We start from the raw sequence: 56,190 nt of genomic DNA on the forward strand, positions 1-56,190 counted from the left end.
GAGGGTGCCGGTGGGCACAGCGGTATACATCCCTGTGACAGAGGTTGTCTGGTCGGCATTGACGGTCACCGTCTGTGGCGGCGGTGTGGTATAGCCTGCGATCGTGCCAAAGGAGACGGTGTGCGATTCAGCCAACACCGTGCCGCTCCAGGAGCCGGTGCCCCTGTAGATGCCGTCAACAACAATGTCTCCGCTGATCGGGGTGGTCGTGACCGCGAGGGTGCCGGTGGGCACAGCGGTATACATCCCTGTGACAGAGGTTGTCTGGTCGGCATTGACGGTCACCGTCTGTGGCGGCGGTGTGGTATAGCCTGCGATCGTGCCAAAGGAGACGGTGTGCGATCCGGTCGACACCGTGCCGCTCCAGGAGCCGGTGCCCCTATGGATGCCGTCAACAACAATGCCCCCCCTGACCGGGGTGGTCGTGACCGCGAGGGTGCCTGATGTGATGATGGTAGTTGTAATGGTGACTTGGAAGCCGGTCGCGGTTGCGGCATCAACGGATACGGTGATCCCGGTCGCCGGATCAGTGAACGTCTCGCCGGGAGTCCACATCGCCCCCGCGTCATTCGGGTCCCAGTTGCCGTCAGGATCCACGACCTGGGCGCTGCCCCAATTAACGTGATGGATCACGACCGCTTCGCCGGGGGCATTGGTATCGTAGCCTGCAAAGCGCCGGGCCTCCACAGTGTAGAATTGTGTGGTCGAGTCCCCGAACGGGATCTGCGCCATGAGGTAATTGCTGCCAGAGGCAGGCTGGCCTAGCCGCTCAATGGTGATGGTCTGGCTGCTGCCAGGCGTCGGCACATACTTGCGTCCAGGCGGTATCCACCCAAGTTTGTCTTTGTGGTATGAGATGGTATGGGGCGGGTTGCAACGGTAGATGGGATCGAAAGAGACACAAGTCCCGTTGCGCTGGCTCATCACGTCCCATGAAGAGTCATACGTTTGACCATACGGACCGGACGAGTGAGGGAGCCCAAAGCCGTGTCCCATCTCATGAGCCATAAGCGCAGAATCGTACCCCCATGACGCGATCCACGTGGCCGCATAACCCTTGTCCTGCCCATCTCTACTCAACCACGTGCTCCCACCCCAGGAACAGCAATTGAGGCCACCGTTGAACACCAAATTGATGCCTGCGAATTTGGGGAAGAACACATCAGCATCGGCCACGGCGGTGCAGTCGTCCGCTAACTTGCCCAAGTAGGCAACTCCGGTGGCGTCGTCCACATAATAAGATCTCGGCTGGGGCAAATTGTACCAGCCCACCACCACACTCCCTGTGAGATTAATATTCTCGTAGGACGATTCTCTCCAGTAGCGATCCAGATACGACGCGCCCATCAGCGTGTTAAAGAAGCTTACATCATGAGGGGTCACGTCGGGCGAATCTGCGAAGCGGCAGAGGATGGTCACCCACGGCTGGGATCCCCCCGTCACTGCCAAGGAACTGACTTCAGCCCCGGCGGTTCCAGCATCCTCGGGCTGCTCGACCTCGATGGAGCGCGCCTGAATGGCTGGGCGTGGCTGCGCCGCTTGCATCCCCTCATGGCGCGCGCCCATCAGTTCCCCGACGATTTTCACTCGTTTGCGGTTGAGGGCCAGCGGACCACCAAACGGCCTGGTGAGAGCTTCGTCCAATGCTACGGACGTCCATTGCCCCTGGTCGTCGATCATCGCAATTGCCTGCACCGCATCTAGGTTTGAGCCCGGAGGCGGGTCCCCCCAGGTCACCTGAAACCGCCCAGACAACGCCTCCTGTTGCGCTGCGACCGACTGAGGCGCCATCGCATACGCCACCATCAAGATGGCCAGGAGCAACGCCATCCATCTCGCGGCGATCCGACCACATGCCCGCATGGTCTCCTCCTCTTTATTCCAACGCGATCGACAAGACCCGGACTGCTCCAGGGGGCGCGGTCACCTTTTCCCCCACGATTGTCACTCGTTTGCGGTTAAGAGTCAGTGGTCCACCGAACGGTTTGGCTATCTCCTCATCTAGGAGCAGCTCAGTCCATTGGCCTTGGTTGTCTGTCAGCACATACCGAGTCTTGTCGTTCCATATCACCGTGAACCATCCAGATAACGACACTGCTTCCGCTTTGGCAGCGGACGCACTTGCAATCATCGCGCCCAAGCTCCCCCGTGTGCGCTCCGGAGCGCCTGCGAACGCGGACCAAGACAGGTAAGGCGCTCCGGTTGGCAGGCAGGCGCTCGCAGCGTTGCGCCACAGCCCTCCCCTCGGTGTCCCGGCAAGCAACATCGGCAGCGCGTGGAGTCTGTGTTCCCTTTGGGGTAGTATCGGTTGATGGACGAGGTGATCATCGTCGAGACCCATCCCGCGGAAGACACGATCCGAAGGGACGGAGGCAAGAGACGACGAGGAGAGGCAGGCCATCAGAAGGCACATGAGTGCGAACCCGCCCATAAGACAGATGCTCCATTGAGACCGTTTTTTAGCTATCCGCCGCAATATCCTACACCTTGGTTGTGAGGCCATGGAGAAGGTCCGGTCAAAACGTGGCGCCGCGGTAAACTTCCTTCAGCAACTCCGGGGCGTGAGTAGATTCAACAAGCGTGTTCGATTGTGCCCATGGGGAACACTGCGCTTCGTGTCGTAGGGGCATCAAAGACCCTCTCTTTGCGGACAGTTCTATCCGAAACTGGGGGCTACGTCACGTTGCGGGGAAGCCTATAAAGCTACCTCCCCTCTGTCAAGCCAAAAATACTGGTGTGTGGTAGCAAAGTAATTCTGTCAGGGGTTAATAGCCATGTGATTATGTCAGGCCATGGACACCATAGCGCTGACGATGAGAGAACAACAACGAGTCGCTGTTATTGAACGCGTGTTTCGCGGGGAGCTGACGATGGCAGAGGCGGCCATGGTGCTTGGGGTCTCCGAGCGTCAGAGCTTTAGGATCAAGGCCCGGATCGGAAAGGAGGGCCGCGGGGTGATCCATGGCAATCGCGGCCGGTCCTCGCTTCGGAAGCTGCCAGTGAAGACGCGCCACCGCATTGTGGAGCTCGCCCGGACCAAGTATCGCGGGTTCAACGACCACCACCTGACCGAGAAGCTCGCCGAAGTGGAAGGGATCACCGTCTCGCGGGAGGCGGTGCGCCAGATCCTGCGATGCGAGGGGCTCGCGTCCCCCCGCAAGCGCCGGCCCCCTCGACACCGCGCTCGACGAGTGAGACGGGCCGCGGAGGGGATGCTTCTGCAGGTCGATGGGAGCCCGCATGACTGGTTGGAGGGCAGAGGCCCCGCCCTCACCCCTGGTCGGGGCGATCGATGACGCCACAGGTCAGGTCCCCTGGGCCGTCTTTGTGGACCACGAGACCACGTGGGCCTACCTGCAGCTGTTCTGGCGTATCGGTATGCAGCAGGGGCTCCCGCAGGCCGTCTACGCCGATCGGCACTCGATCTTCTGGACGGACCGGGCGCCGACGCTGGAGGAGCAGCTTGCGGGACAGCGGCCCCTGACGCAGGTGGGCTGAGCCTTGCACGAGCTGGGCATCACGCTGATCCCGGCCGGCTCCCCGCAGGCCAAGGGCCGGGTCGCGCGGTTGTGGGGGACCTTCCAGGACCGGCTGGTCAGCGAGTTGCGGCTGGCGGACGCCACGACCCCGGCGGAGGCCCAGGCCGTTCTCGATCGCGTCCTCCCCCAGCACAACCGCCGATTCGCGAAGGCTCCCGCCGAGGCCGTGCCAGCCTGACGACCGGTCGACCGGTCGCGCCTCATCCAGACCCTCTGCTTCAAGTACCGGCGGGTGGTGGCCAAGGACAACACGGTGGCGTTCCAGGGGGTCGTCCTGCCCTTGCCCAAGCGCTCGCCCTTCGTCTCCTGGGCTCATAAAGGCGTCGATGTCCACGTGCTCCTGGATGGTTCGGTGGAAATTTACTTCCAACACGACCGTCTTGCCCGGTTTGACTCCACAACGACTTGCACAATTAGCCTACAGCGCACGAACGGACGTCGGGAGATATCGAGGTATGGGCCGGATACCACGACCGCAGCTCAACTCTATGCGCACGCACCCTGACATTTTCACGTTGCTGTTAGCCTGACATATTGACATTGCTACGACAGTAAGCAAGCGCGGTCGGGTCAGGCTGAGGTACCCGCGTTCGTAGCCGCGCGAAGTAGCCGGCTCATCGGGGATGCCCGGCCTCCTCTGCCAGGACCTTTTTTCCGTACTCTGTGACGTGGAACCACGGCAGGTTCTGATTCGACGAGTTCATCCCAGGGGCGACGATTCCTTCGATAAGCAACTGCCAGAAGACTTCAGTCACGTGGAAGGCTAGGACCTGAGGCTCGCGATTGTTGTTCGCGTACTCGACGAATCGTTGATAGGCATCGCCCGTCGTATTGAGCTGATTGGCATTCGGATCAGAGCGCAACCAATCAAAGAAGATACGACGGACCGCCGACCAATCCGGATGAGCGGGGTTATAAGGCACGGGCATCGTGAGTTCTCCGCGTTGTCTAACTTCAATTACACGGACCGCCCTAGTGTGTTTAAGTCTGACAGCCTTACCATCTAATCTGGCATCAGGTTCACTTGGGTCTGAGCAGGAACTCCGGGTCCATTGGCGCCTTGCTGCGCAAGAGTGAGCATGGAGCAGCATCCTTAGTCAGAATTGGCAGAACCGCCTCGACGTCCACGGGTAGCAAGCAGTCCAGCCCGGGGGCATGCATCGGCGTCGTACTCACCCCACTATGACCCAGCAGTCCTGGACCGTGCTTAGCACCCATCTATCAACAGACAGGCACATGCGGGTGTAGGCGGCAGAAAGCGAGCTTCGCTGGCGGCACCGATGGAGGAGTAAGCACGACAAGGGTCCCTTTCCTTGCCCTCTGATGAGAGGGGTGGTGAATTGTCCTCGTTTCAGTGGGGTTGCCCATGCCGTCCTCCCTGCTTGGACTACCTGGGGCAGGCGGCAGCCAGGTCCCTCCACGAGAAAGAAGGGTAGCTAACGATCTCTTGCGCTAAATCGGGGAGGCGGTCAAGCATTTTGTGGTAGCGAAAAGGGAGCCGGCCTCAGCTAAAGTGTAGCTCTTCCCTCAGCCACGGCACGCTGGCAGCCTCGTGGGCCTGTGGGGCTTGAGTTGTGTCAATGTCCCTCCGGCTATTCAGCCTGCGCCGTTCGGCCCTCGGCTTCCCTCACCGCCCCTTCGATGTCCCACACGCGTACCTGCCGGCCACGTGCGCGGAGAATAGGCTCGGCCATCCGCTGGAGGCGCACCACCGCCCACACCTTCTCTGGAAACGGCAGCCCGGCCAGTTTGTGCCGACGCTGCTCCTTCGCGGCAAACAGCCGTGTTACCTCGGGACTCAGGGGTTCCACTGGGTCCATCGGCTTTCTAATCCGTGCCGTCCGAGTACGCCCATCAGATAGTCCCGATCGAGATGAGCCTGATCGAGGAGCAGGCGTACCCGCTCACGGTCCTTATCCCGACCGGTCTGGAGCGCGGCGGCAACCAGATGCTCCGCGCGTAACACGCGAGTGGGCGTGGCCTCGTAGAGCGTCTCACGCGCTTCAGTCAAGGCCTCCTCCAGTAGCGCATTGTAGGCTGGCAGAAACTGTACCGGCACTCCCTCGATATTCATGCACTCGTCCTCTTCGCGATAGCCCCGCGCGCGAAGTGCCCCATACAGTGGTTCCAGCGTCAGGAGACCACCAGGAGTCTGAGGCAGCGCGACAAACACGTCGAGATCGAATGTCAGCAGCGGCTCGGCGTAGAACGTGGCAGCCATCGCCCCACCGATGGCATAGCGGCTGATCACCCCGGCCTGCTCCAGGTCATTCAGGACTCGTAGCGTGGCTTCCATGTCTGCCTGTGCGCTTCTTGCGGCGATGGGGTCTCGCGCAACCCCAATGGCTGGAGGTCGTTCCAGCGTCTTGCCTCAGGTCTCGTCGTAAATGGCCGCCCAACCGGCGGGGTCCTGGAAGAGGCGAATGCACTTGATTCGACGATCCTCGGCCAGTGTAAACCAGTGGCGGGTGCCCGTAGGCACGGTGATCAGATCGCCGGGACCGACACTGACGTCGAAGTAGCGGCCACTTCGCCCGCGGATCGTGAAGATGCCGTGGCCATCGACCACGAACCGTACCTCGTCTTCGCTGTGATGATGTTCCCGGCTGAACTTCCCGAGTAGGCTCTCCAGGTCGGGGGTCTTTTCCCAGAGGACAACGATATCGGCTGCGACGTACCCCCCTTCGGTCTTGAGCTTCTCCAGGTCGCTGTCAAACGTCGCCAAAATCTCCGCCTTTTCGGCATCGGTCAGGGCGTAGTTGTCCCGCAATCCACCGCATAGCTTCGACACATCCCAGTTGCGGTAGAGGAGGCCTTCCCCGTCGAGAAAGCTCGCCATCTCTACCGGCGCCTCGATGCGCCGGTTGTCGCGGTGTAGCCTGATCGCCGTCATCCTTCACCTCCCATCCGGAGCAGGTATTCAAACATGAACTCGAAGGCCTCGATGTGCCGCTTGGCCTGGAAGGGATTGGCCCCCCAGACATACAGTCCATGGCGCCGGATCAGGATCCCCGGCACTCTCGGGTCCGTAATCCGCTCCGCTACGGCCTCTGCCAGGGCAGGAAGCTTAAACAAATTCTCCACAACGGGAACCCGGATCTCTGCTGCCTCTTCCCAGATGTCGAGCCCTTTGATCATCTCAAGATCCCGGAGCACAACCGCGCCTTGGGAGGAGAAGCGGTCGGCAATCAGATTATTCCACACCGTGTGCACATGTAAGACACATCCGCACCCGGTTGCCTGATAGATGCGGGCGTGAACCACCGTCTCGGACGACGGGCGCGGTACGGCTTTGCTCCCCACAAGCTGAAATCCTGGCTCCACCGGTTGAAGCGATTCGTTCACCAGAACAAAGTCGGCCGCCGTCATCGCCTCTTTGTCCCGACCGCTGGCGGAGACGACCAGTAAGAGCGGCTCGCCAGGGGCGCTAACCCGAGCCGAAAGGTTACCGCTGGTCGCGGGGAACCATCCCCGTCTAGCAAAACTGACCGTAATCTCGACCAGCGCTGTCAGGGCTGGCTCTGTGGCTTGGTGCGCTGTTGTCATCCGCACACCTCCGCCCCCACACGGTCGAGTACCGCCATGACATCGTAGAAGGTCTCAAACGGCTCATAGGTAATTCCGGCTTCCCGGCACTTGACGACCAACAGGTCGCGGGCCATGACCAGGTCGGCCAGCCTGGCCGCTGGCAGGTCCGTGACCCCGTCCCCCACCACCACCCTGCGATACTGCGCTGACGGAAAGCGACGCATGATGCTGGGCTTGCACATCCCGCAATCGGCCCGGCAGTGCTCGTCGCACCCGTGAGGCCAGAGGATGCGTACCGTAGGGCCGCTCACGTCGCTTCCGTTACAATAGATCTGATCTCGTGGCAGGATCCCCTCCAGGATGGGGTAGATAAAGAAGTCGATCCCTCCACTGGTCAGTAAAAACCGGTGGTCATGGACCCGACAATACTCCAAAAACTCTCGAAGTCCGGATCGCAGCGTGGCGATCCGCCGAGCATACGCCACCATCTCCGGGACGCGGGACGAAGGGATCTGGGCAAAGAGGCGACCGACCCCCTCCCGCACGCTCACCGTCCCGGCGATGATCGCATCACGCACCGCCTCCCATCCCGGCGGGCCAAAGGCCCTGAAGAGGGAGACGATGACCTCCTGCTCTGCGGCCGTCCCGTCGAAGTCGCAGAAGATGACTGTCTGCCGGCTCATGCCGAAAACTCTTTAGGGATTCGGGCCTTGCCGCTACCCCACTGGTCAAGGGCCGCCCGTAGATCGCTGCTCCCTGTGGCTGCCTCTTCCAGAGGAATACCGGCCACGCTGGCGGCGATTGCCGCGCGGAAGGCCCGCCCACCCGCAGCCGCGCCGCTCGGATGAGCGTGGATGCCTCCGCCGGCGTTGACCACGACATCGAGGCCGAAATCGTCCATAATGTGCGGCACCAGGCCCGGGTGGATCCCCGCTGACGGGACCGGAAAGGTTCGGCGGTGGGGCAGGCCGTCCTTGTCCGTAAGTCGCCCAGCCAGATCCAGAGCCTCGGACCGTTCCAGGGCCATCCCACCATAAGGGGACGGGAATAGGACCAGGTCGGCCCCGGCCAGCCGCATCAGCGTCCCCAACAACAGTGACGCGGCGATGCCGTAGTCGCCAGAAGGATAGAGCGCTCCGGCCAGCGCCGGGTGGGCCACGAGTGGGACGGTAATCTCCGGATCCTCGGCCAGCCGATGCAAGAGGTCAAATCCGTAGGGCAGGACATTGATGAGCAACGCATTCGCACCAAGCCGCACCGCCCGTCGGGCCTTCTCGGGAAGCCGATGCACCGGACCGGTCAGGTTGATCGCATACAGGACGACTTGGCCCGTCTCTCGTCGCGCTCGCTCGGCCGCTTGCAGGCACGCCTCCAAACGTTGCTCGAAAGGCGCGTCTGTATCGTTAAAGAAGATCTCGTCATCTTTGATCAGATCGACGCCGCCCAACGCCTGCTGGAAAAAACCCTCGGCCAGCTCTTGGAGTGTAAGCCCCAGGCAGGCCTTGAAGATGCTCATGAGCAACGGCCGACTATGAACTCCGAGTCTCGCGCGCACCCCTTCCACTCCAAGCTTCGGCCCCGGAAAGGCGGCGGCGAAGGTCGGCGGCAGGGCGAGATCAACCAGGCGGATCTTCCCATCCATCGAGAGTTTGCCGAAGGTGGCAGTCAGCAGTGATGGGAGGTCCGGCGTGAGATTCGCGAGCGGGTAGGCGATACGAATCAGGCCCGCCTCGACCGTCACCACGCGGCCGGCATGGCGCTGAAGGGCCGTCTGTCTCTCGACCGACAGACCGGGCCAACTCCCGACCGTCATACCCAGCGCGATCGTCTCCGCCTTCTTCGTCCAATCGCCTCCGCCGGCGAGACGATAGGTCGCAATGACGTAATCGTTCCAGGTGTTGTCCACGTCTGCGTGTCCTCCTGGGGATCTTCATCCCAATAAACAGAGACCTGTCTGCACGCGAAGGAGAATAGCACACGAGCCTTTCAGGTTCAATTTACCGGCCATACCCAACAACAGCGATAGACGTTGCTGAGACTCGGCTGTGAGCCCGTCACATCTGTTCGAGCTTGAAGGGTGGTACTATTTGGCATATTATTACCATCACCTTGTGGGTGAAAAGGCTTGTAGTCATTCACCCCCATCATATTCGCTCCCAATACGTCCACTGGGTACTTTCACCTCATTTCTGTCTCTGTTTTGGGGCGAGGTCTTCATGGCGCAACTACAGTTTAAGGGCAAAACGTTCGTACAGAATTATCATTTGCTGGTGAAGTATCACGAACTTGTCCCGGTCAAGGCCAAAAGCCTGACGGATCGGGTGACTCTCCATGACAACCTGATTATCCACGGCGACAACCTGAAGGCCCTCAAAGCTCTCCTACCACTCTACGCCGGGAAAATCAAATGCGTTTACATCGACCCCCCTTACAACACCGGCAACGAGAGTTGGGCCTATAACGACAACGTGAGTTCCCCGATGATGCAGGAATGGCTGGGCAAAGTCGTTGACCGCGAAGACTTGACCCGCCATGACAAGTGGCTCTGCATGATGATGCCGAGGTTGAAGTTGCTCCGCGAACTGATGATCGAAGATGGCGTCATTTTCTTATCGATTGATGACAACGAGCAGTATCGTATCAGAGCGCTGATGGATGAGGTGTTTGGCGAAGACAACTTTGTCGAACAGTTCATTTGGAAGAAAAGCTATGGGGGTGGAGCAAAAGAAAAATACGTTGTCCGTCAGCACGAGTATTGTCTGATGTACGCACGAAACAAGCAGAACGTCCCCGACTTGTGGCTGCCGCCCGACGAGGAGGCAGAAGCGCGGTACTACAAATACCGCGACTCCAAATTTGCGGAACGCGGGCCTTACAGGATCAAGCCTCTGGAAGCAACAAAAAGTATGGATCAAAGAGAGAATTTGGTCTTTCCGATCAAAGCTCCCGATGGAAGCGAGATTCGGCCCAAACGCCAATGGTGGTGGAGTCGAGACCGCGCAGAAAAAGCGCTTGCACAAGATGAACTTGTTTTTACGAAAACAGACGATGGCTATTCGGTCTCATACAAACAGTACCTGATCGATGAGGCTGGCGAAAAACGGGGGGCCAAGCCATTTTCTATAATTGACAAAATCTATACACAAGAGGGCACGGCAGATTTGCGCAGTGTTTTCGATGACCAAGTTGTTCTTCAGTTCCCGAAGCCAGTCGGCTTGATTAAGCACCTTCTCCGAATCGCCACTTCTGCGGAGAGTTCTGACCTAATTCTTGATTGCACCGGCGGTTCTGGTACGACAGGTCATGCAGTCTTGTCGCTCAACGCTGAAGATGATGGCAACCGCCGGTTCATCCTAATCGAGTGCGAAGACTATGCGGATTCCATTACAGCGGAGCGTATTCGCCGCGTAATCAAAGGTGTGCCGACATCGAAGGATGAGGTTCTGAAGAAGGGCCTCGGCGGGTCGTTCAGCTTCTTCAGGCTCGGCAAGGCCATCGAACTTGAAAGCATCCTCGATGGCGACGGCTTACCGACCTACAAAGAACTTGCCCGTTACGTGTTTTACACGGCGACCGGTGAGGAATTCGACGAAAAGGCTGTTGACGAGAAGAAGCATTTTATCGGTGAGAGCCGAAATTATCAGGCGTTCCTCTTCTACGAGCCGAACATTGCAAAGCTGAAAAATCTAGCGCTGACGCTGGACATGGCAAAGAGCCTGCCGCCCTTGAAGAAGGACAAGCGACGGTTGGTGTTTGCGCCGACCAAGTATCTGGATCAAGAGCACCTTGACCAACACCGCATTGACTTCGCGCAGTTGCCTTTTGAGATTTATGAACTGACGAGGTGAAACATGATTAAGCGAATTGAGATAGAGGGCTATCGGTTACTCGACAGCTTCGCCGCAGAGTTGCGGCCGCTAACGGTGGTTATCGGCGCGAACGCAGTCGGTAAAAGCACTTTACTTGACTGTCTTCAGTGTATTGCACAATGCTCTGATTTGCCTCTCAACACGGCCATCGGTTGGCATTGGGGAATGAACTCCTTACTGAACGCGGCCAGAAAAGATCGCAAGTTAAGCTGGCGGATCACATTCAGCAAACCGAAGGATCCGTTTTGGAGCCGCCTACCTCTTGATGACAGCCAAGCGTTTATCTACGAGGTTATCCTTCAGGGTGACGTGCAGGGACAAGCCCAGGCACAATACGAAGTCCTTCGTACACGCGAACCATACCAAGGCTACGCTGAAGCTTTCAAGTATCTGGAGGCGACACTATTTCGCAGGCAAGTCTACAGCCGCGAGCATCGCAAGCTTATGCCCTTCGATGAAGCGATGCCGCCTTCGCAGCAGGTTCACGAGACGGGAACAGAATCCAAAAATGGAAGCGATCTCGGGTTGCCACCTGCGGCTCAAGAGCCCGCCCTGATGCTTTCGCAGATCAGGTTCTTCAATGAGTTCCCGATCCCTTCGTCCGCACGAGTGCTCCTCGCGAACATGACGTTTTATCCAGGCTTTGACGTGACTAGATTCTCAGGTCTTCGAACCAAGGCGGCAGAAATCAAGCCGATGACCATGCTTGCTCTGAATGGCGAGAATCTCGGAACCGTCCTACATGAAATCCTCACGCGGTACGACTACCGACAGGCCGCGACCGATATCCGCGAATTTCTCAAGGCCGCTTACCCGGCATTTGAAGAAATCCATTGCGACACTACCCTAGGCGCGCCCGCTCAAGTTCTTGTCCGTGTGAGAGAAAAAGGGATGGAGCGGTCTATGGAGATGTGGGAGCTTTCCGATGGCATGTTGAGATTCTTGTGTCTGGCCTCGGCCCTGTTGAATCCGATTCCGCCACCCTTCGTTGCACTAGACGAGCCTGAAAGCGGATTGCATCCACGGCTTTTGCCTGTAGTGGCCGACATGATCAAAACAGCGTCGGAGCGAACGCAGGTACTTGTTACCACCCACAGCCCCGATCTCCTGAATCGGTTTAGCATTGATGATGTGGCCGTGATGTCACGCGGCGAGGATTTCAAGGCGGCATGGTGTCGTCCATCTGATCGAAAGACTCTAGTGGAAATGTTGAAGGATGTTGCAGGGGAAACCCTCGGCGATCTTCATCGCTCGGGCGAATTAGAGGCTATCGGATGAAGGTGTGGGTCTATGTTGAAGGCGAGTCAGACCGGATCGCCTTAAACGCTCTGTGGGCGAAATGGAGAACTGCCCTGCGTCAAGCTGGCTGGGGCGTTCAATTGATACCGCTAGACGACAAGAGCCGCTTCTTCCGCAAGATTGGACCACACGCCACCGAAAAGCTCTTGGCGGACCCCCTTGATCTCGTTGTGGGACTACCGGATTTTTATCCGAACCAGCCTTTTGTCGGCACCCCGAACCAGCATGCTACCGTAAATGACCTCGTTAACCTTCAGCGCAAACTTGTCCAAGACACAATCACTCAAAAAGGCTTGGATGCAGCAAACCTCATTCAGCGCTTTCATCCATCTTCCTTGACGCATGATCTGGAGATGTTGCTCTTGGCAGCCCGTGATCAACTTCGTGCGCACTTGGGAACAAGCGATCACTTGGGGCACTGGCGACATCCCGTGGAAGATCAGAACCAAGACCAGCCCCCGAAGCGTGTTGTACAAACGCTGTATCTTCGAAAGAAAGGTCGCGCGTACCGGGACACGAAAGACGCAGCGGCAGTATTAGGTACGGTGACTGACCTCCAGCAGATTCTTCATTCGGAATCCGGACAGTTGCAGTGTCCAGTGTTCAAGAACATGCTTGATTGGATCGGTACAAAAACAGGGGTCCCAGCCTGCTGAAATCAGCTTGTGGCGCATTCAGATTATGCAGCTAAAAGAATACCAGCAAAGAGCGTTGGCCGGGATCAGGAGTTACCTCGAACTTCTGGCCGATCTGAAGAAGAAGGCCGAAGGCATAACTGATCGAGACTTGGCCTTTGACTTTGCGGCGAAGGCATGGGAAAAGGCTAAACTTCCGCGCCGGTATCTGCCGCGCAAGAACGGGCTGGGCCACTTATTGCCGACGTTTTGCCTAAAAGTCCCGACAGGCGGCGGCAAGACGCTCTTGGCAGTCAAGACGGTTGACCTTGTGAACACCGTTTACAGGAGGCGACAGACCGGACTTGTGCTCTGGATTGTGCCGACAACGCAAATTTACCGGCAGACGATTCAGCACCTGAAAGACCGGGACCACCCTTACCGCCAGCACCTCGACATTGCGAGCGGAGGACATACGCTGATTCTCGAAAAGACGGACCACTTTGCCCCGCTGGATGTGCAGGAACGTCTTGTCGTGCTGATGCTCATGCTTCCATCGGCGAACCGGAAGACGAAAGAGACCTTAAAGGTCTTCAAGGACAGTGGCGGTTTTCAGGACTTTTTCCCGCCAGAGGACGACATTAAGGCCCAAGAAGCCACGCTCAAACGCTTCCCGAATTTGGACACCTACGAGAAGCAAAGTGGATTTTGGGGGCGGCAGATCAAAACGTCATTGGGGAACACGCTCAGAACACTTTCGCCGGTCATTATACTCGACGAAGGGCACAAGGCTTACAGCGAGGGGGCGCAGGAGACTTTGCGCGACTTCAACCCCTGCCTGATTGCCGAGCTTTCGGCGACGCCGGTTCAAAGCAATATCCTCGTGGACATCACAGGCCGAGAACTGCACCACGAGGAAATGATCAAGTTGGATCTCCACGTCGTGAACAAGGCAAGCCCGGACTGGAAGGACACCCTGCTTGCCGGGGTGAACAAGCGGAATGTGTTGGAGGAAAAGGCCAAGGAGTACGAGGCGAACACGGGCATACACATCCGCCCGATTTGCCTGATTCAAGTTGAGCGCACAGGGAAAGATCAACAGGGCGGACGCTGGATTCATTCGGAGCAAGTCCGGGAACATTTAACGAAGGTGATGGGCATCCCGGCGGAACAGATCGCGGTAAAAACAAGCGAAAAGGATGAACTCAAGGAAGTTGACGACGTGGGCGGGCTTCTCGGGCGGGACTGCAAAGTCCGCTACATCATCACTAAGCAGGCACTTCAAGAGGGTTGGGATTGCTCGTTCGCTTACGTGCTCGTGATTCTGACGAATCCATCTTCACAGAATGCCTTAACCCAGCTTGTCGGTCGTATTCTGCGACAACCCTACGCGCGGAAGACCCAACTCCGGGAACTTGACGAAAGCTATGTGTTTTGCTTCCAGCAACGCGCCAATACATTACTGGAAAGCATTCGCGACGGCTTTGCCCAGGAAGGTTTGGGCGATTTGCGAGGACATATCGCCACCGAAGACGAACGCGGCGGTATGACCGGCGATGACATGGACCGGCTTTTCGACATGCGCGAGCACTTCAAGCAGGCCGCAGGCCGAACGATTCTTCCGGTTTTCGTGGTCAAGAACAGCCACGGCTGGAGGCCCGTCAACTACGAAATGGACATTGCGGCCCGGATTCCGTGGGATGAAGTGACGTTGAGGCCGGTCATGCAATTGACTCTTTCCGAGTACGAGAAGAAAGACGTTGAGATCGGCGTCACGCTGACCGAGGACAGACATCGAGTGATCGAAGCTAGAGGCATTCATGATTTGAGGGAGGGCGGTATCCGCGTTGATCCGGTCTTCATGACGCGACAAATCGGTGACATCGTGCCGAACCCCTGGCAAGCACACGAATTCGCCAAGCGGGTCTTGAATCATTTCTACACGATGGGCGGCAAGCAGGACGCTGAGCGGCTTATTGCTAATAACTTTGTTTTCCTGATCGAAGAACTACGGAAGCAACTTGAAGCTGAGAAAGACCGACTGGCCGAGCGGGTCTTCTGTTCGATGCTGGAAAAGGATGAGCTTCGCTTCCTGATCATCGGCAACAACCTCGACTGGTCTTTCCCGAAGTCCATAGCGATCAAGCCGACTTCAAAGATTCTGACAAAGGAAAAGGGCGGGCAACTTGAGTTTAGTCTTTACGAGGCGGTGCCGGAGGATGACTTCAACGAGACCGAGAAAGCGGTTGCCTGGTATCTGGAAAACCAGCATCGGCTTTTCTTCTGGTTCCGAAATCGCGCAAGGCATGACTACTCGATTCAGGGATGGCGGGAGCACCGCATTTATCCCGACTTCATTTTCACGGCGACCGACAGGAACGCTCACACGGATTACGAGCGCGTTTACGTGGTTGAAACCAAGGGTCTGCACCTGAAGGACAACGCCAAGACCAATTACATCCGCAAAGTGTTCGACATCTGCACGCGACAGGCGAAGTCCAGAAACTGGAACGAACTTGGCCTTGAGATGAAAGACAAGGTGCTCCGCTTCGAGGTTCTGGATGAGGATGAATGGGAAGCGAAGCTGAACGAGGTATTGCTGGAATAGAGTCGTGGTAGGTCGCTTTGCAGAGCTTTGATAAATGGAAAGATCAAACGCTAGCAGCCGCCCTCGTAGCGCCCCGCGCAACGTCCAGCACTGCCGGTGGATGCCGCCAAAGCGCGCAAGCGTGGCAATCCGTGTGTGCCGGGCCACGAGCGCCTGAAGCCCCAAGACAAGCCGTACTCCGCCATGAGGGCTAAGCCCCTTTATGCGTAGCCAGCGGTTCGTTTGTCCGTTCGAGCTTGAAGGGCAGCCTCGTATAGGTTAAAGGGTTTGTGGTCGCCACGCCCTTTATATCCGCTCCTCATGCGGCCCACAAGGTTTTTGCTTCATTCCTATCTCTGTTTTTGGACCAGGCCGATGGATCTGACCATAGATGCCGCCGTCTTCAAGGTGCCTCTTCTGGGTCTTCTGCCAGCCCCAAAAGAGTTCGTCGATGATGAATAGTTTTACTTTCGGGAGCTGCTTGGCGTTCTTGGTCGCGACTGATGTGAGGTGTGGGCGGTAGTAGTGGATGAACGTGTCACCGATGCTGGCGCTAGACGACAGATGAGAAAGGTCTGGCTCCACCTACTGATAAAAGTTTCTGGCCCAGGCGTGAGTCCTCAGCGCAGCGAGCTCCTCAGGTAGCAGCGGTTTACTGTCGGAGACCGAGCAGTTGGCCTCCACATGCTCGGACCGGCGCATCCCCGGGATCACGGTTGAGACCGCCGGGTAACTCAGGCAGAACTTGAGGGCAAGCTGCGCTAACCCGACCTACGGCCTGTTGTCCAAAAGCACATCTCGCAGGCGATCCGACTGGTCGAAAGGTTGGGCGTCACGCGGTCTTCTGCGGCACAAGGCGTACTTGAAGCTCACACCCCACAGCCTTGGCATATCGCTTGAGCGTGGCGAGCGACGGAGCGTGCTTTCCGGCCGATTCGAGCCTGGAGACCGCGCTCTTCGTCGTACCCATCCGTTCTGCGACGGCGTCTTGCGTCAGACCTGCACGGGATCGTGCTTTGAGCATTTGGTTGGCTACCTGGTACTCAAGCGCAAGGGCGTCGTACGCTTCGATGAATCCCTTGCGGGTTGCCGCCTTGGCAAGGAATTCCTTATGGCTATGGCGGATGGGCTTAAATTTCAGTTCAGGCATCTGATACCTCCTTCAGGCGCTTGCGCGCCAGCTTCAGTTCTCGATCGGGCGTATGCTGTGACTTCTTGAGGAAGGCGTGCAGCACGACGACCCGTTTGCCGACGAGAAAGCAGTAGAACGCCCTGCCAACGCTCGAACGCCCGCGAGGCCGAAGCTCGAACAAGCCATCACCAAGAGCTCGCGAGTACGGAAGCCTGAGCGTTGGTCCATATTCGGTCAGCAGTTCGACCAAGCGCGCGTAGTCCGCGAGGACGTCCACAGGCCACGACTCAATCTCGTGGAGTACCCGCTCGTGGAAGTACTCGATCTCGAAGGACATAATGGCATGTTAGCATATACGCGAACTCAGAGCAACGCGCACTACCCCTGATGTTCAACTGTCGAGTGAGCCGCTCTTGGAGTCCACAAAGACCGTCAGCGTTCAGCTTCTGATACGCCTTTCGCCGTGGCCGAGTTGTCGGGTTACGCTGCGCTAACCCGACCTACGATCCGATAAGACTCAATTCAAGCAATAGACACGACAGACGCTTTTCTGGGAAATTATCGACCCTGGCGTCCAGCGAGATCGCCATTACGTTCTCCCAGGGAAGACAATGGACCCCTCACGCTCGAGCTAACCAGTTGCTCGCTTGCGGGGAGCGCGTGTTAAACGAGGCGATTGAGGCTTTGCGTACGAGTCTACATAGGCATCAACAAGTCGGCGAATCATGCGTTGGTACTGCGTATTGTGTTTGGCTGCCTCGGATTTGAAGAAATCAACACTTTTTTTGCTGAGAGCGATGGTGACCTTCACTCCTTGCTCTCGGAACGCGAGATCCGAGGGGGGAGGCAGGAAGTCTCGAATGACTTTGGCCTCGAAAGGTTCATCGGTATATTTGATTTTTGTGCTCATAAATGGCCTTGCCTTTCCGCCAGTAACCGGCGCCGAAGATACGAATCACACCTCCGCGATAGGTAAAGCGGACAGTCAGAATGCCGCCCTCGACCTTGCCGAAACAGAAATAGCGCTTCTCGTTCTTACTGTGAGCAAGGTCTTCCGCGATGACACGATGAGGGTCGGCGAAAGCGTATTGAGCCAGGGAGAACGGTACCCCATGCTCAAGCTGGTTTTCAGCATCTTTGTTGGGATCTCATTCAAACTGTACCTTTTTCACTGGGCAAGCTTAACACAGGATTCGGGATTACACCATATGAATATATGGCGTATGATATGGTTGAATCTACTGAGAGTTCATTCCAGGCGGCTTGCCGCGAGTGCGTTATACCGGCGGAGGCCGGTATCCAGAAAGGTCCGACTGGATTCCCCCGTATCAAGTACGGGGCAGGCTTGTCACGCACGGAATGACGAGCCAGAACAGCGGACGCTACCCCGCAGCCTGATGTCGATGCCGCGTAGACGACAAATGAGAAAGGCTTGGCGCCCGCCTACTGATAAAAGTTCCTGGGCCAGGCGTGGGCTTTCAGGGCGGTGAGCGTCTCGGGATCAAGCGGCTTACTGTCGGAGGCCGAGCAGTTGGCCTCCACATGCTCGGGCCGGCGCATGCCGGGGATCACGGTTGAGACTGCCGGGTGGCTCAGGCAGAACTTGAGTGCGAGCTGCGCCACCGTCTTGATTTCCCCCTCCAGCAGCGGTCTGAGTCGATCAACGCGCTCGCATGTCTCACGCAGCCGGTCCCCACGGAAATAGAAACTCTGAACCGAATCCTTGAGGAAGGTCGTGTCCGGAGTGAGCCTGCCAGTCAGGCCCCCTTCATCGAAAGGGACCCTGGCGATCACGCCAATGTCATACTTTCGACACAGGGGGAACAGGTCCTCTTCCGGGGATTGGTCAAAGATATTGTAGATCACCTGGACGGTATCGATCAGCCCGGACCTCACAAGCTCTAGCGCGCTGCCTGGCTGATGATCGATAATTGAGACTCCAAAGAATCGGATCTTTCCCTGCTGCTTTAATCGATATATCGCCTCTTGCCACTCCGGCTCACTGAGCCATTCATCTCGCCAGACGTGGAGCTGCTGCAGGTCGAGGTGCTCTGCTTCGAGGTTTCGGAGGCTCTCTTCTGTGTGCGTGATGATCCAATCCGCGGGAAAAGCCTGCCGCGCTGTGGTCCCCGGTTTGGGCGGCCAGCCGCCGCTTTTCGGTGGAACCTTGGTGGCGACAAAGACACGGCGACGAACTTCCTTGAAGGCCCTGGCGATCAGTCGTTCGCTGTGCCCATTGCCATAGGCGTGCGCGGTATCGATAAAGGTGAGGCCCAACTCCAGCGCCCTCGCCAAAGCCCTGACCGAGAGGGTGTCGTCGGTTTCGCCCCACCACCCCTTGCCGATCCCCCAGGCCCCAAAACCGATCTCCGATACCTGAACGCCTGTGCGTCCAAGCCTGCGATGCTCCATGCGGGGTCCCCCTAGGATCTAAGAGCGATCTTGGATCTTATCGGCGAACTGGTCAATTAGCGCAAGGTCCTTGCGTCACCTCCGCCCTTCCAACCAAGACCGCGTAGGACTCTTTGACGAGCGATTGCGGATCGATCCCCAGCACCCGCTGCACGTCCTGGACCTCGTCGGCGACCAGCGGCAGCTCTCCCGGCTCATCGACAGTCCCTTGAAGCTCAACAAAGCTGCCCAGCCCTTGCACCTTGTCAAGGTGGACCCGGACGCTGCCGATCACAAACGTCTCGCGCCGTTTCGCAACCACCACACTGACCCCAAGTGCTGCGGTCAGGATCGCCTTCAGGGCTTCAGGATCCTCGACCGGATACAGCTCGTAGTGGCTTTCCTGCGCCCCGGCCACATCCTCTCGCACATAACGGATCAACTCAGCGCCCGCCTCGAGCGACTCCCGAAGCTTGAGGCGGCCATAGCTGACGCTGAAATAGGTATCGACCTGCCGCTCCGGCTCCTGGCCCTCCGCGCCGAGCGACTCACAACGCTCTCGCAGCCTTCCAAGATCTTCGCAGCGCGCCTTCAGCTCGATGTTCAGCATTGGTCAGTTCCTCATCGCGCGGACCTGCCCCTCGAACCGGGCGTCCGGTTCCACCCGAAACTCCTCCCCGCACTTTTGGCACTTGCCCCACCATGAGCGATCCGGCTGTCTGGCCAGGGTGACGGCGCCACAGACCAGCTTTCCGGCAATTCGATGAAGCGTGATAGCGACGAACTGTTCTTCCACTGTCTCCCCGCCCCCCCGGGGCATCACACCATCCCCGCTCTTTCATTTTATCCCATGAAGCGGAAAAAACAACTCGCTGATCGAACGGCGGCCTCCCCCTCAGGCGGTCGCGTCTGAACTCCCCGGTAAGCGCCCGGCAGGCGCGTGAGCATCGATGGCTGTGCGGATTGCAGTAGCCAGGTCGGCCTTAGAAAACGGCTTCCGAACATAACCGGCAACTCCCGAGCTTTTCAGGCTATGCTGAATCTCGTCCGGGGCATAGCCGGTGGCGACCAGCACCCTGATGTCAGGGTTGAGGGCGCGCAGGGCAGGGATCAGGTCTGCCGCCCCCATCCGGGGCATAATGGCGTCGGTAAGGACCAGGGCGATGTCGGGGTGCGCTTGGAAGATCGCTAGCGCCTCGACGCCATCTGCGGCGCTGAGGGCAGTGTATCCAAGGTCACTCAGGAGGACCTCTCCCAACTCTCGGGCCATCGGGTTGTCCTCCACCAACAGGAGCGTCTCGGTCCCCAGCGGCAGCGCCTTCGCGAGCGATGGCGTAGCTTCTGCCGGAGCGGAAACCAGAGGGAGGAAAATGTGAAAGGTGCTCCCTTGGCCTTCGGCCGTCTCCACCTCGATCCAACCCTCGTGCTGGTGAACGATCCCGTAGACCGAGGCCAGACCCAAGCCGGTCCCACTGCCGGGCTCCTTGGTCGTAAAGAAGGGCTCGAAGATTCGGTCCCGGATAGCAGCCGCGATGCCGGTCCCGGTATCGACCACAGTCAGACGGGCGAAGGCGCCCGACCGACGCTCCGGGTACCTATCCAGGCTCGTCTCGATAAACGTAACCGACGCTAGCCGAAGGGTCAGGGTCCCACCCTGGGGCATCGCATCACGGGCGTTGTTGGCAAGATTGAGAATAATCTGCTGCACCTGGGCGGCATCTGCGTTGACCACGAGGGGCTCGTGGGCCGGCTCCAGCGTGATGGTAATCGTCTCGGGAAGAGTTCGCTGTAACATCGTCGCCGTCTCTGTGAGCGGCACGTTCAGATCAAGCGGATTGCGTTGCAGCGGGGCCTTCCGCGCAAAGCTCAGCACCTGACTCACAAGACTCGCGGCTCGGCGGCCTATCTGTGGTACGCGGCTGAGACGACGATATGCCTTGCTTTCCGGGGGCATCTCCCCCAAGGCGAGTTCCGAGAAGCCGATAATCCCGTTCAGGAGATTATTGAAATCGTGTGCGATCCCCCCAGCCAAGAGGCCGACAGCCGCCAGCTTCTGCGACTGGCTGAGCTGCTCTTCGAGGCGTCTGCGCTCAGTGATGTCGCGTTTGATGGCGATGAAGTGGGAAATGTCTCCTCGCTCGTCCCGGACTGCGGTGATGGTTTGGTCCTCGGTGTAGAGGCTGCCATCCTTGCGGCGATTGACGATCTCGCCTTGCCACACTCTCCCGGACAGGATGGTCTCCCACAAATTCTGATAGAACGTCTGATCGTGTTCGCCGGACTTGAGGATGCGCGAGGTCCGCCCGATCGTCTCCTCCGCACTATAGCCTGTCAGCTCGGCAAAGGCCGGATTGGCCCAGATGATCGTACCGTTGCAATCGGTAATGATAATGCCGTTCGCAGTCGCCTCCAACGCCATGGCCTGAAGCCGGAGTTGCCCCTCGGCCTGCTTGCGCCCAGTGATATCCACCATGACACCGACGACGCTGTCAATACCGCCACCCCCATCACGCAGCGGCATCGTCCAAAGGCTGATATCGATCGGAGAGCCGTCTTTCTTCTGACGAACAACTTCGATGCCGGCGAGCGTTTCCCCTGCCAGCGCCCGACCGAGAAGGACCAGATGCTCCTGGTGTTTGTTCGGAGGGATGATGGGGTGCGGGCGTCCGAGGACTTCTGCTTTTTGCCAGCCGAAGATTCGTTCCGCTGCTCGGTTCCACAACCTAACAGTGCCTTCGCGATCCAGAACGGTAATGCCCATTGGCGAGGCCTCAATCACCGCCATAAGAAGGTCGTGCGTCTTGCGCAGGGCGAGCTCCGACCGCTTATGCTCGGTCACATCGCGTAGGATCCCCTGGAAGCCCACCACCCTGCCATCCTCCAGGATAGGAACCGGCTTCACCTCAACGAACGCGCGCGCTCCATCCGGGCGCATAATTTCAGTCGCTACGGCCTCAGTCGGGGTCCCGGTCTGCACGTCGCGGACGAATAGCTCTTTGATGCGGTTCAGTTCAACGGGGGTGATGAGTTCGAAGAAGCTGCGGCCTACGAGTTGTTCCGGGGTTTCAACGCCATGGATCCTGGCCAGCGACCGGTTAGCGAAGGTGATGACTCCCTGAGCGTCCACGACGAACAGCCCGTCGCTTACCTCGCTGACAAGCGCGCGATATTTTGCCTCGCTTTCCCGCAGGGCCTTCTCCGCCCGCCGGTATTCAGCGATTTCGGCGCGCGGCGCTTGATTCGGTATCGTCGGCTCTTCGGATCGCACTGGCAATCCCCCTTCTGCGTGTGAGGGGCGAATTGGAATAAGAATCGACTGCAGGGTTAGCGACTACGGTGTGCGCGGCGGCTCGGCGGCGTTCACGGGGACGCTGAGGCGGCTGAGCCGCTGGCGGAGCATTTCATGCTCCTGCCGAATCTGGACGGGTAGGCGCGAGGCAAGCCGGTCGAAAAACAGGCCCTGCTCCTCCTGCTCTGCCGCCCAGGCATCGCCATCGATCCTCAACAGCTCATCCATGGCTCCGGCCGGCAGCCTTAGCCCTTCCAGGTCCAGCGCATCAGATGTGGGAACGAAGCCGATAGGGGTCTCGACGGCCTTGCCCTGGCCTTGCACTCGCCCCAGGATCCACTTGAGGACGCGAATGTTTTCGCCAAAGCCGGGCCAGAGGAAGCGGTCGTTCTGGTCGGTCCGAAACCAGTTGACATGAAAGATCGCAGGAGGATGAGCGATCCGCGGACCCATGTCAAGCCAGTGGGCGAAATAGTCAGCCATATGATAGCCACAGAATGGGATCATCGCCATCGGGTCGCGTCGGGTGACCCCGACCGCACCAGACTGCGCGGCTGTCGTCTCAGAGGCCATGCCGGCCCCGACGAAGACGCCATGCTGCCAACTATATGATTGGTAAACGAGTGGCGCCACCCGGGCGCGGCGTCCGCCGAAGATGATCGCTGAGATGGGGACGCCCTCCGGATCCTCCCAGTGAGGGGAGATCGACGGACACTGCCTGGCGGGAAGCGTGAAACGCGAATTAGGATGAGCGGCCGCCCCCTCTCCAGGCGTCCAAGGGTTGCCGCGCCAATCAATGAGGCCATCGAGCGGTGTCGCGTCTTTTCCCTCCCACCACGGCTCTCCCTCCGGGGTGACGGCCACGTTGGTAAAGATCGTGTTCCGACCGACCGCAGCCATGATGTTGGGATTGGTCTTGACGCTGGTGCCGGGCGCAACACCGAAGAATCCAGCCTCCGGATTGATGGCCCGCAGCCGTCCGTCTGGCCCGATGTGCATCCAGGCAATGTCATCGCCCACGGTCCACACCTTGTAGCCAGAAAGCTGTAGAGGGGCGACAAGCATTGCCAGGTTGGTCTTGCCGCAAGCACTGGGAAAGGCGGCCGCCATATAGGTGACCTGCCCCGATGGATCTTCCAGCCCGATAATCAGGGTGTGCTCGGCTAACCAGCCCTCCTCTCGACCGATCCAACTGGCGATGCGAAGGGAGTGGCATTTCTTTCCCAACAGGGCGTTGCCCCCATACCCCGATCCGATGCTCCAGATGAGACGCTCCTCCGGAAAGTGAAGGATAAAGCGGCGGTCCGGGCTCAGGTCTCCGAGCGAATGCAGACCGCGTACAAAGCCGTCCGAGTCGCCGAGTCGTTCAAGTGCGATCTTCCCCATACGGGTCATGATCCGCATGTTGACGACGACGTAGGGGCTGTCGGTCAGTTCCACGCCGACCTTGCTGTAGGGAGAGCCGGGCGGACCCATAAGATACGGGACAATAAACATCGTCCGACCCCGCATGCTGCCCTCAAAGAGCTTCCCAACCTGCTCGCGCGCTTCCTTTGGCTCCATCCAGTTATTGGTCGGGCCCGCATCTTCCCTGCGAGACGCGCAGATGAAGGTCAGGTGTTCGGTCCTGGCCACGTCCGACGGATGGCTCCGATGCAGGTAGCACCCGGGGTAGCGCTGATGGTTCAGGCCAGTCAAGGTCCCGTCGCGAAGCATCCCCTCAATCAGGACCTGATGCTCCTCCTCTGACCCATCGCACCAGTGGATACGGTCGGGTCGGGTCACCCGCGCCACCTGATCCACCCACTGCTCTAACGCTCTATATTGGGGCATCTCGTCTCCCTAGAGTTGTGCCTCGCAAATCTCTTTCCATTCCGTTCGTGGTGAGCTTGTCGAATCCATGAACGGAACTCATTGAAATACTACGCCCTTCGGCGGGCTCATGGCGAACGGAATGTACAAAGACGCGTTGGATACGCTATGCCAGCAAGTCAATTTCCGATAATAACGAAATGGCTCCCCGGGTAGGACTCGAACCTACAACCTAGCGGTTAACAGCCGCTCGCTCCACCGTTGAGCTACCGGGGAATCTTAAGAACCCTAGAATTATATATAGCGGTCAGCAAAGAGCTGCCGACTGAAAACCGGAAATGGTCGCTAATTGCCTAAGTTATAGCGTATTTGGTAGATACGAGCAACGACTTTTTGGCGCGCCACGATCGCCTTACACCTCACGCCGCCCCTCCAACGACTTGGAAAGCGTCACTTCGTCGGCGTACTCCAGGTCACTGCCCATCGGCAGGCCGCGAGCGATTCGCGTGATCCGAATGGCCAATGGCTTCAGCAGGCGCGAGAGGTACATCGCCGTCGCCTCACCCTCGACGTTCGGATTCGTGGCCAGGATCACCTCTTTGATCTCCCCTCCATCCAGGCGCTGCAGAAGGGCCTTGGCCGTGAGCTGATCGGGACCGCGTCCCTCCAGCGGCGACAGCGACCCCCCCAGCACGTGGTACCGCCCCTTGAAGCTGGCAGTCTTCTCGATAGCCCACAGGTCGTTGGCCTCTTCCACCACGCACAGCGCCGATCCGTCTCGAGTCGGGTCGGCGCAAATGGGGCACTGCTCGCCCTCAGAGATGTTGTAGCAGACGGTACAGCTCTGGATCCGCTCTTTCAGCTCGATAATGGCCTGGGCCAACGCCACCGCCTCCTCCTTGGTGGCCTTGAGGAGGTGGAAGGTCAGGCGTTGGGCAGTCTTGGGGCCGATGCCGGGAAGGCGGACCAACTCGCCGATCAGCCGGACCAGGGGCGGGGCATAGCGGGCCACGGCTGCTCTACACCAGCCCCGGGGGCAGTCCCAGCCCGCCGGTCAGCCGACCCATCTCCTGGTTCATCAACTCGCGAGACTTTCGAAGCGCCTCATTGGCCGCCGCCACAACGAGGTCCTGCAGCATCTCCAATTCGTCCGGGCCGGCGACCTCTGGATCGATCTTTACCTCGACGACTTCGCCCTGACCGTTACAGACGACCGTAACCATCCCACCGCCCGCAGTTCCTTCAACCCTTTTTGTCGCAGCCTCCGCCTGAATCTTTTCCATCTCAGCCTTCATTCGCTGAGCCTGCTTCATCATGTTCCCGAAGTTCTTCATCTCATTCTCCCACACGCCCTATTCGGGCTGTTTCGTCCTGACCCGAACGACTTGGCCGTCAAACAACTCCACGGCCCGGCGCACCAGGGGATGACCCCGTAGCGCCTCCTGATCAGATGGCGCCATCTGCTGCTCCGGGGCGGCTATCTGCCGGGGCTCGCGCGGCGCGCGGCGCGCCTCGCTCGATCGCGGAGGCTGACGCAACTCGCTCTGGCCTGTGGTGAGCCCGGCCGAACCGCCCACCACAGGCGGATTGTCTGGCCTGCTGAATCGAAACTCAACCGTCAGGGGCCGCTCAAAGGCTTCGGTCGCGGCCGCAGCGACGAGGCGCCGGTTTTCAAGGTCGTTCAGCGTTGATCGCGCAAAGGGCGTCCCGTTTTCGAGCATCACAATGAGCCTGTCTCCCTCAAGCGCCACTCCTTTGGCCTCGGCGAGCAACGCGGTAAGCGACCGCTTCTTCCGTTCCAGCAGTCGCGTGATGCGGGCCCAGCCTTCCTGAGGACCCTGAGCGCTGTCGGCAGGAGGGAGGGGCGCAGCTTCAACCTGGGGGCGGGGGGCAAGGGGCGGGGGAGCGAGGGGAGCGGCGATCAGGGGGAGCGGCGCGAGCCCCGTGGCGGTTGTCCGCCCGGCCAGCAATTTTTCCTCCAGGGCGGACAGGCGATCCAGGAGCGTCTCAAGGGTTTGGAGTGACCGGGCCTCTGTCGCCTCGACCAGCGCCATCTCCAGGACAAACCGCGGATGCGGAGCGCGCCGCATCTCGAACTCGGCCCGGCTCAGGACCTGAAAGATCGTTTCAAGGTCTGCAAGCGTCAGGGCTGCCGCCTGTGAGCGAACCGTTTCCGGCGGCACGCGGCTTAACTGCAGCAGTGGGGTGGGGTCTTTGCTTACTTTTGAGATCATCAGATCGCGCAGGTGGGCCAGCAGTTCCTGGCAGAACCGCTGAAGGTCGTCCCCCCGGGCGCTGAGCGACTCAACGACCGCCAGGGCGAGTCCGCCGTCACGCTCGATGATCGCCTGGGTCGTCTGCGCCAGCAGCTCCCCCTCCACCAGCCCCAACACGACTGCGACGTCCTCCTCGCTCACCTCGTTCCCGCTATAGGCGATGACCTGATCCAGCAGGCTTTGGGCGTCTCTGAGGCTCCCCTCTGCGGCGCGGGCAATCGCCTTCATGGCGCCGTCTGACACGGTCGCCTCTTCCTCACAGGCGATCTGCTGAAGCCGCGGGAGAATCTCTTCCTGTCCCAGCCGCCGAAAGTCATGACGTTGGCAACGCGAGAGAATGGTCGGTGGGATCTTGTGCGCGTGGGTCGTCGCCAGAATGAAGATCACCCCGGGTGGCGGCTCTTCGAGCGTCTTCAGCAACGCATTGAAGGCCGGCTCGGTCAGCATATGGACTTCATCGATAATGATCACCTTGTGCTTATCGCGCGAGGGGGCATACCGCACGATCTCGCGCAGCTCCCGGACCTCGTCGATCCCGCGATTGGAGGCGCCGTCGATCTCCAGGCAGTCGACTGAGCGGCCCGCCGCAATCGCGTTGCAACTCGCGCACTCGCTGCACGGGTCGGGTGTGCGGCCCCGCTCGCAGTTGACGGCCTTCGCCAGGATGCGGGCGGTCGTCGTCTTCCCGACCCCGCGCGGACCCGTAAAGAGCAGGGCGTGGGCGATGCGATCTTTGGCGATCGCGTTCTTCAGGGTCTGGGTGACCGCTCGCTGGCCCACCACCTCATCGAAGTTCCGGGGTCGCCATCGCCTGGCGAGAACGAGGTACGACATCTGAAATCCAGGGTATAGGGTTTAGGGTATATAGGGTGTAGGGGGGGAGGGCCTGCTAGACCCTAAACCCTCCCCCCCTACACCCTGTCTTAATTGGCCGTGCACCCGCCGTCGATCGCGGCTACCGGGCTGCACCAGTGACCGAGGTTCCGGCCGGGTTTCCCCGCGGCACAGGAGCCTGTTTGTTTACCGCTGCTTCCTTCCGGACCTGGCGGGGTTCACAAACTCTCCTTGCGCGGGACCCAACCATCATCACGCCGATCGCTGGCCATCGCTCGAAGGCTTTAGACCTCGGGCGGGGATTCGATCCCGCTAGAGCGGATTGCGGGTACAGGGCACCGCTAACTCCCCATCTAGCACGGCCAAGTCTTATTCCTGCTTATGGCAACTCAGGCTGCCTCATGTCGGCTTCCATCAACTGCTTGGCGTATTCTGCAATCCCTTGATCGATCGGATACTTCGGAACATATCCGAGCTCCGCGCGCGCACGCGCCACATCAGCCTCGGTGTGCGGTTGATAGAATGGGTACGGGTTATCGAAGTAGTCGGGATCACGATCCGTCCCCAGGGCTTTGTTTAGGAGTGCGATGACCTCATTGAACGAGGTGGGGCGCCCGGAGCCGACATTATACACGCCGCTGTGATTGGTCTCTGCGGCCAGCAGCGTCGCCTCTACCACGTCTTTGACATACACAAAGTCTCGTGCTTGCTCCCCGTGCTTAAAGATCCGCGGTCGCTTGCCCGCTCGAATCTGCTCCGCCAACTGATAGATCATGCTGGCAGCAGCGCCTTTGTGGGATTCGCCCGGCCCGTACACGTTGAAATACCGAAGCCCGACGACCCTCCATTCGCGTGAGGTGTCAGCGTAACGCCGAGCCAGATTCTCCAGGAGCGCCTTCGAAAAGCCGTACACATTGGCAGGGCGGGCAGCCTGGTCTTCTCGCATCCGGCCCGAGTGGCAGACACCGTAAGTAGCGGCCGACGAGGCATAGACAAGAGGTGTCTGGGAGAGGCGCGCAAACTCCGCCACCCGCCGAAAGCCCTCCACGTTACTCCAGATCATCTGCCGCGCATCGGTGACGGTTGTATCGGTGATGGAAGCCAGGTGGAATACCACCCGAAATTCACCCGGCTGAAACCGGCCGAGGAGGTCTAACGACGCGAGGTCCTGGGCTACCAGGTCGCCTCGAAATCCAATCAGATTACTGAACTCGCCGGAGCGGAAATCATCGACAATGGTGACCCGAATATCCGGGTATCGCCGCTCCAGTTCCAGAGCCAGATTCGACCCGATAAAACCCGCGCCACCAGTGATCAGAGCGCTTTCCATCTTTACACACCTAACCCCCAACCCCTAAATCCCATACCCTGGTTTTTGATGGCGGAGAGGCCGGGATTCGAACCCGGGGCAGAGTTTCCCCTGCTCACGCTTTCCAGGCGTGCCAGTTAAACCGCTCCTGCACCTCTCCACAAAACTTCAGGGTTTAGGGTATAGGGGGTAGGGTGGAGGGGGAACAGCTACGCTCTGATCTCCGCCTTTGACCCTGAACCCTATGCCCTTCACCCTATACCCTGTTTTTCAATGGCGGAGAGGGGGGGATTCGAACCCCCGGAGCAGTTACCCGCTCAGCGGTTTTCGAGACCGCCCGATTCAACCACTCTCGCACCTCTCCACGACAAACAGCGCACAGCCATCAGCCGTTAGCTTTCAGCTTTAGCTGAGGGCTGACAGATGACAGCGTTCTGCCTATACCCTGCTGTTCTTCGCCCGTTTGGCGCGCCGGAGGACGCGCACATCCGCACGATCCTGGGCTCTGCCGGCTGCTTCTTTGGCCTGGATCAAATCGTCAAGCCCAAGATAGTAGGTCTTGACAGATCCAAAAATGGCCTCTGTCTTTCTCTTCCATGCCGCACCGAAGCTTCGGCACCCCGGTATCTGCGAGGCCAAGTCTATTCGAACCGGCGCAACCCCCAACTGGATAATCCACCGCGGGTCCGTCAAATCTGCGACCCCGTAACCCAGATCGACGTCTCCAAAGAAGTCTCGTAGCGCGTCGAGAGCCCTCTGGGCGTTCGCCGCAGTGGGGTCCAGCAGGATATCAAGATCCTTCGTGGCGCGCGGACGGGCGTGGAACGCGACCGCGTAGGCGCCGATCACCAGATACCGGACTCCATGGGCGTTCAATGCGGCGATGAACTCTTCGTAGTCTTGGAACGGCATTGCGCCCCCGCGTTTGCAGACACGCTGTCAACGCCTCAGCGACGGCCTCCACACGCTCCTCTGGGGTGAGCTCTTCGTACCAGAAGCGAAAGTCTTCTTTCTCTGCTTCTCTCCACGGGACCTTCGCAATCGTCCAGATTCTGCCCTGGCCGTCGATAACCTGTCTGCGTTCGGTCATGCCCATACCCTCATACCCTACACCCTATACCCTGCTTTTAAATTGGCGGAGAGGCCGGGATTCGAACCCGGGCTGCACCTTTCGGCGCAGACTCGCTTAGCAGGCGAGCACCTTCGGCCACTCGGTCACCTCTCCGCATAACGACAGGGGTTAGGGGATGGGGGGGTAGGGTGCAGGAACCCATCCACCATCACTTCACACTCTAACCCCTAATCTCTAATCCCTATCCCCCGCTCTTTTGTGGCGGAGGGGGTAGGATTCGAACCCACGAGGCTTTCGCCTAACGGTTTTCAAGACCGCCGCCTTCAACCACTCGGCCACCCCTCCGTGAAAAACAGGGTATAGGGATCTGGGGTTGGGGGCAAGGCAAATTCTCGACCCTCGAATACTATTCCCTGGCCCCTTATCCCCTAACCCCTGTTCTTACTGATCAGTTCAAGGCCATCCATGTACGGCCTGAGCGCCTCCGGAACCGTGACGGTGCCGTCGGCTTCCTGGAAGTTCTCTAGGATCGCCAGCCAGGTCCGCCCCACCGCGACCCCTGACCCGTTCAACGTGTGCACATACTGCGGTGCCGCCTTGGGCGAGGGCCGGTAGCGGATATTGGCCCGCCTCGCCTGAAACGTCTCACAGTTGCTGATCGACGAGACCTCCCGATATGCCTCCTGGCTCGGGATCCAGAGCTCGATATCATAGGTCTTTGCGGCCGCAAACCCCAAGTCGACCGTGCAGAGCGCCACCACCCGATAAGGCAGGTCCAGCCGCTGCAGGACCGTCTCCGCGTGCCGCGTCATCTCTTCCAGCGCGTCATAGGAGCGCTCGGGCTCTGCGAACTTCACCAGCTCCACCTTGTTGAACTGGTGCTGCCGCATGAGGCCCCGCGTATCTTTGCCGTAGGAGCCCGCCTCCCGCCGAAAGCAGGGGGTATAGGCGACGTAAGAAAGAGGCAGCGTTCCGGGCGGCAGGATCTCCTCGCGGTGAAGGTTGGTCACCGGGACCTCTGCCGTCGGGATCATGTAGAGCCCCTCGTCCTTGGTCTTGAAAAGCTCCTCGCCAAACTTGGGGAGCTGACCCGTCCCGCGCATGGCGTCGGCGTTCACCAGTAATGGCGGGAGGACCTCCGTGTAGCCGTGCTCCTTCCCATGCAGGTCAAGCATGAAGCCGACCAGCGCGCGCTCCAGCCTGGCCCCAACCCCCTTGAGGACGGCAAAGCGCGATTGTGCGATCGCGGCCGCTCGCTCGAAGTCCAGGATCCCCAGTGCCTCTCCGAGCTCCCAGTGAGATTTCGGCGCGAAGTGAAACTGACGCGGGACACCCCATCGCCTGACTTCAACATTATCCTCGGCAGATTTTCCGATCGGGACGGAAGCATGCGGCAGATTAGGGAGAAACAGCGCGGCTTCCTGTTGGATCTCTTCCTTTTCCTTGAGTTGTTTCTCCAGACCATTGAGAAGCGGCGCCTCTGTGGTGACTCGTGCGACGACGTCGTTTGTGTTTTTACCTTGTCGCTTGAGTTCGGCAACCTCTTTGGACAGCTCGTTGCGCCTCTGCCTGAGCCTTTCCACTTCGGCGAGTATGGCTCGCCGCTCAACGTCGAGCTGAACAAACTCGTCAAAAATTGAGGGCGTAGCGCCTCTTGCTGCAAGTCGCTCGCGCACAATCTCGACGTTGTCACGAACATATTTCAGATCCAGCACGGCCGTCCTTCTGGTCTAAGGTTTCCACCCGGGCACCCGCCGCACCCGCCGCAGTCGCGTAGGCAGAGGGGTCACTATATCACGCCCCCCGACGTCTCTCAAGCCTCGTCGAGCGGATCCGCTTCCCCTCCCGGTTCTGGTAGGGGCTCCGACGCTGCCGGCTCTCCTTCGCCATCTTCGTCGCTCACCAGCCGCGTCACTGCGGCCACGCGATCGCTGGGCGTGAGTCCCTGCAGCCGCACCCCTTGGGTCGCCCTCCCGATGAGGCTGATCTCATCCACTCGCAGCCTCGTAATTCTTCCTTCCTGAGAAATCATCATGATCTGATCGCCGGGCCGCACCAGCATCATCCCAACCCCGGGACCGTTTCTGTCGGTGATCCGGATGTTGATGATCCCCTTGCCGCCCCGACTCTGCAACCGGTACTCTTCGGGGTCGGTCCGCTTGCCGTACCCCCGCTCCGTCACCGTGAGAACTGCCGCGCCCTGCGACACCACCTCGGCCCCAACCACCTCATCGTTCGCTTCCAGCGAGATCCCCTTGACGCCGCGGGCCCCCCGTCCGACAGGCCGGACCTCGTCCTCTTTAAATCGGATCGCCATCCCCCCCTTGGTGCCAAGCAGGATCTCGTCGTCCCCTTTGGTCATCCGGACGGCAATCAACTCGTCCCCCTCATCCAGCGTAAGAGCAATAATGCCCCCGGCCCTTGGGTTGTCGTAGGCGTTGAGCTCGGTCTTCTTGATGATCCCCCGCTTGGTTACCATCAGAAGGTAGCGATCTACCTCAAATTGACGGATCGGGATCATGGTGGTGATTTTCTCCTCGGCCCCCAGTTGCAAGAAGTTGATAAGGGGCTTGCCTTTCGCCGCATGTCCGAGTTGGGGCAGTTCGTGCACCTTGAGCCAATGCACCTTCCCCTGGTTCGTGAAGAGCAGGAGGTAGCTGTGGGTCGTGGCGACGAAGAGGTGCTCCACGTAGTCCTCTTCTTTGGTCGCCATCCCGGTCATCCCCTTGCCTCCTCGGCGCTGGCTCCGATAGACATTGAGGTTGCTCCGCTTGATATAGCCGCTATGAGTAATGGGAATGACCATCTCCTCGTCGGCCAGCATGTCCTCCAGCTCGATCTCCGCCGTCTCTTCGAGGATCTGTGTGCGGCGTGGGTCGGCATACGTCTCCCTCAAGGCCGCCAACTCCTCCTTGATGATCTGGCACACCAGGGCTTCGCTGGCCAGAATGGCGCGGTACCGCTCGATGGCCGCTATGGTCTCGCTGTATTCGTCCTGGATCTTCTGTCGCTCAAGTTGTGTCAGGCGCTGCAGGCGAAGATCGAGGATTGCCTGGGCCTGGATCTGGCTCATCCCGAACTGGTCCATCAACCCAGCGCGGGCGTCGTCCACCGAACGGGACCGGCGGATGAGGGCAATGACCGCGTCCAGATGGTCCAGCGCAGTCCGATACCCCTCCAAGATGTGGGCCCGTTCCTCGGCTTTCCTGAGGTCGAAGCGGGTCCGCCGAATGACGATGGTCTTCCGGTGATCGATGAAGTGCTGGAGCGTCTCCTTCAGCGCCAGCACCTTCGGCTGGTTGTCCACGAGGGCCAGCATAATCACGCCGAAGGTGGATTGCATTGCGGTGTGTTTATAGAGCTGATTGAGGATTGGGGGGGCCATCTCGTCCTTTTTGAGCTCGATGACGATTCGCATCCCCTCCCGATCCGACTCATCCCGCAAGTCTGAGATCCCCTCGATCTTCCGATCTCGAACCAGTTCGGCGATCCGCTCGATCAGCTTCGCCTTGTTCACCTGATACGGTAGCGCCGAGACAATGATACTCTCCCTGCCGCCCCTGCCCTTCTCCACAAACGCCTTCGCGCGCATCCGGACCAGGCCCCGGCCCGTCAGGTAGGCGTCCCGGATCCCGGCCCTGCCATAGATATAGGCGCCCGTTGGAAAGTCCGGCCCGGGCAGCACAGCCATCAGCCGATCCAGTGTCGTGGCCGGGTCCTCAAGCAGCAGCAGCAGAGCATCGACCGTCTCGCCGAGGTTGTGAGGCGGAATGTTGGTGGCCATCCCGACTGCGATTCCCGAGGAGCCGTTGACCAGCAGATTTGGCAGCGCTGCCGGCAGCAGCGTCGGCTCTTCGAGTGTATCGTCGAAGTTTGGCGCCAGATCCACCGTCTCTTTATCGATGTCCCGGAGCATCTCCTGGGCGATCTTCGCCAGCCGGACCTCGGTATACCGCATCGCTGCGGGCGCGTCTCCGTCCACTGAGCCGAAGTTGCCTTGGCCATCGATGAGAGGGTATCGCATCGAAAAGTCCTGGACCAGGCGGACAATCGTATCGTAGACCGCCGTGTCACCGTGGGGATGGTACTTTCCCAGGACCTCGCCCACGACGCGGGCTGCTTTCTTATGGGGGCGGCCCCAGGTAAGTCCCAGCTCTTGCATGGCATAGAGCACCCGGCGATGGACGGGTTTGAGTCCGTCCCGCACGTCAGGGAGGGCCCGGCCGATGATGACGCTCATGGCGTAGTCCAGATACGACCGGCGCATCTCCTCGTGGATGTCCGTGGGTCTGACCTCGCCCACCTGATTTAACGAGATGGGCTGTTGCTCCTCAGGCATTCGTTTCTCCTGTTCCATACAAACGAAAATGGCCCGATTTTCGGGCCTTGGCACAATGCGAGTTCAGGGTTGAGAGTTCATGGTTCATAGTCATGCCCCCCTTCTACTGAAAATCTGGGGTGTCCTCCGTCTATGAACTCTGAACTATGAACTATTCAGTCCTAAATGTCCAGATTGCTGGCCTCTGGGGCGTGTCGCTCGATAAAGAGCCGCCGCGGCTCCACCTGGTCGCCCATCAGGGTGGTAAAGATCTGCTCGGCGGCAACTGCGTCCTCGACCCTCACCCGGAGCAGCGTCCGGCTTTCCGGGTTCATCGTCGTCTGCCAAAGCTGCTCCGGGTTCATCTCTCCAAGGCCCTTATACCGCTGGATCGCTAACCCCTTCCTGGCTGCGGCCATACTCTTGTCAAGCAGATCGTTCCAAGACTCCGCGGGGGCAACGCCGCTCTCCGCCACCACCCTGAAGGGGGGGGGCCCAAGTCCGGAGAGCGCAGCGGCGGCAGTCTCCAACTCTCGATATTCCGGGGACCCGACAAGCTCCTGGTCGACAGTGGCCTGGCTTCGCTGCCCCTGCGCGTTGGGCCCAAGACTGAGAATAAGCCGATGTATCTCCCGCTCATCGTCCCACTCCATACGCCCTTCGGCCGGCCCCAGTCGCGCGGCGTGAGCCTGCAGTGAGTCAAGTAGCCTCGCCAGAAGCTGCTGAGTCCTCTCTTCATCCTTCAAAGCCCCACGGACGGCGCCGCCGGCTCGCACTAATGCCGCCACGACGTCGGGGTGTCGCCCTCGGCGTTCCATCGCCCGAAGGCAACTATGCCAGGTCAACAGCTTCCGCAATATGCCGTGGAGGCGCTGTCCGGTCCAGGGCGTCCCGCCGTTGCTGCCTTCTATCTGGAGCGCCTCGGCGGCTGTCTCCAGCAGAAACTCCTCCATCGCACGGTCGTTCTTCAGGTACCGCTCAGCCCTCCCTCTTTTCACCTTGTAGAGGGGTGGCTGCGCGATGTACAGGTGGCCATCATCGACGACCTGGCGAAGGTGCCGAAAGAAGAAGGTCAGCAGTAGGGTCCGGATGTGCTCCCCGTCCACATCGGCATCGGTCATAAGGATAATTCGGTGATAGCGCAGCCGCCCGATGTCGAATTCGGGATCGATGCCCGCCCCCAGCGCCGAGATGAGGACCCGGATCTCCGTTGATGAAAGCATCCTGTCGGCCCGCGCCCGTTCAGTGTTCAAAATCTTTCCCCTCAGCGGCAGGATAGCCTGGAACCGTCGGTCGCGCCCCTGCTTCGCTGAACCGCCGGCCGAATCTCCCTCAACGATGTATAACTCGCAGAGGGCAGGGTTTTTCTCTGAGCAGTCGGCCAGCTTCCCCGGTAAGTCATCACCATCGAGTGGCCCCTTCCGGCGCGCTAATTCCTTTGCCTTGCGGGCCGCCTCGCGCGCGCGGGCCGCTTCGGTCGCCTTCTCAACGATGCGCCGGCCGATCGCCGGGTTCTCTTCCAGATATTCTGCCAGCTTCTCGTTGACAATGGTTTCGACCAGGCCTTTCATGTCGGGGTTGTTCAGGCGGGCCTTGGTTTGTCCCTCAAATTGGGGGTTGGGAAGCTTCACGCTGATGACGGCGGTCAGCCCTTCGCGGATGTCGTCGCCGGTCACCGTTGCCTTCAAGTTCTTGAGCAGGTCGTGCGATGCTGCATAGCTGTTAATCGTTCTGGTTAGGGCCGATCGAAATCCAATCAGGTGCGTGCCGCCATCATGGGTATTAATGTTGTTGGCAAAGGAGAATACCGTCTCGCCGTATCCGTCGTTATACTGGATGGCTACCTCGACAACGGTCGTATCGCGCTGGACTTCGATGTAGATTGGCTTCGGATGGAGCACGACCTTGTTCTCATTGAGCAGCTCAACAAATGACCTGATGCCCCCCGTATAGTAGAACTCCCGCGCCTCGTTGATCCGCTCATCGGCCAGCCGAATACGTAGACCCTTATTGAGAAACGACAGCTCGCGCAGGCGATTGCTGAGGGTATCCAGGCTGAATGTCCGGTCTTCGAAGATCTCGTGGTCGGGAACGAACGTCACGCGGGTTCCGGTCTTCCGGGCCTTGCCGACCTCTTCAAGATCGCCCGTCGGCTTGCCCCGCTCATACTGTTGTAGATATCGCTTGCCGTCACGCCAGATTTCGACCTCGAGCCGCTCTGCGAGCGCATTCACCACGGAGAGGCCGACACCGTGCAAGCCGCCCGACACCTTATAGGCCGAATTGTCAAACTTGCCCCCAGCGTGGAGGGTGGTCATCACCACCTCCAGGGCTGGTCGGCCGGTCTGCTCATGGATATCGACCGGGATGCCGCGCCCGTTGTCCACGATGGTGACGCTGTTGTCGGAATGAACTGTGACCTCCACCTGGTCGCAGTATCCAGCGAGCGCCTCGTCCACGCTGTTGTCTACGACTTCGTACACCAGGTGATGGAGTCCTTCGAACCCGGTGCTGCCGATGTACATCGCGGGACGCTTCCGCACGGCCTCGAGACCCTCGAGGACCCTGATCTGGGCGGCATCGTAGACGTCGATTTGTTCGGCGGCGTCCATATTGAGATCTCTAGGTTCTCTATTCATGCTCCCCTTATTGTCCACTGAACGTTAGATCCTCATCGGCATGATTACACAGGTATATCGCTTGTCATCCTTACCGGCAAATAACGCCGGGCTGAGCGGGTCCTGTAACCGGATCGTCGCCTGCTCCGTCGTAAGCACGCCCAGGAAGTCCAGGATGTATCGTGCGTTGAACCCCACACTCATCTCTTCGTGCTGATACTCGACGTCGAGGTGTTCTCGCGCCTCTCCAAGGTCGAGATTGACACAACTGAGCAGAAGTCTCCCTGGGGTGAGCTTCATTGTGGTGGGAAGGGCGCGCTCACCCAGGATAGTGGAAGTCCGGCGAAGCCCGGCCAGGAACGCCTCACGATTTACCGTGACCTCCTTGGTCGCATTTGCGGGGATGACCTGTTCGTAGTTGGGAAACTGTCCCTCAATGAGGCGCGCATCAATCAAGGTGTCATCGGTCTGGAGAAGGAGGTGATTGTCTGAGATCTCAATTTCGATCTCGCCGGGTTCTTCTCGCAAGAGCTTGAGCGTCTCGGCCGCGGCCTTCCGTGGAATAATCGCATCCATCGGGTTACCGTCTTTTAAAACGTCATCGTCTAAGTTGGTCATGGCAAGGCGATGGCCGTCAGTAGCCACCATCTTGACATCCTTTGGCGTCACACGGAAGAGGATTCCATTCAAGGTGTAGCGAGTCTGGTCAGAGGAAACCGCGAACAGTGTCCGTCGAATCATGTCGCGGAATAGGCGACGATCAAGGACAATCCCCTTCTGTTTAGGTTCGCGCATCGATGGAAAGTCGTCCCTCGATAGACCCTTAATCCTAAATTCTGAGTTTCCACATGTGATGGTCGCTGTGAGTTCCGTATCGACTACGAGGTCTACGGATGTAGCAGGGAGTTCGCGAACAATTTCATACAGCTTTCTGGCTGAAAGCGCAACAGACCCCTCCCTCAAGACCTGCCCCGGCACCCGTTTCCGTACACCGACATCCAAATCCGTTCCAAATACCGACAGATATGAAGAGGTGGATTCGAGAAGGAGATGTGAGAGGATGGGAAGACTTCGCTTGGTTTCTACAACAGCCTGGATCGGCCCGACGCCATTCAACAGATCGTCCCGCAACACCTTGATGTGCATGTACCCCTCACCTCTTCGAAAGTGTTGTATTACTATTCTTTGAATGAACTAAGTAAAAACTTAAAGATCGGAGTAGTAATAGGACCCCTGGAAATGTGGATGAACCACCAAACCCCTAAACCTTCACGCCTTTCAATGGCTGATGCTATGTCAAGTGTTGTGTATAAACGGTACATTCACTGAGGGCGTCAACAGCTATTAACAGACTACCCCCAGGAAATGACAACTTCCTAAATCTACTCACTTACACACACCTTGTCCACACCTGTTGAAAAACTCCTATAGCTTTAAATATCAGTAGTTAGCAAGGATTTCGACTAAACGGAGCAAAAAGAAAGCAATATCAGCCAACCTCGTCGTCCCCGTGCGCTATTTAGGCTTGACAGCAGCGATGCCGCAAGCTATATTGACCCTTGCTTTCATCATGAACGGGGGAATAAACCTTACTGCTCAATAGGAACTCATCATGAAACGGACATACCAACCCAACAAAAGTAAGCGAAAACGAACGCATGGCTTCCTTACTCGAATGAGCACCCCAAACGGCCGAAAGGTCATCAAGCGAAGAAGGGCAAAGGGGCGAAAAAGACTCACCGTGTAATGTTGCCCCACGCTTCCGCTAGGCGCCGCCAACCCAATCATTCTCAAGCTCAAGAGATCGATCGGAGAGATGCGACAACCGGAATCGGGCCGTGCAGCCCGGCCAAGAAGGGCTTTAAATACAAATTATTTTACTCTGTATGCAAGGTTTCCGTCAACTAAAAAACAAGAGCTCAGGCTGGCTTTTGGAACACGTGCGGGCACTGCAACTGTTCGGAATAAAGCTAAACGCTTGGCGCGTGAGACATTTCGGCTCAACCGCCATCAGCTTCCCCAAGGCATTGAAATTGTGATTACCGCGAAGAAGGGCATTGGTGCGCTTAGCCGACGCGATATGAGAGGTCAGATCTTTGACCTTTTTGAGCGCGCACGCAGACTCTCGCCTTCCAGTTCCTCTGAAGCGGGTCGGCCAGATGACATCAGCGAACATCGCTAGAGGTATTCTGCTGGCGTACAAGACCATTGTGTCGCCGCTTCTTCCGCCGGCTTGCAGGTTTTACCCTTCTTGTGCCGATTATGCCCATGAGGCGATAGGCAGGTACGGATTGGCGCGAGGCCTGCTTCTCGCCGTACATCGTCTCGCCCGATGTCACCCGTGGTGCCAGGGTGGATACGACCCGGTGAAATAAGGGGCCACCTTTTCGGGCGCTTAGCCTCCGGAATAGGAGTTACATGTCGACACAAGTGCGGGCACTGTTGGCGGTCGCTCTTGCGACCCTGATTCTTTTTGGTGGACAGTACCTCCTGCCCCGCCGCCCCGAGGAGACGCCGGATCCGTCGAAAAAGGAGGCCGTCCCCGCAGCGGCAAAACCCGCCGCGTCCCCATCGAGCGACGGCTCTTCTCTCTCGGGTCGGCTTCAGGAGCGGGAGACCTCGCCCAGGGCGCCGGAGCGGGAAGTGATCGTGGAGACGGGTGTCGTGAAGGCCATTTTGACGTCGCGGGGCGGGGCGTTGAAGAGTTGGCAGCTCAAACCGTATTCGGTTGCTGATGGGCAGGGGGTGGACCTCGTCGCGCTCCAACCAGAAGACCTGACGGGCCCGCTTACGGTATCAAGCGGGAGTGCGGAACAACCGGCGCCACTGGACTTCGACATCGACAAAGCGCAACTCAACCTTCGCGGGTCGTCCGAGACCGGGTCGATTCTCTTGTCTTCGCGGGGAAACGGCCCGCTCCAGCTCTCGAAGCGCTTGACATTCAAGGGCAACAGCTACCGGGCTGAGGTTGAGCTCTCCTGGAAAAACGCCGGCAAGGAGCCGATGACTATCGCGCCGGAACTCGCGTGGGGCCCAGGGTTCTACAGTGGTCGCGACGACAGGCGCACGCGGCCGTTGCCGCCCACCAGTTGGGTAGACGGGCATCGCGTGACGGACGACCTTGGAGGCCTCCAGGGCATCGCCACCCATAAGGGGCAAGTGTCGTGGACGGCCCTTCAGAATCTCTATTTTGCCGCAGCGCTCTTGTCCGGGGACAAAGGGAGCGTGGCGACAGTGCGCAAAGGGCCACAAGAGCGGCCGATTATTTCTCTCGCCACCCCCGCCCAGAGCCTTCAGCCGGGTGAGGAGCTGACCCAGCGCTTCGCTCTCTATGGTGGGCCGAAGGATATCGACCAACTGAAGGCCGCCGGGTCGGATCTGACCAACATCGTGGACCTTGGGTGGTTCGATACTCTCGCCCGTCCGGCGCTGCACCTCCTGCGCTTCCTGCATCGTCTCAGCGGTAACTACGGCGTCGCCATTATCCTGGTCAGCCTGCTGCAGAAGGTCGCCCTCCATCCTCTTACCGCGAAAAGCCTCCGGTCGATGCAAGCCATGAAATCCCTGCAACCAAAGATTGCCGCCATCACAGAGCGCCTCAAAAACAATCCGCAGAAGAAGCAGCAAGAGGTCATGGCGCTGTACAGGAAGCACGGGGTCAACCCGTTGGGTGGCTGCTTGCCTATGCTCGTTCAAATCCCGATTTTCGTCGCTCTGTACAACGCCCTCTCGAGCTCAGTGGAGATGTGGCAGGCCCATTTCCTCTGGATCAAGGACCTCTCTCAACCCGATGCGCTCTTCACGATTAATCTGTGGGGCTTACAGAACTATCCTTTTAACCTTTTGGCCATTTTCATGGGCGGCAGCATGTTCCTGCAGCAAAAAATGTCCCCCAGTGTGGGTGATCCGCAGCAAGCACAGATCATGCTGTACATGATGCCTGTCATGTTCATCGTCATGTTTTGGACCTTCCCCTCAGGGCTTGTGCTGTATTGGCTTGTGAACAACGTTCTCCAGGTGGGTCAGCAACACTGGCTGCAGAAGCAAGGGAAGCTCACGCTCCGTGGACCGGAGGCGGCCTAACGGCGGGGGTGCCTTGCCAGAGCAGGCGGCCCAACAGAGCGTTGCTTGCCGCAGTGAGTTGTTGCGCCGCGGGCTCGACCACATCGGGCTTCGGTTGACGCCGGTACAGCACGAGGCGCTCAGCGTATACTTGTCGGAGCTGCGACGCTGGGCCGCGCACGTAAACCTGACCGGGTTACGGTCTGAAGAAGCGATCATCCGCGAGGGGTTCCTTCGCTCCTTCGCCTACAGGGCGGCCTTCGAGCCCACACCGTTGATGAAAGCCGTCGACGTTGGATCGGGCGCGGGATTCCCCGGGTTGGTCCTCAAGATAGGCTACCCCGACATCGACATGCTGCTGCTCGAACCCAGGCGCAGGCGAGCCACTTTTCTGCGTTCCATCATACGGCGACTGGAGCTTACCGGAATTCGCTGCATCCAGGCGAGGGTCGAGGAGCTGCACGGAAGCGCCGAGCATCAGGGCGGCTACGACGTCGCCTTCGCGCGGGCAGTGGGACCGGTTCCGGATGTGGCGCGCAGGGTGGAGCCGCTTCTGAAGCCTGGTGGGCGGTTGATCTTGCAGATGGGCCAAAGGACGCGCGGCTTGCTTCCGCTCGCGCGCCCGCTGCTTCGCGTATTAGGAATGAGGACGCAACTCCTTGAGGTCCCGGCCCCCGATGTGGGGTATTCGCCAACCCACCTGCTCATCCTGGATAAATTGCCCCTTCTCGCCTCATAATGTTTCACGTGAAACTCCTCCCAATCCGTCGCTTTATTCCTGCCGCCGGCTGTGGTACTCTTTCCGATTAAGTGCAGGGCTCTTCCAGGAATCACGTGGATATGGCGGGAGCCTGAACAGCGCTTCAAGGGGCGGGAGAGTGATGGCTGTCTACCATATCCAGGAACCCATCGAAATATCGTTCACTCACACAAGAGCCGGAAGGGCCAAGTTTAATAGGGAGGGCAGCAATGCGTATCATCGCCATTGCGAACCAAAAGGGTGGGGTCGGCAAGACGACAACGGCCGTGAATCTGGCCGCCTCTCTCGCGGCGGAGGAGCAGCGGACGCTCCTCCTCGACATCGACCCGCAGGGCAATGCCACGAGCGCATTAGGGGTCGCACGCGAGGCCACGCCGGCCGCCTATGACCTGCTCATGGGTGGGGCAAAGGTCGCTGAAGTGGTGCGGCCGACCCCGGCCCCAGGGCTGGACCTGGTTCCGGCTGGAGACCGCCTCATCGGGGCGGAGGTAGAGCTGGCCTTAAGCCCGCATCGTGAAGCTCGCCTGAAGGATGCGCTAAGCATCGGAGTGGAAGAGTATGCCTACGTGTTGATCGACTGCCCGCCTTCCCTTGGCCTGCTGACGGTTAACGCCTTGGCAGCCGCCCACTCAGTTCTGATTCCGCTTCAATGCGAATACTACGCCCTGGAAGGATTGGCCAGGATTATGGAGGCCATCACCCTCTGTCGGATGAGCCTCAACCCGGGCCTTCAGGTCGAAGGGATCGTCCTGACTATGTATGACATGAGGCTGAATATTTGCGAGCAGGTGGAGCAGGAGGTGCGGCGCCACTTTCCGCACGCAGTCCTGAGAACGGTGATTCCCCGAAACGTGCGACTGAGCGAGGCGCCCAGCTTCGGGAAACCGGTTCTTCTCTACGACAGCCGCTCGTCCGGGGCGGAGAGCTACCTTCGCTTAGCCAAGGAGATTATCGATGGTGCAACGCAAAGCCCTCGGTAGGGGGTTGGAGGCACTGATCCCCGGAGCCGATTCCTCCGGGGTCATGCAGGTCCGGATAGAGGAGATCGCCCCCGGCACATCTCAGCCACGCCACGCCATGAACGACTCCAAGCTCAACGAGTTGGCGGCCTCTATTAGGGCCCATGGGGTACTCTTGCCCATCCTCCTTCGTCGAGAAGGGGGTCGGTTTGAGGTGGTAGCCGGGGAGCGGCGCCTGAGAGCTGCACGGATGGCAGGACTCGACACAGTCCCGGCCCTGGTAAAAGAGCTGTCCAGTAGCCAGGCGCTGGAGGTCGCGTTGGTAGAGAACCTGCAGCGGGAGGACCTGAACCCGATCGAGTCGGCTGAGGCGTACTTAAGGCTTCAGGATGAGTTTGGGCTGACCCAGGAAGAGGTGGCCCGGCGTGTGGGTCGCGATCGCTCCTCGGTGGCCAACGCGTTGCGGCTCCTCAAGCTTCCAAAGCAGATCCAGGCCGACCTCGTTGAAGGCGCCTTGTCCGAAGGACACGCTCGGGCTCTGCTGGGGCTGGAGCGGGGGACCGACCAGATCAAAGCGCGCAATGAGGCGATCCGCAGAGGCCTGTCCGTTCGCGCCACCGAAGCGCTAGTCCGGCGGCTGAAACAGGCCGGCAGTCGGGAGCGTCGCCCGGCAGTAAGCGAACCGACGTTCCGGGCAGCCGAGGATGCCCTTCGGCAGGCGCTCGGGACCAAGGTTCGGATCTGCAGAAAAGGGGTGGGAGGGACGGTCGAGGTAGAGTTCTACTCGATGGAGGACCTCGAGAGGATCTACGAGCGCATCTGCGGGCGCGACTGAGTACTTGGTGTTGCACGTGAAACATTACAGGAGCGGGTTTGCATAACCGGGTGCTGAGGGCGCTGGTCTTCCCATTGGAAGATCGGGAATGGCTGTCGAAGATCGTGGTTGGCGGCAGCGTTGGACTGCTCTTGGAGGCCCTCTTTGTGACCCTTGGTTTCCTGCTTACCCGGGAATTCGCCATCGCGGGGTCCTTGCTGGCGCAAGCGACCAACTTCCCCGCGCTCGGCTTTGTGGTGCTGGTTTTTCAAGGCGCCCTGAAAGTTCCCCAAGCAGACTCGATGCCGTCGTGGAGGCAGTGGTCGGCCTTGTGTCTGAAGGGGTTGCTGCTGTTTATGCTCGGCATGGCTTACGAGGTCATTCCCCTTCTATTCATCGTCTCCGGCTTCGGCCTTTTGGCCCGAGGGGGTGTAGCGCTGGGTCTCGGCCTCGTCCTGATGCTGCTCGGAATGCTCGCCGGGATTACAGCCGGATTCTTTCTCCCGATGGGTATTGCGTGCTACCTTGAGGAGCGCCGGCTGGAAGCGGTCCTTCACCCGGTGGCGGTCTGGCTTAAGATCCGAAAAGTACTTGCCGAGTATGCGGCAGCGTACCTGCTGAGTATCGGCTCACTTATTGGGGCAGGCCTCATCGGAACCATCCCGGTTCTGGGAGCCCTGCTGTGGCCCTATCTGACGTTCTATCTCCTGGTGGTAGGTGCCCGCCTTTTTGGAGAGATCTGCTCGGTTGCTGGATGAGGGGCGCCCCCCTCCGCTGATGGCAGTCACAACTCTCGGCGTCTTAACGACAGCAGCAGAAGGCTCGGCCTTGAAGACAACATGAGTATCTATTGTGACTATAACGCCACTACCCCGATGCGTCCGGAAGTATTGGACGCGATGAGGCCATACTTCGATTCGCGCTTTGGCAATGCCAGTTCGAGCCATAGCCGGGGCAGAGAGGCCAAACTGGCCCTGGAAGAGGCGCGTGAAGCGATTGCGTCAGCGCTTGGGGCGCGGGAGAAAAAGAGCGTGATCTTTGTGTCTGGGGGAACGGAGGCGAACAACCTGGCCGTCAAGGGCGCGGCCTGGGCCGCCCGGGAACGGGGCCGCCACATCGTGACCTCGGCGGTGGAGCACCGGGCCGTCATCAGCGCCTGCCGGGCCCTGGGGGCGGAGGGGTTCGAGGTCACCTGTCTGGCGGTCGACGCAGAGGGGCTGATCGATCCGGAGACGGTCAAGCGAACCGTTCGGACCGACACCACGGTCATCTCCTTGATGCATGCCAACAACGAGACCGGAGTCATCTTTCCGATTGCTGAAATCGGGCAGCTTGCGCGGGAACGCGGTATCGTCTTTCACTCAGACGCCGTCCAGACGTTTGGCCGTCTTCCGGTCGATGTCGAAGCCCAAGGAGTCGAGCTGCTTACCATTTCAGGACACAAGATCTACGGGCCGAAAGGGATCGGGGTCCTGTATGTCCGTCCGGGAACAAAGCTCGTCCCTCAAATACATGGGGGGGAGCAGGAGCATGGCGTCCGGGCCGGGACAGAGAATGTGGCGGCGGCCGTCGGCATGGCCTGTGCGGCAAGGCTCGCACTCGAATCGATGCAGATCGAGCGCCACCGTCTGAAGATGCTCAGGGATCGCCTTGAGGCGGGTATTCTCGGCCGGATCACGGGGACGCGGCGGAATGGCGACCGGGATCAGCGACTGTCTAACACCTCGAACATCTCATTTCAAGGGGTTCGGGCAGATTCATTGCTGGTTGCGCTGGATCTCGAGGGGGTTGAAGTCTCCGCGGGCGCCGCCTGCGCCTCCGGCGCGCTTGAGTCGTCGCACGTCCTGCGGGCAATGGGCCGAAGGTCTGAGATTGATGGCGGCGGGATTCGGTTTTCGCTGGGCGCCGGGACGACGGAAGCAGAGATCGACCGCATCCTGGAGCTCTTGCCGCCACTGGTTGAGCGGGTCCGTGCTGCGAAAGTAGAGGGTATAGGGGGTAGGGTGTAGGGTAGAGCCTGCCCTACAAATCTCCGTTCCCCCTTCGACAAGCTCATGGCGAATGGTATGCTATTGAAAACATTGATCTTTTTCGTTTGTGCTGAGCCCGTCGAAGCGCGAGTAAGGGTGTACAGAATAGGCCTGGTGAAGGCATAAAAGACAAGAGCAAAATCCGTGAATCGTAAGCCGAGAGTCGTTGTGGCGATGAGCGGCGGGGTCGACAGCGCTGTCGCCGCCGCCCTGCTCCAAGAGCAAGGGTATGAGGTTATCGGGATCAGCCTGAAGCTGTTGTCTGAGGGGACAGGGAACGGCTCGGAGCGGGCCGATCGCTGTTGCTCTGTCAAGGATGCCGAGGATGCGAGGCTCGTAGCCGCGCAACTCGGGATCCCCTATTACGTACTGAATTATGAGTCGCAGTTCCATCGCGAGATCATCCAGGCGTTTACGGCAGGCTATATAGGGGGCCTGACGCCCAATCCCTGCGTGCGCTGTAATGAGCTGGTGAAGTTTGGATTTCTGCTCCGGCAGGCGGTGGGACTAGGGGCCGAGCACCTGGCGACGGGACATTATGCGCGAGTCGAGCAGGACCGTAAGAGCGTTCGCTTCGTGCTGCGTCGTGGGAGCGATTATGAGAGGGACCAAAGCTATTTCCTGTACAGCCTGACCCAGGAGCAGCTCGCTAGAATCTGCTTTCCCGTCGGTCATATGACTAAGGACCAGGTTCGAGAACGGGCTGCAGCCTACGGTCTACGGATCGCCGCCAAGGCCGACAGTCAGGATCTCTGCTTTGTTGGCCACGATTACCGGACCTTCCTCCAGGGGCGGTGTGGAGACCGTCTGAAGCCGGGCCCGATTACAGATCGTGCCGGTCGGATCCTCGGGCAACACAAGGGCGTGGCGCTCTATACCGTAGGTCAGCGTAGCGGTCTGGGGTTGGCTGGCGGCCCTTTTTACGTAATCCGGCTTGACTCGAGAACCAACGCGGTCATCGTGGGCAAGCGGGATGAATTGCTGCAACATGAATTCGTGGCCGACCAGCTTAACCTTATAGCGTGGGACCGCTTGAATGGGGAGCGGCCTGTCCTGACGAAGGTTCGCTCCCGCCAAGCTGCGATGCCGGCGACAGTGTTCCCTCTCGGCGATGGTCGGATACGGGTCCGATGGCAAGAGGCCCAGCCCGCCCCCGCCCCGGGCCAGGCGGCCGTATTCTATGATGCGGCGGAGCCCGACCTGCTCGTGGGCGGCGCCACCGTTGCGGCAGACCAACGGCCTCAATAAGCGAGCGGCGAATGCGGAAACAGATCGCGATTGGGCAATTACGAATCGGGATGTATGTTACCAGGCTCGATAGGCCGTGGACAAAAACCCCTTTTTGGCGCCACAAGATGCGAATCGAGAGTTCCGAGCACATCGAGGCATTGCGCGCCTGTGGCGTACAATTTGTAGAGATCGATACGGAGAAGGGGCTGGACCTTGCTCCTCAGAGCAGCGTTCGCACAACCACTCCTTCTGCGACTCCTACGACAGAGCACTCATTCTTACATCCGCCCCAGCCCCGGGGAGTCTCATTCGAAGAAGAGATGAGCAGTGCTAAAGAGGTGTATGGCCAGGCTAAAGTGGTAGTGGCCCAAGCCATGAGCGCCGCACGGCAAGATCGAGCGCTCGATGTCGAGGCGGTTAGCCAGGTGTCGGAGAGGATGGTGGAGAGCGTCCTCCGCAATAAGGATGCGCTTTGCAGCCTTTCGCGCCTCAAGAGCTTCGATGAGTACACCTTCTTCCACTCGGTTAATGTTGCTATTCTGGCTCTTGCGATGGGCCTGCATCACGAGATGTCCCGCGACGCCCTTTCCAGGCTCGGCTTGGGGGCATTACTCCACGATATCGGAAAGATGAGGGTTCCCGTGGACCTCTTAAACGCGCCTAGGCGGCTGGAGGAGGGTGAACGAGAGATTCTGAAGCAGCATGTCATGCGTGGCGCGGAGTACTTGTCGCAACATGCCGCCCTGTCGGAGGAGGTCTTCTGGCCCCTGCTGGAGCATCACGAGCGGCTGGATGGGACCGGCTACCCCGCCGGTCGGAAACGGAAAGATTTGAGTCAGTCCGGTCTGATCACAGGCGTAGCAGACATTTACGATGCCATCACCTCTGATCGTGTATACCACAAAGGGATACCCCCATTTCAGGCCATGCGAGAGCTGCATGGGCTGGCGCTTGACGGGCACCTCGATCTTCACGTGGTGAGAGGGCTCACTCAGTGCGTCGGCCTGTACCCCGTTGGAAGTTATGTGAGACTTTCGACAAGAGAAATCGGCGTGGTAAGTCGGCTGAACCACGCCGAACCCTTACTACCGACATTGCTCTTGGTCAGCAATGGGGGTGTCCCGTATCGACCACCGAAGCCCTTCGATCTCGCCCAGCAGCCCACACAACCCTTGTGCTATATTGTGACTCCGGTAGACCCACATCAGCTCGGCATTGACCCCAACCACGTATTGGGCGACCTGTCCGCATGATCTATAGTCCGCCTGGGTTGAAGCCTATTGAGAACTCCACGCATTTCATGACTATTCATCCGGGGAGAAAGTGGATCGACATATCGGCGGGCGAGGCGGTTCGCGTCGTTCAGGAATACAGCCGTCTCGAGGCCACACTAGCGGCTCATCGCTCCCAAGTGGCCAAAAAAGGCTTGACAAATCTCAATCAGTAGGGCAAGCTTGAGCGCGTTTTCACGATCTTTAGAGCTGCCAGGTCCGACTCAAGGGATCCGGCAGCGCTTTTTTGCCGGTGGTATGAACGAGCGGGAGCAGTTCGTCCGAGGTACGCTGGTTGGCGCGCTTGGCCTCGTCGCGGCCGGGCTCGTCGGTTTTGGGCTGTTCGGGAAGTGGGATTGGGCCTTGGGCCTTGCCACCGGCGCGCTCGTCAGCCTGTTCAGCTTCAGACTCATTGTCCAAACCGTGGTCCGTCTCACCGAGCGCCAGGCGCCTCGGTCGCGTGGTCAACAGTACTGGTGGGTCCGATCTATTCTTAGGCTCTTCGGAGTCGCCGTCATCGTCTTCTTCGTGATCGTTTACCTGCCTGTGAATCTGATCGGGATGGCGCTCGGCCTGCTGGCGGTTCAACTTGGGATGGGCGGATATTTCGTCGTTCGTTCGTCGTTTTTGCACAGTAGCAATACCGGATTGGAGGATCAGAAGCCATGACGAAGGATCGCATCCGGCTTATCGCGGTGACGGCCTGCTTTTTCCTTGGGTTGGCGCTTCTCGTGGCCTTCCCTGCATGGGCCGCCGAGGAAGCCCATGGGGGAGAGCAGCCCGGGATCATCAACCTGAATAAGACATTGATCCTTCAGGTTGTGAACTTTCTCATTTTGATTGCCGTGCTGTACAAGTTCCTGTTCAAGCCGCTCACCCAGTTTCTCGCGACGCGGGCCGATGGCATCAAGCGTTCCCTGGAGGAGGCGAAGGCAGCCAGAGAGGCCGCGGCCCAGACCCAGAAGGAGTACGAAGCACAGATTCTCGCGACCCGGCGGGAGGCCGCCGCCATGCGGGAGTCGGCGATCCGTGAGGTCGAGGAGGAGCGGCAGCGACTGCTCAAGGTCTCGCGTGAGGAGGCCGCCCGTCTCGTGACCGAGGCCAAGGCGCAGATCGAGCAGGAGGTCAAAAGGGCGAAGGCCGAGCTTCGCGCGGAGGTAGTCGATCTCTCGCTTGGGGTCGCGGAGCGCGTCATCGCCCGCAGTCTTACCACCGATGATCATCGCCGTCTGGCGGAGCAGGTGGTGGCCGAGATTGGGAGCGGACGGTGAGAGCCAGCGGTCTCGCCAGAAGGTACGCCAAGGCGCTGGCAGACGTTGCGGCCGAGCAGCAACTGCTGGAGACGGTCGGATCTGACCTTCGCGCGGTTGTAGAGACGATGAAACGAACTCGCGAGGTGGCGACCTTCTTTGCGAGTCCCGCCATCCCACTGAGCGATAAACGGCGCATCCTGCACACGATTGCGGAAGGGGTGGGGGTGAAGCCGCTTACCGCCAAATTTCTGAATCTGATCCTGGAGAAACGGCGGCTCCCGCACCTCGGAGAGATTGCCCTCGCCTATGAGGAACTGACCGATGAGCGGCTGGGTCGCGGAAAAGCCACAGTGACCTCAGCGATCCCGCTGTCCGAGCCGATCATTCACGGGCTCCAGGAGCGCCTCCGGATGGCGACGGGAAAAGAGATCTATCTGGAGGCTCGAGTCGACCCCTCCATCGTGGGCGGGTTTGTTGCGCAAATTGGCAGCACCATCTACGATGGGTCCGTCAGGACACAACTGAAAAAGGTGCGCGAACACCTGCTGAAGAGCGAGTATCGCTGACACTGAAAGGGTAGCGGAATGGCGCAGATCAAAGCGGAAGAGATCACCGAAATTATCAAGCAGCAACTGGCCGGGTACGAGGCGCTCGTTGATGTCGCGGAGGTCGGCACCGTCATCGAGGCGGGCGACGGGATTGCTCGCATCTACGGCCTGGAAAAGGCCATGGCCGGCGAACTCCTGGAGTTTCCGCACGACGTCTTCGGCATGGTGCTGAACCTTGAGGAGGACAACGTCGGCGCGGTCCTGTTGGGCGAGGCGGAAGCGATCAAAGAGGGTGATCTGGTCAAGCGGACGGGCCGGATCGCCTCGGTGCCGGTGGGCGAGGCGCTGGTGGGGAGGGTGGTGAACGCTCTGGGCCTGCCGATCGACGGCAAGGGACCGATCGACGCCAAAGAGCTTCGGCCCATTGAGCGGTTGGCCCCCGGGGTGGTGGACCGCCGACCGGTTAAGGAGGCGCTTCAGACCGGTATCAAGGCCATCGATGCGATGATCCCGATCGGTCGGGGACAGCGCGAGTTGATCATCGGCGACCGGCAGACCGGCAAGACGGCGGTCGCGATTGACGCCATCATCAACCAGAAGGGTAAAGACGTCTTCTGTGTCTACGTGGCTGTCGGTCAGAAGCGGTCTACCGTCGCCCAGGTGGTCAAGACGCTGGAAGAGGCCGGGGCTATGGCCTACACCACGGTTGTTGCGGCTACTGCCTCCGAACTGGCGCCGCTTCAGTATATCGCCCCCTATGCCGGCTGCGCGATAGGCGAGTATTTCCGCGACTCTGGGCGTCACTCCCTGTGCGTCTACGACGACCTGTCCAAGCATGCCCAGGCCTATCGCCAGCTCTCGCTGCTGCTGCGTCGGCCGCCCGGCCGCGAGGCCTATCCGGGCGATGTCTTCTACCTGCACTCGCGCCTTCTGGAGCGGGGGGCCAAGCTGAATGACGATCTGGGCGGAGGGTCGCTGACCGCGCTCCCAATCATCGAGACCCAGCTTGGCGACGTTTCGGCCTACATCCCGACCAACGTGATCTCGATCACCGACGGCCAGATCTATCTGGAAACCGATCTGTTCTTCGCCGGTATCCGGCCGGCCATCAACGTCGGCCTGTCGGTCTCCCGAGTCGGCGGCTCGGCCCAGATCAAGGCGATGCGGCAGGTGGCCGGTAAGCTCCGGTTGGACCTGGCGCAGTATCGGGAGATGGCCGCGTTCGCCCAATTTGGGAGCGAACTGGACAAGGCCACCCAGGCTCAGCTCAATCGGGGCGCGCGAATGGTCGAGGTGCTGAAACAGGGGCAGTATGTGCCCCTCGAGGTCGAACGACAGATCCTCATTATCTATGCGGGAACGGCCGGCCACCTGGACGAGCTTCCGGTTGACACGGTCTTGCAATTTGAGGGGGTGTTGCACAAATCCGTCGAGGGGCGGTATCCAAGCATCTTTCAGGAGATCAGGGAAAAGCGCGAACTCAGCGATGCCCTCCGCGCCCAGATGGACCAGGCGATTACCGAGTGCAAGGCCGAGTTTCTGGCGGCTCGAAAGGCGGCCTAAGAGCAGGGGTTAGGGTTTAGAGGCGGCAGAGCATGGCGACATTACGCGATATTAAGCGGCGCATTACATCAGTCAAAAGCACCCAGCAGATCACCAAGGCGATGAAGTTGGTGGCGGCAGCCAAGCTGCGCCGCGCCCAGGAGCGTATCCTGGAGGCCCGCCCCTATGCCTTCAAGATGCAGGAGGTACTGGCTAGCCTCGCCTTGAGAGCCGATCCTCAGTATCATCCGCTGCTGTGCCGACGCGAAACCGGTAAAAAGATTATCGTGGTTATCGCCGCCGACAAGGGACTCTGTGGCGGGTTCAATAGCAATATCATGCGCCGGTCGTTGGAGTTGCTCCGCACAACACCCGGCGAAACGACCGTCACGCTGGTCGTCGTCGGGCGCAAGACGCGTGATTTCTATCGGCGCCGCCCCTATGCGATCCGGTCGGAACAGATCGGCTTTTTCGATCGGTTGGCGTATGACCATGCGGCCGCGTTGGGCCGAGAGTTGGCGAATGCCTACGTGGCCGAGGAGGCGGACGAGATCCAGTTGGTCTATAATGAGTTTAAGTCGGTCGCGACGCAGCGGGTCGTGGTGGAGCGACTGCTGCCCATCGAGCCGTTGCAAGCCCCTGAGGAGCTGGCCACCATCGACTTCATTTATGAGCCGTCGCCGAAGGCGATCCTGGAGGGGCTGCTGCCTAAACATGTTGAGGTGCAGGTGTACAGGGCGCTCATGGAATCGTTGGCCGGTGAGTACGGCGCCCGGATGACCGCTATGGATGCGGCGAGCAAGAACGCCTCAGAGATGATCGACCTGCTGACGCTGCAGTTCAACAAGGCGCGGCAGGAACGAATCACCAAGGAGCTGCTCGAAGTTGTCGGTGGGGCCGAGGCGTTGCGGGCGGCTAAGGGATAGAGACGGCCGTCAGCTTGTGCTGAGCGCTGAAGACTGATTTTCAACCAGGAGTGAGACGATGAACGCAGGGAGGATCGTGCAGGTCATCGGACCTGTCGTCGATGTCGAGTTTGACCCGGGCAAACTACCGGCCATTCACAACGCCCTCGAGGTCAAGGCCCAGCAGACCAAGGATATCTTTTCCTACAGTGAACGGCTGATTGTGGAGGTGGCCCAACACCTGGGAGAGAGCCGGATTCGAGCCATCGCCCTCTCCTCCACCGACGGGCTTGTCCGGGGGATGGAGGTCGTTGACACCGGCGCGCCGATCACCATTCCCGTGGGCCGGGCTGCGCTCGGTCGGATCATGAACGTGATCGGGGAGCCGGTGGATAAGCAGGGGCCGATAGACGCCAAGACGCACTACCCGATCCACCGCCCCGCCCCAGCCTTCGACGAACAGGCGACCAAGGTCGAGATCCTGGAGACCGGCATCAAGGTCGTCGATCTGCTGGAACCGTATACCAAGGGCGGCAAGACCGGCCTCTTCGGCGGCGCCGGGGTCGGCAAGACCGTCGTCATTATGGAGCTGATCCGCAACATCGCCATGGAGCATGGCGGCCTCTCGGTCTTTGCGGGGGTGGGCGAGCGAACCCGCGAGGGAAACGACCTGTGGCTGGAGATGAAGGAGTCGGGGGTTATTGAGAAGACCGCGCTCATCTATGGTCAGATGACCGAGCCGCCTGGGTCGCGGCTGCGAGTAGCGCTGACCGGGCTGACCGTCGCCGAATACTTCAGGGACGAGGAGAAGCAGGACGTCCTGCTGTTCGTCGACAACATTTTCCGTTTTACGCAGGCCGGCTCAGAGGTTTCGGCGCTGCTCGGCCGGATGCCCTCGGCTGTCGGCTACCAACCGACGCTGGGGACAGAGATGGGCGAGCTGCAGGAGCGGATCACCTCGACCAAGACCGGCTCCATTACCTCGGTCCAGGCCATCTACGTACCGGCCGACGACATTACCGACCCGGCCCCGGCCGCAGCCTTTGCCCACCTGGACGCGACGACGGTCCTTTCCCGGCAGCTTACCGAGCTGGGGATCTATCCTGCGGTCGATCCACTGGCCTCCACCTCCCGAATTCTCGACCCCCGTGTCGTGGGTGAAGAGCACTACGCGGTGGCCAGGTCGATCCAGAAGATCCTGCAGCGCTACAAGGACCTCCAGGATATCATTGCCATCCTGGGGATGGACGAGCTGTCCGAGGACGATAAGTTGGTGGTGGCGCGCGCGAGAAAGGTTCAGCGATTCCTCTCCCAACCCTTCTTCGTGGCGGAGCAGTTCACGGGTCAGCCCGGCCGCTACGTCAAGCTGAAGGACTCCATCCAGGGATTCAAGGAGCTGATCGAGGGGAAGGCGGACGATCTGCCGGAGCAGGCCTTCTACATGGTTGGGACCCTCGACGAGGCCCGGGAGAAGGCCGAAAAGCTCGCGGGCCACAAGTAAGCCTGTCGCATAGGGCACGATAACGTTATGGCAGAGCAACAGAGTCAGACTTTTATGCTTGAGGTGGTGACGCCTCAGCGGCTGATCATCAGCGAAGAGATCGAGGAACTGATGGCCCCCGGCCAGGAGGGGTATTTCGGCGTCTGGCCCGGCCACACCCCGTTTATGACGACGCTGAAGATCGGGGAGCTGTCCTATACGCGGGGGCGGAAGGAGCGGTTTCTGGCCGTCAACTGGGGGTATGCCGAGGTCCGCCCCGACAAGGTGATCGTCCTGGTGGAGTCGGCGGAGCGGCCGGAGGAGATCGACCTGGCCAGGGCCGAACAGGCCAAGGTGCGGGCTGAAGAGCGGTTGCGCCAGTTTGGGGATGAAGCCATCGATCATGCCAGGGCCCAGGCCGCCCTTGAGCGGGCACTTGCCAGAATGGCAGTTGCCGCCAAGGGGAGACAATCGTAAGAGGAACGGCATGATTATCGTCATGAAAACGGGTGCCCACGAGAGCCAGATCCAAGACATCATTCGGCGGATCGAGGCGCTCGGATATCAGGCCCATATCATTCAGGGGACACAGCGGACGGTTATCGGGGCCGTGGGGGATGAGCGTGGTAAGGATCGTCTGCAGTCGCTGGAGGTAATGCCTGGAGTGGAGACCGTAGTCCCGATCCTCCAGCCGTTCAAGCTGGCCAGCCGAGAGGTCAAGGGCGGCAAGAGTATTATCAAGGTGGGTGACCTGGAGATCGGCGGACCGGCTGTCGTGGTTATGGCCGGCCCATGCTCAGTCGAAAGCGAGGCGCAAATGCTGCAGACCGCCCAGTCAGTCAAGGCGGCTGGAGCAAAGGTGCTTCGCGGAGGAGCCTTCAAGCCGCGCACCTCGCCCTATGCCTTTCAAGGTCTGGCCGAAGAGGGGCTCAAGTACCTGGATGTCGCGAGGGCGGCAACCGGCCTGAAGATCGTGACTGAGGTCGTAAACCCGATGGATGTCGAATTGGTGGCGGCGTATGCCGACATCCTGCAGATCGGCGCTCGAAACGTCCAGAATTTCGCTCTGCTGAAGCGGGCCGGCGAGGTCGGCAAGCCGGTCCTGCTCAAACGGGGGATGGCAACCACCATCAAGGAGTTCCTGATGGCGGCCGAATATATTCTGTCGGAGGGGAACTACGACGTGATCCTCTGCGAGCGGGGGATTCGGACCTTCGAGACCAGCACCCGCTTCACTCTCGACCTGAGCGCGATCCCGGTCCTCGGCAAGCTGACTCACCTGCCGCTGTTTGTGGATCCCAGTCACGGTACCGGCCAATGGGACTACGTAGCGCCGATGGCAAAGGCCGCGGTCGCCTGCGGAGCCGACGGGCTCATCATCGAAGTCCATCCAAACCCTGCGGAAGCCCAATCGGATGGCCTGCAGTCGCTGAAACCCCAGAAGTTCCAAAAGCTCATGGACGAATTACGCCCCGTCGCCGAGGCCGTCGGCCGCCGGTTGTAGTAGCACCTTCCAAACGCAAGCTCGCCCCACTCCATTTCGCTATTAGCATTCGATTACGTTGAGCATCAACCTCCGCTTTATGCTCGCCCATGACCCTGACTTCCTGCCAACCTTGACAACTCCGTAGAAACCAAAGAGAATTGCCGCAGTCCCATGAAGCTTCAGGACGGGGTTTGACGATTGCCTGTCATCAAGGCATCCTCAGTCAAGAGGCAGCGGAGGAAACGTGCGCGCGAAAATCAATATCCCGAAAGATAAACTCGCGGAGTTTTGTCGGCGCCATCAGATTCACAGGCTGGCGCTGTTCGGCTCGGTGTTGCGAGATGATTTTGCGACCGATAGCGACGTGGACGTGCTGGTGGAGTTTGAGCCGGGAGCGCGCATCGGATTGATCGGTCTGGCAGGAATAGAGAACGAATTGAGTCGCCTAATTGGACGAAAAGTGGACATGAATACAGCCGGATGTCTCAGCCCCTATTTCCGAGAAGAAGTGCTTCACGAAGCGGAGGTTGCCTTTGAGCAGGCATGACGATCAGGTCAGCATGCGGCATATGCTGGACCACGCTCGCGAAGCGTGCGCAATAGCTCGCGGACGCAAGCGCTCCGACTTGGAATCCGACCGGATGCTGCAACTGTCCCTGACCCGTCTGGCGGAGATTGTGAGCGAGGCCGCATCGCGCGTGTCGATATCCACCCGAAAAAAATACCCTGAGATTCCTTTGGCCGGATATTGTTGGGATGCGCAACCGCCTTATCCACGGATATGACATAGTGGACCTTGACCTACTTTGGGATACGGTTGAGACAGACCTTCAGTCGCTAATAGCTCAGTTGGAAGCTGTCTTTAAGGAATCGCAATAACCAACGGTCAATGGTCCGTGCGCGAAACGGCCAAACGAAATACGTCAAGCTCGAGCAGAGACTGTTCCTGCCGTTCCGGTTGGCCATAATAGGGTTGCCGATCAGTGTTCGCCGGTGACGGTGCGCCCAAGAGAACCTTGACAACCCCTCAGAAACCAAAGAGAATTGCCGCAGCCCCGGGAAGTTTCAGGATCGGCAGTAGTTTAATCCTAATCATCCTGCCCTTGAAAAGGATACAATGCGATTTGAGTGGGATCGTGATAAGGCAAACCGGAACCATAAAAAACACGGGGTCACATTTGACGAGGCAGTTACCGTATTCTACGACCCGTTGTCTGCGACATTTGATGATCCCGATCACTCGGTTGGTGAACGGAGGCTCATTACTATCGGGTTCTCCGCTCAGGGCCGACTCATAGCAGTATGTCATACTGAGCGCGGACCAGCGGTGCGAATCATCAGTGCCCGTCCAGCTACGGTACGA

The 56,190-nt window shown here is 59.5% G+C and carries 54 protein-coding genes, 5 tRNA genes, 1 other RNA gene and 2 pseudogenes (1 of these 62 only partly in view); 27 read left to right on the top strand and 35 right to left on the bottom strand.

Annotated elements, in window-relative coordinates:
* Window positions 1–1,863 (bottom strand): hypothetical protein (locus tag PHV01_RS07975; protein WP_337290630.1); only part of this gene is annotated, 1,863 nt, incomplete at its 3' end.
* Between the two features lie 13 nt (window positions 1,864–1,876).
* Complete coding sequence (locus PHV01_RS07980) at window positions 1,877–2,431, bottom strand: hypothetical protein (protein ID WP_337290631.1); 555 nt, start codon at window positions 2,429–2,431, stop codon at window positions 1,877–1,879.
* A 382-nt stretch (window positions 2,432–2,813) separates the two neighbouring features.
* Here PHV01_RS07980 and PHV01_RS07985 point away from each other — a divergent pair, with 382 nt between their 5' ends.
* Window positions 2,814–3,296, top strand: coding sequence for a hypothetical protein (locus tag PHV01_RS07985; protein WP_337290632.1), 483 nt, complete (start codon window positions 2,814–2,816; stop codon window positions 3,294–3,296).
* Here PHV01_RS07985 and PHV01_RS07990 read toward each other — a convergent pair.
* From PHV01_RS07990 to PHV01_RS08025, 8 genes are all read right to left on the bottom strand, one after another.
* Window positions 3,271–3,912 carry a hypothetical protein gene (locus PHV01_RS07990; protein WP_337290633.1) on the bottom strand — a complete coding sequence of 214 codons (642 nt, stop codon included), beginning with the start codon at window positions 3,910–3,912 and terminating at the stop codon, window positions 3,271–3,273. The genes PHV01_RS07985 and PHV01_RS07990 overlap by 26 nt on opposite strands.
* A gap of 241 nt (window positions 3,913–4,153) precedes the next feature.
* Complete coding sequence (locus PHV01_RS07995; protein WP_337290634.1) at window positions 4,154–4,468, bottom strand: hypothetical protein; 315 nt, start codon at window positions 4,466–4,468, stop codon at window positions 4,154–4,156.
* Between the two features lie 663 nt (window positions 4,469–5,131).
* Window positions 5,132–5,359, bottom strand: a complete 228-nt coding sequence (locus tag PHV01_RS08000; RefSeq protein WP_337290635.1) for a hypothetical protein — start codon at window positions 5,357–5,359, stop codon at window positions 5,132–5,134.
* Complete coding sequence (locus tag PHV01_RS08005; RefSeq protein ID WP_337290636.1) at window positions 5,338–5,835, bottom strand: hypothetical protein; 498 nt, start codon at window positions 5,833–5,835, stop codon at window positions 5,338–5,340. The genes PHV01_RS08000 and PHV01_RS08005 overlap by 22 nt, the downstream gene beginning before the upstream one ends.
* A gap of 75 nt (window positions 5,836–5,910) precedes the next feature.
* The gene (locus PHV01_RS08010) at window positions 5,911–6,432 is read right to left on the bottom strand and encodes a cupin domain-containing protein (RefSeq protein WP_337290637.1); all 522 of its coding nucleotides are present in this window, start codon (window positions 6,430–6,432) and stop codon (window positions 5,911–5,913) included.
* Window positions 6,429–7,085, bottom strand: a complete 657-nt coding sequence (mtnB, locus tag PHV01_RS08015) for a methylthioribulose 1-phosphate dehydratase (protein ID WP_337290638.1) — start codon at window positions 7,083–7,085, stop codon at window positions 6,429–6,431. The genes PHV01_RS08010 and mtnB overlap by 4 nt, the downstream gene beginning before the upstream one ends.
* Complete coding sequence (locus PHV01_RS08020) at window positions 7,082–7,750, bottom strand: MtnX-like HAD-IB family phosphatase (RefSeq protein WP_337290639.1); 669 nt, start codon at window positions 7,748–7,750, stop codon at window positions 7,082–7,084. Before PHV01_RS08020 ends, mtnB begins: the two co-directional genes overlap by 4 nt.
* Window positions 7,747–8,946, bottom strand: coding sequence for a 2,3-diketo-5-methylthiopentyl-1-phosphate enolase (locus tag PHV01_RS08025; RefSeq protein ID WP_337290692.1), 1,200 nt, complete (start codon window positions 8,944–8,946; stop codon window positions 7,747–7,749). The genes PHV01_RS08020 and PHV01_RS08025 overlap by 4 nt, the downstream gene beginning before the upstream one ends.
* Before the next feature lie 337 nt (window positions 8,947–9,283).
* Between PHV01_RS08025 and PHV01_RS08030 the strand changes: the two genes are divergently transcribed.
* The 4 genes from PHV01_RS08030 to PHV01_RS08045 are packed head-to-tail and all read left to right on the top strand — an operon-like array spanning window position 9,284 to window position 15,457.
* On the top strand, window positions 9,284–10,915 hold the full coding sequence (locus PHV01_RS08030) for a site-specific DNA-methyltransferase (RefSeq protein WP_337290640.1): 1,632 nt from the start codon (window positions 9,284–9,286) through the stop codon (window positions 10,913–10,915).
* A gap of 3 nt (window positions 10,916–10,918) precedes the next feature.
* Window positions 10,919–12,214, top strand: a complete 1,296-nt coding sequence (locus tag PHV01_RS08035; RefSeq protein ID WP_337290641.1) for an AAA family ATPase — start codon at window positions 10,919–10,921, stop codon at window positions 12,212–12,214.
* Entirely contained in the window at window positions 12,211–12,891 is a 681-nt protein-coding gene (locus PHV01_RS08040; protein WP_337290642.1) for a hypothetical protein, read from the top strand. The genes PHV01_RS08035 and PHV01_RS08040 overlap by 4 nt, the downstream gene beginning before the upstream one ends.
* The gene (locus PHV01_RS08045; protein ID WP_337290643.1) at window positions 12,851–15,457 is read left to right on the top strand and encodes a DEAD/DEAH box helicase family protein; all 2,607 of its coding nucleotides are present in this window, start codon (window positions 12,851–12,853) and stop codon (window positions 15,455–15,457) included. Before PHV01_RS08040 ends, PHV01_RS08045 begins: the two co-directional genes overlap by 41 nt.
* A 564-nt stretch (window positions 15,458–16,021) precedes the next feature.
* Here PHV01_RS08045 and PHV01_RS08050 read toward each other — a convergent pair.
* From PHV01_RS08050 to dnaN, 25 genes and pseudogenes are all read right to left on the bottom strand, one after another.
* Window positions 16,022–16,192 (bottom strand): annotated as a pseudogene (locus tag PHV01_RS08050) (aldo/keto reductase); the annotation flags it as partial.
* 76 nt (window positions 16,193–16,268) lie between these two features.
* Complete coding sequence (locus PHV01_RS08055) at window positions 16,269–16,586, bottom strand: helix-turn-helix transcriptional regulator (RefSeq protein WP_337290644.1); 318 nt, start codon at window positions 16,584–16,586, stop codon at window positions 16,269–16,271.
* Window positions 16,579–16,905 (bottom strand): type II toxin-antitoxin system RelE/ParE family toxin, encoded by a 327-nt coding sequence (locus tag PHV01_RS08060; protein WP_337290645.1) that lies wholly within the window; start codon window positions 16,903–16,905, stop codon window positions 16,579–16,581. The genes PHV01_RS08055 and PHV01_RS08060 overlap by 8 nt, the downstream gene beginning before the upstream one ends.
* A gap of 294 nt (window positions 16,906–17,199) precedes the next feature.
* Complete coding sequence (locus PHV01_RS08065; RefSeq protein WP_337290646.1) at window positions 17,200–17,478, bottom strand: hypothetical protein; 279 nt, start codon at window positions 17,476–17,478, stop codon at window positions 17,200–17,202.
* A pseudogene (locus PHV01_RS08070) lies at window positions 17,450–17,740 on the bottom strand (BrnT family toxin). Before PHV01_RS08070 ends, PHV01_RS08065 begins: the two are co-directional and overlap by 29 nt.
* 271 nt (window positions 17,741–18,011) lie before the next feature.
* Window positions 18,012–18,980, bottom strand: a complete 969-nt coding sequence (locus PHV01_RS08075) for an aldo/keto reductase (RefSeq protein WP_337290647.1) — start codon at window positions 18,978–18,980, stop codon at window positions 18,012–18,014.
* Window positions 18,981–19,032: 52 nt separating this feature from the next.
* A complete protein-coding gene (locus PHV01_RS08080) occupies window positions 19,033–19,569 on the bottom strand; it encodes a class IV adenylate cyclase (RefSeq protein ID WP_337290648.1) in 537 nt (178 codons plus the stop codon).
* A gap of 3 nt (window positions 19,570–19,572) precedes the next feature.
* The gene (locus PHV01_RS08085) at window positions 19,573–19,779 is read right to left on the bottom strand and encodes a hypothetical protein (RefSeq protein ID WP_337290649.1); all 207 of its coding nucleotides are present in this window, start codon (window positions 19,777–19,779) and stop codon (window positions 19,573–19,575) included.
* 75 nt (window positions 19,780–19,854) lie between these two features.
* On the bottom strand, window positions 19,855–22,227 hold the full coding sequence (locus PHV01_RS08090) for a PAS domain S-box protein (RefSeq protein ID WP_337290650.1): 2,373 nt from the start codon (window positions 22,225–22,227) through the stop codon (window positions 19,855–19,857).
* Window positions 22,228–22,290: 63 nt separating this feature from the next.
* Entirely contained in the window at window positions 22,291–24,081 is a 1,791-nt protein-coding gene (locus PHV01_RS08095) for a phosphoenolpyruvate carboxykinase (GTP) (RefSeq protein ID WP_337290651.1), read from the bottom strand.
* Between the two features lie 180 nt (window positions 24,082–24,261).
* Window positions 24,262–24,336 (bottom strand) — tRNA-Asn (locus PHV01_RS08100).
* A gap of 136 nt (window positions 24,337–24,472) precedes the next feature.
* Window positions 24,473–25,072, bottom strand: coding sequence for a recombination mediator RecR (gene recR, locus PHV01_RS08105; protein WP_337290652.1), 600 nt, complete (start codon window positions 25,070–25,072; stop codon window positions 24,473–24,475).
* A 7-nt stretch (window positions 25,073–25,079) separates the two neighbouring features.
* A complete protein-coding gene (locus PHV01_RS08110) occupies window positions 25,080–25,394 on the bottom strand; it encodes a YbaB/EbfC family nucleoid-associated protein (RefSeq protein WP_337290653.1) in 315 nt (104 codons plus the stop codon).
* A gap of 18 nt (window positions 25,395–25,412) precedes the next feature.
* Complete coding sequence (dnaX, locus tag PHV01_RS08115) at window positions 25,413–27,170, bottom strand: DNA polymerase III subunit gamma/tau (protein ID WP_337290654.1); 1,758 nt, start codon at window positions 27,168–27,170, stop codon at window positions 25,413–25,415.
* Between the two features lie 97 nt (window positions 27,171–27,267).
* Window positions 27,268–27,532, bottom strand: an RNA gene (gene ffs, locus PHV01_RS08120) — signal recognition particle sRNA large type.
* 17 nt (window positions 27,533–27,549) lie between these two features.
* Entirely contained in the window at window positions 27,550–28,500 is a 951-nt protein-coding gene (rfaD, locus tag PHV01_RS08125; protein ID WP_337290655.1) for an ADP-glyceromanno-heptose 6-epimerase, read from the bottom strand.
* Between the two features lie 49 nt (window positions 28,501–28,549).
* Window positions 28,550–28,639: transfer RNA gene (locus PHV01_RS08130), tRNA-Ser, on the bottom strand.
* 114 nt (window positions 28,640–28,753) lie between these two features.
* Window positions 28,754–28,843, bottom strand: a tRNA-Ser gene (locus PHV01_RS08135).
* 74 nt (window positions 28,844–28,917) lie between these two features.
* The gene (locus PHV01_RS08140; RefSeq protein WP_337290656.1) at window positions 28,918–29,391 is read right to left on the bottom strand and encodes a nucleotidyltransferase; all 474 of its coding nucleotides are present in this window, start codon (window positions 29,389–29,391) and stop codon (window positions 28,918–28,920) included.
* 221 nt (window positions 29,392–29,612) lie between these two features.
* Window positions 29,613–29,704: transfer RNA gene (locus PHV01_RS08145), tRNA-Ser, on the bottom strand.
* A gap of 106 nt (window positions 29,705–29,810) precedes the next feature.
* Window positions 29,811–29,896 (bottom strand) — tRNA-Ser (locus PHV01_RS08150).
* A gap of 83 nt (window positions 29,897–29,979) precedes the next feature.
* Window positions 29,980–31,266 (bottom strand): serine--tRNA ligase, encoded by a 1,287-nt coding sequence (serS, locus tag PHV01_RS08155; protein WP_337290657.1) that lies wholly within the window; start codon window positions 31,264–31,266, stop codon window positions 29,980–29,982.
* 98 nt (window positions 31,267–31,364) lie between these two features.
* A complete protein-coding gene (gene gyrA, locus PHV01_RS08160; protein ID WP_337290658.1) occupies window positions 31,365–33,890 on the bottom strand; it encodes a DNA gyrase subunit A in 2,526 nt (841 codons plus the stop codon).
* A 161-nt stretch (window positions 33,891–34,051) separates the two neighbouring features.
* The gene (gene gyrB, locus PHV01_RS08165; protein ID WP_337290693.1) at window positions 34,052–36,481 is read right to left on the bottom strand and encodes a DNA topoisomerase (ATP-hydrolyzing) subunit B; all 2,430 of its coding nucleotides are present in this window, start codon (window positions 36,479–36,481) and stop codon (window positions 34,052–34,054) included.
* A gap of 51 nt (window positions 36,482–36,532) precedes the next feature.
* Window positions 36,533–37,633, bottom strand: a complete 1,101-nt coding sequence (gene dnaN / locus PHV01_RS08170; RefSeq protein WP_337290659.1) for a DNA polymerase III subunit beta — start codon at window positions 37,631–37,633, stop codon at window positions 36,533–36,535.
* A 466-nt stretch (window positions 37,634–38,099) separates the two neighbouring features.
* On the opposite strand from dnaN, the gene rpmH reads away from it, so the two are divergent.
* From rpmH to PHV01_RS08280, 22 genes are all read left to right on the top strand, one after another.
* Entirely contained in the window at window positions 38,100–38,234 is a 135-nt protein-coding gene (rpmH, locus tag PHV01_RS08175) for a 50S ribosomal protein L34 (RefSeq protein WP_337290660.1), read from the top strand.
* A gap of 69 nt (window positions 38,235–38,303) precedes the next feature.
* Entirely contained in the window at window positions 38,304–38,669 is a 366-nt protein-coding gene (locus tag PHV01_RS08180; protein ID WP_337290661.1) for a ribonuclease P protein component, read from the top strand.
* On the top strand, window positions 38,647–38,862 hold the full coding sequence (yidD, locus tag PHV01_RS08185) for a membrane protein insertion efficiency factor YidD (RefSeq protein ID WP_337290662.1): 216 nt from the start codon (window positions 38,647–38,649) through the stop codon (window positions 38,860–38,862). Before PHV01_RS08180 ends, yidD begins: the two co-directional genes overlap by 23 nt.
* 43 nt (window positions 38,863–38,905) lie before the next feature.
* A complete protein-coding gene (gene yidC / locus PHV01_RS08190) occupies window positions 38,906–40,570 on the top strand; it encodes a membrane protein insertase YidC (RefSeq protein WP_337290663.1) in 1,665 nt (554 codons plus the stop codon).
* Between the two features lie 13 nt (window positions 40,571–40,583).
* Window positions 40,584–41,288, top strand: a complete 705-nt coding sequence (rsmG, locus tag PHV01_RS08195) for a 16S rRNA (guanine(527)-N(7))-methyltransferase RsmG (protein WP_337290664.1) — start codon at window positions 40,584–40,586, stop codon at window positions 41,286–41,288.
* A gap of 230 nt (window positions 41,289–41,518) precedes the next feature.
* On the top strand, window positions 41,519–42,289 hold the full coding sequence (locus PHV01_RS08200; protein ID WP_337290665.1) for a ParA family protein: 771 nt from the start codon (window positions 41,519–41,521) through the stop codon (window positions 42,287–42,289).
* Window positions 42,264–43,103 carry a ParB/RepB/Spo0J family partition protein gene (locus PHV01_RS08205; RefSeq protein WP_337290666.1) on the top strand — a complete coding sequence of 280 codons (840 nt, stop codon included), beginning with the start codon at window positions 42,264–42,266 and terminating at the stop codon, window positions 43,101–43,103. The genes PHV01_RS08200 and PHV01_RS08205 overlap by 26 nt, the downstream gene beginning before the upstream one ends.
* A 38-nt stretch (window positions 43,104–43,141) precedes the next feature.
* Complete coding sequence (locus PHV01_RS08210) at window positions 43,142–43,840, top strand: DUF4013 domain-containing protein (protein WP_337290667.1); 699 nt, start codon at window positions 43,142–43,144, stop codon at window positions 43,838–43,840.
* A gap of 81 nt (window positions 43,841–43,921) precedes the next feature.
* Window positions 43,922–45,091 (top strand): cysteine desulfurase family protein, encoded by a 1,170-nt coding sequence (locus PHV01_RS08215; RefSeq protein ID WP_337290668.1) that lies wholly within the window; start codon window positions 43,922–43,924, stop codon window positions 45,089–45,091.
* A gap of 165 nt (window positions 45,092–45,256) precedes the next feature.
* Window positions 45,257–46,360, top strand: coding sequence for a tRNA 2-thiouridine(34) synthase MnmA (gene mnmA, locus PHV01_RS08220; protein ID WP_337290669.1), 1,104 nt, complete (start codon window positions 45,257–45,259; stop codon window positions 46,358–46,360).
* Window positions 46,361–46,371: 11 nt separating this feature from the next.
* On the top strand, window positions 46,372–47,595 hold the full coding sequence (locus PHV01_RS08225; protein WP_337290670.1) for an HD-GYP domain-containing protein: 1,224 nt from the start codon (window positions 46,372–46,374) through the stop codon (window positions 47,593–47,595).
* Window positions 47,596–47,871: 276 nt separating this feature from the next.
* Complete coding sequence (locus PHV01_RS08230; RefSeq protein WP_337290671.1) at window positions 47,872–48,282, top strand: ATP synthase subunit I; 411 nt, start codon at window positions 47,872–47,874, stop codon at window positions 48,280–48,282.
* Window positions 48,279–48,884 carry a F0F1 ATP synthase subunit B gene (atpF, locus tag PHV01_RS08235; protein ID WP_337290672.1) on the top strand — a complete coding sequence of 202 codons (606 nt, stop codon included), beginning with the start codon at window positions 48,279–48,281 and terminating at the stop codon, window positions 48,882–48,884. The genes PHV01_RS08230 and atpF overlap by 4 nt, the downstream gene beginning before the upstream one ends.
* Window positions 48,881–49,432, top strand: a complete 552-nt coding sequence (gene atpH / locus PHV01_RS08240) for an ATP synthase F1 subunit delta (protein ID WP_337290673.1) — start codon at window positions 48,881–48,883, stop codon at window positions 49,430–49,432. The genes atpF and atpH overlap by 4 nt, the downstream gene beginning before the upstream one ends.
* 18 nt (window positions 49,433–49,450) lie before the next feature.
* Window positions 49,451–50,977 carry a F0F1 ATP synthase subunit alpha gene (gene atpA, locus PHV01_RS08245; RefSeq protein WP_337290674.1) on the top strand — a complete coding sequence of 509 codons (1,527 nt, stop codon included), beginning with the start codon at window positions 49,451–49,453 and terminating at the stop codon, window positions 50,975–50,977.
* A 32-nt stretch (window positions 50,978–51,009) separates the two neighbouring features.
* Window positions 51,010–51,882, top strand: coding sequence for an ATP synthase F1 subunit gamma (gene atpG, locus PHV01_RS08250; RefSeq protein ID WP_337290675.1), 873 nt, complete (start codon window positions 51,010–51,012; stop codon window positions 51,880–51,882).
* A gap of 58 nt (window positions 51,883–51,940) precedes the next feature.
* On the top strand, window positions 51,941–53,362 hold the full coding sequence (gene atpD, locus PHV01_RS08255; protein WP_337290676.1) for a F0F1 ATP synthase subunit beta: 1,422 nt from the start codon (window positions 51,941–51,943) through the stop codon (window positions 53,360–53,362).
* A 27-nt stretch (window positions 53,363–53,389) separates the two neighbouring features.
* Entirely contained in the window at window positions 53,390–53,818 is a 429-nt protein-coding gene (locus PHV01_RS08260; protein ID WP_337290677.1) for a F0F1 ATP synthase subunit epsilon, read from the top strand.
* Between the two features lie 10 nt (window positions 53,819–53,828).
* On the top strand, window positions 53,829–54,845 hold the full coding sequence (gene aroF / locus PHV01_RS08265) for a 3-deoxy-7-phosphoheptulonate synthase (RefSeq protein ID WP_337290678.1): 1,017 nt from the start codon (window positions 53,829–53,831) through the stop codon (window positions 54,843–54,845).
* 226 nt (window positions 54,846–55,071) lie between these two features.
* Window positions 55,072–55,374 carry a nucleotidyltransferase family protein gene (locus PHV01_RS08270; protein ID WP_337290679.1) on the top strand — a complete coding sequence of 101 codons (303 nt, stop codon included), beginning with the start codon at window positions 55,072–55,074 and terminating at the stop codon, window positions 55,372–55,374.
* Window positions 55,375–55,583: 209 nt separating this feature from the next.
* Entirely contained in the window at window positions 55,584–55,706 is a 123-nt protein-coding gene (locus PHV01_RS08275) for a HepT-like ribonuclease domain-containing protein (RefSeq protein WP_337290680.1), read from the top strand.
* Between the two features lie 238 nt (window positions 55,707–55,944).
* Window positions 55,945–56,190: the 5' portion of a BrnT family toxin gene (locus PHV01_RS08280; RefSeq protein WP_337290681.1), read on the top strand. It continues 24 nt past the right edge of the window; 246 of the gene's 270 nt are visible here — the first part of the coding sequence; the start codon lies at window positions 55,945–55,947; its stop codon lies off the right edge, out of view.

The sequence above is a fragment of the Candidatus Methylomirabilis sp. genome, assembly GCF_028716865.1.
GTDB lineage: Bacteria > Methylomirabilota > Methylomirabilia > Methylomirabilales > Methylomirabilaceae > Methylomirabilis.

What these genes read in the sequence shown, in the direction of transcription:
- PHV01_RS08140 (WP_337290656.1), bottom strand. Translation starts at nt 29,391, where the DNA reads ATGCCGTTCCAAGACTACGAAGAGTTCATCGCCGCATTGAACGCCCAT.
- PHV01_RS08110 (WP_337290653.1), bottom strand. Translation starts at nt 25,394, where the DNA reads ATGAAGAACTTCGGGAACATGATGAAGCAGGCTCAGCGAATGAAGGCT.
- PHV01_RS08200 (WP_337290665.1), top strand. Translation starts at nt 41,519, where the DNA reads ATGCGTATCATCGCCATTGCGAACCAAAAGGGTGGGGTCGGCAAGACG.
- PHV01_RS08205 (WP_337290666.1), top strand. Translation starts at nt 42,264, where the DNA reads ATGGTGCAACGCAAAGCCCTCGGTAGGGGGTTGGAGGCACTGATCCCC.
- rfaD (WP_337290655.1), bottom strand. Translation starts at nt 28,500, where the DNA reads ATGGAAAGCGCTCTGATCACTGGTGGCGCGGGTTTTATCGGGTCGAAT.
- yidD (WP_337290662.1), top strand. Translation starts at nt 38,647, where the DNA reads ATGACATCAGCGAACATCGCTAGAGGTATTCTGCTGGCGTACAAGACC.
- PHV01_RS08230 (WP_337290671.1), top strand. Translation starts at nt 47,872, where the DNA reads ATGAACGAGCGGGAGCAGTTCGTCCGAGGTACGCTGGTTGGCGCGCTT.
- PHV01_RS08055 (WP_337290644.1), bottom strand. Translation starts at nt 16,586, where the DNA reads ATGCCTGAACTGAAATTTAAGCCCATCCGCCATAGCCATAAGGAATTC.
- dnaN (WP_337290659.1), bottom strand. Translation starts at nt 37,633, where the DNA reads ATGCACATCAAGGTGTTGCGGGACGATCTGTTGAATGGCGTCGGGCCG.
- PHV01_RS07980 (WP_337290631.1), bottom strand. Translation starts at nt 2,431, where the DNA reads ATGGGCGGGTTCGCACTCATGTGCCTTCTGATGGCCTGCCTCTCCTCG.
- mtnB (WP_337290638.1), bottom strand. Translation starts at nt 7,085, where the DNA reads ATGACAACAGCGCACCAAGCCACAGAGCCAGCCCTGACAGCGCTGGTC.
- rpmH (WP_337290660.1), top strand. Translation starts at nt 38,100, where the DNA reads ATGAAACGGACATACCAACCCAACAAAAGTAAGCGAAAACGAACGCAT.
- PHV01_RS08260 (WP_337290677.1), top strand. Translation starts at nt 53,390, where the DNA reads ATGGCAGAGCAACAGAGTCAGACTTTTATGCTTGAGGTGGTGACGCCT.
- PHV01_RS08080 (WP_337290648.1), bottom strand. Translation starts at nt 19,569, where the DNA reads ATGCTGAACATCGAGCTGAAGGCGCGCTGCGAAGATCTTGGAAGGCTG.
- PHV01_RS08010 (WP_337290637.1), bottom strand. Translation starts at nt 6,432, where the DNA reads ATGACGGCGATCAGGCTACACCGCGACAACCGGCGCATCGAGGCGCCG.
- aroF (WP_337290678.1), top strand. Translation starts at nt 53,829, where the DNA reads ATGATTATCGTCATGAAAACGGGTGCCCACGAGAGCCAGATCCAAGAC.
- PHV01_RS08005 (WP_337290636.1), bottom strand. Translation starts at nt 5,835, where the DNA reads ATGGAAGCCACGCTACGAGTCCTGAATGACCTGGAGCAGGCCGGGGTG.
- PHV01_RS07995 (WP_337290634.1), bottom strand. Translation starts at nt 4,468, where the DNA reads ATGCCCGTGCCTTATAACCCCGCTCATCCGGATTGGTCGGCGGTCCGT.
- PHV01_RS08225 (WP_337290670.1), top strand. Translation starts at nt 46,372, where the DNA reads ATGCGGAAACAGATCGCGATTGGGCAATTACGAATCGGGATGTATGTT.
- dnaX (WP_337290654.1), bottom strand. Translation starts at nt 27,170, where the DNA reads ATGTCGTACCTCGTTCTCGCCAGGCGATGGCGACCCCGGAACTTCGAT.
- atpA (WP_337290674.1), top strand. Translation starts at nt 49,451, where the DNA reads ATGGCGCAGATCAAAGCGGAAGAGATCACCGAAATTATCAAGCAGCAA.
- atpF (WP_337290672.1), top strand. Translation starts at nt 48,279, where the DNA reads ATGACGAAGGATCGCATCCGGCTTATCGCGGTGACGGCCTGCTTTTTC.
- PHV01_RS08075 (WP_337290647.1), bottom strand. Translation starts at nt 18,980, where the DNA reads ATGGAGCATCGCAGGCTTGGACGCACAGGCGTTCAGGTATCGGAGATC.
- PHV01_RS07985 (WP_337290632.1), top strand. Translation starts at nt 2,814, where the DNA reads ATGAGAGAACAACAACGAGTCGCTGTTATTGAACGCGTGTTTCGCGGG.
- PHV01_RS08040 (WP_337290642.1), top strand. Translation starts at nt 12,211, where the DNA reads ATGAAGGTGTGGGTCTATGTTGAAGGCGAGTCAGACCGGATCGCCTTA.
- atpD (WP_337290676.1), top strand. Translation starts at nt 51,941, where the DNA reads ATGAACGCAGGGAGGATCGTGCAGGTCATCGGACCTGTCGTCGATGTC.
- PHV01_RS08180 (WP_337290661.1), top strand. Translation starts at nt 38,304, where the DNA reads ATGCGACAACCGGAATCGGGCCGTGCAGCCCGGCCAAGAAGGGCTTTA.
- PHV01_RS08065 (WP_337290646.1), bottom strand. Translation starts at nt 17,478, where the DNA reads ATGAGCACAAAAATCAAATATACCGATGAACCTTTCGAGGCCAAAGTC.
- PHV01_RS08000 (WP_337290635.1), bottom strand. Translation starts at nt 5,359, where the DNA reads ATGGACCCAGTGGAACCCCTGAGTCCCGAGGTAACACGGCTGTTTGCC.
- PHV01_RS08215 (WP_337290668.1), top strand. Translation starts at nt 43,922, where the DNA reads ATGAGTATCTATTGTGACTATAACGCCACTACCCCGATGCGTCCGGAA.
- atpG (WP_337290675.1), top strand. Translation starts at nt 51,010, where the DNA reads ATGGCGACATTACGCGATATTAAGCGGCGCATTACATCAGTCAAAAGC.
- PHV01_RS08020 (WP_337290639.1), bottom strand. Translation starts at nt 7,750, where the DNA reads ATGAGCCGGCAGACAGTCATCTTCTGCGACTTCGACGGGACGGCCGCA.
- PHV01_RS08085 (WP_337290649.1), bottom strand. Translation starts at nt 19,779, where the DNA reads ATGCCCCGGGGGGGCGGGGAGACAGTGGAAGAACAGTTCGTCGCTATC.
- PHV01_RS08035 (WP_337290641.1), top strand. Translation starts at nt 10,919, where the DNA reads ATGATTAAGCGAATTGAGATAGAGGGCTATCGGTTACTCGACAGCTTC.
- PHV01_RS08095 (WP_337290651.1), bottom strand. Translation starts at nt 24,081, where the DNA reads ATGCCCCAATATAGAGCGTTAGAGCAGTGGGTGGATCAGGTGGCGCGG.
- yidC (WP_337290663.1), top strand. Translation starts at nt 38,906, where the DNA reads ATGTCGACACAAGTGCGGGCACTGTTGGCGGTCGCTCTTGCGACCCTG.
- gyrA (WP_337290658.1), bottom strand. Translation starts at nt 33,890, where the DNA reads ATGCCTGAGGAGCAACAGCCCATCTCGTTAAATCAGGTGGGCGAGGTC.
- gyrB (WP_337290693.1), bottom strand. Translation starts at nt 36,481, where the DNA reads ATGGACGCCGCCGAACAAATCGACGTCTACGATGCCGCCCAGATCAGG.
- PHV01_RS08275 (WP_337290680.1), top strand. Translation starts at nt 55,584, where the DNA reads ATGCGCAACCGCCTTATCCACGGATATGACATAGTGGACCTTGACCTA.
- PHV01_RS08030 (WP_337290640.1), top strand. Translation starts at nt 9,284, where the DNA reads ATGGCGCAACTACAGTTTAAGGGCAAAACGTTCGTACAGAATTATCAT.
- PHV01_RS08060 (WP_337290645.1), bottom strand. Translation starts at nt 16,905, where the DNA reads ATGTCCTTCGAGATCGAGTACTTCCACGAGCGGGTACTCCACGAGATT.